Source organism: Nocardia sp. NPDC059236 (assembly GCF_042754085.1).
In the GTDB taxonomy this organism is placed as follows: Bacteria; Actinomycetota; Actinomycetes; order Mycobacteriales; family Mycobacteriaceae; genus Nocardia.
Window position 1 is genome coordinate 227977 of the sequence record NZ_JBHZAF010000012.1, and the last position, 56696, is coordinate 284672.

The following is a 56696-nucleotide window of genomic DNA, read 5'->3' on the forward strand; positions in this document are numbered from 1 at the left end:
CGCAGCATGGTCACCGCCGTCAGCCAGGGCGAGCGGTCCGGATCGGGATCCTTGCCCGCGCCGAGCCGGTGCAGCTGATCGGTGTGCCACTGCAGGTCGAGCGCGCCGTCGAAGGACTTCAGGCCGCCATTGGCGGCCAGGCGCGGGGGCAGGCCCAGCGAGATGTGCGGCGGGCGCAGCGCATCGGTGCGCTCGGTGAGCAGATCGGCTGCGGCGCTGGGGATCACGGCCGCGGGGCGGCCCAGGCCGACCAGGTCGCAAGTGCCGCCGGCCAGCGCGTCGGACATGGCGGCGCGGGAGCGGAAACCGCCGGTCACCGCGATCGGGACCGAGCCCGCGGCCTGCCGGGCGGTCTCGGCGTAGTCCAGGAAGTACGCCTCGCGGGCGCGGGTGCCGGCCGAGGCCGTGCGCGGCCGGCCCATCATGGCGGGAGATTCGTAACTGCCGCCGCTGATTTCGAACAGGTCCACCTGCTCGCCGGACAGCTCCTCGATGACCGTGCGCGACTCGTCCTCGGTGAATCCGCCGCGCTGGAAGTCGGCCGAATTGAGTTTGATGCCCAGCCCGAAGCCCGGGCTCACCGCCGCGCGGATGCTGCGCGCCACCTCGACCACGAATTGCCGCCGCCGCTCGGCGTCGCCGCCCCAGGCGTCGGTGCGCTGATTCGACAGCGGGGACAGGAACTGCGAGACCAGATAGCCGTGCGCGCCGTGGATCTGGACGCCGTCGAATCCGGCGGCCTCGGCGACCCGGGCGGCGCGGCCGAAGCGGGCGATGATGTCGAGGATCTCGTCCTCGGTCAGCTCGCGCGGGGCGGGCACGCCGGGGATGCCCATGGCAATGGCCGAGGGTGCGACCGCGCGGGTGCGGGTGACGATCGGATTGGCCTGCCGTCCGGGATGATTCAGCTGCACCCAGACCTTGGCGCCGCCGTCCTTGGCGACCTTGGCCCAGCGGGTGAGGGCCTCCAGGTGCCGCTCGTCCTCGATGGCCACATTGCCGGGTTCGCCGCAGTGCCGGCGGTCGACCATGACATTGCCGGTGACGATGAGGCCGTAGCCGCCGCGGCTCCAGTGGCCGTACAGTCGTTCCAGCCGCGCGTCGGGGGCATTGTCGCCGTTGGCCAGCCCTTCGCTGAGGGCGGATTTCATGATCCGATTGGGTAGCACCTGACCGCTGGCCAGCGGCAGGGGATCGTGCAGGGTCGACTGTCGCGCGGTGGATGCTGACGGCATGGTGTGGCCCCGATTCCTCGTCGAAGAGTTGAGCGGCGGACTACACTGAGTAGACCAATCGGTATATCCGAAAACGGTAGTACACCGATCGGTATAGAGCAAGGAGGAACCGTCCATGGGTGCCCGCGACCGCCTCATCGACAGCGCCATCGCCCTGATGCGGTGCAATGGCATCGCCGGGACCGGCATCGCGCAGCTGCTCGAGCACAGCGGCATCTCCCGCCGGTCCATCTACCTGAACTTCCCGGGCGGCAAATCCGAACTGGTCGCCGAGGCCACCCGGACCGCCGGACAGGCCACCAGCGCACTCATGCGAACTGCCACCGCCGGCACCGATCTGGCCGGCGCCATCGCCGCCTTCCCGGCCCTGTGGCGGGACGTGCTGGTCTCGAGCGACTTCACCGCGGGCTGCCCGATCGTGGCCGCGGCGCTCGGCCGCTCGGAATCGCCCGAGGCGGCCGACGTGGCGGGGGAGACCTTCGGAGAGTGGGAGGGCATCCTGGCCGACCGGCTCGAGGCCGAGGCCGTGGAACCCGCCACCGCCCGCTCCCTGGCGACCACCATCATCGCGGCGGTCGAGGGCGCGGTCGTCATGTCGCTGGCGACCCGCTCGACCGCACCCCTGGAACGGGCCGGCCAGCAGATGGCCGACCTGGTTGCCCTGCACACGGGCAGGACGACCTCGGTCGCCTGAGCTTCAGATCAGGCTCAGGCCGCCGTCGATGGTGACGATGGTGCCGGTGGTGTAGCCGGACCGGTCCGAGGCCAGAAACGCTGCCATATCGGCGATTTCACGCGGATGGGCCGGGCGGCCGAAGGGGAAGTCCGCCGCCATCTCGGCGAAACGGGCATTGGTCTCGATGAGTGTGGTGATGCGCGAGGTGGCCACCGGGCCCGGATTGATGCCGACCACCCGGATGCCGTCGCGCCAGCTGCGGCTGCCCAGCGCGCGGGTGAACGCCATGAGCGCCGCATTGCCGGTGCTGCCCGCGATGTACTCGGCATCGGGCCGCTCGCCCGCCGAACCGATGACGTTCACGATGACGCCGCCGCCCCGCTGCGTCATGTCCGCGTAGACGCGGCGGCTCAGGTCGATGTAGCCGAAGACCTTGAGCTCCCATGCGTGCCGCCAGGTTTCGGCGTCGACGGCCGTCAGGGTTCCGGCCGGAATGTCGCCGGCATTGTTGACCAGAATGTCCGGCGCGCCGACCGCGTCCGCCAGCCCGGTGAGATCCTCGGCCGACCGCAGGTCCACCGAGTGGGAGCGCACCTGCACCCCGTACTCGGCGCGCAGCCGCTCGGCGATCTCGTCCAGCCGCTCCTTGTTGCGGGCGGCCAGATGCAGATGGCAGCCCTCAGCGGCGAGTACCCGCGCGATCTCCGCGCCGATGCCCGCCGACGCGCCGGTCACGAGCGCGGTTCTGCCGCCCAGTCTCAAATCCATTGGCCCATCTCCTGAATCTCGTGTCCGATGCCGATGTCAAACGGTGCGGACATTCGTCGGGTTCAACTTTTTGGTCGAATGTCCACATTGAGGGAAAAGGCGGATCGCCGCCATCTGTTCCCGGTGCCCGCTACGCCGTCGCGGTGGGCACGATGCCCGACAAGCCGACCACGCGCTGAAATACCCTGTCGCGCAGCCTTGCCGGTATATGTGACAAACACGACCGCGAGTCGTGCATCGGATCCCGCTTCCGGTGGCTTCCGTGACGCTCGCGGAATCGGTGACATCGAGCGTGAGCTGGGTGATGCCGGTGGCGTCCAGGTCCGGTGTCGGGGTGCGGACCCCGGCGTAGACGTGGAATCCCTTGGCGGCCAAGGCCAGTGCGCAGGCACCCTTTCGTTGACCCTCACCACATCATCACACCCGGCTATCGCGCCCCGGACCCGCGAGCACGCGCTCGACCTCCGCCGACTCCGGAATCGAGGCACTGGCACCCAGTTTCGTCGTGGCCAGCGCCCCCGCGGTACAGGCCCACGCCAGCGCGGAAGGGGGCCCCTCGTGCCAATGCGCGGCGAGCGCGCCGGTGAAGGTGTCGCCCGCACCGGTGGTGTCCACGACCTGCACGCGAATCCCCGGATGGGCGAGCTCGACACCGTCGGGACCGCGATAGCTCGCCCCCGCGCCGCCCAGCGTTGTGATGACGTGCGGCACGTCGGTGAGCGCGGAGGCCAGTCGAGCCGCTTCACCTTCATTGACGACCGCGACGTCGACCTCGGCCCACAACTCGTCCGAAAGCTCTTGCACCGGTGATGGATTCAGCACCACCGTGGTGCCATTGGCCCGCGCGTGCCGGGCGGCCGCGAGCACGGTGGGAATCGGAATCTCCAACTGGCACATGAGCACATCCGCGGCGGCGATCGTATCCAGGTCCGCCGTAGTCAGTTCCGTCATCCGCCCATTGGCGCCCGCCACCACGATGATGGTGTTCTCGCCATTCCGGTCCACCACGATCGTCGCGATCCCACTGGGCCCCTCGACCTCGCGCAGCCGTGAGACCCCAACCCCGGCCTCGTGCAACACCTTCCGCAGCGCGTCGGCGAACACATCCCCGCCGACCGCCCCCACGAACTCGACGTCGGCCCCCGCCCGCCGCGCCGCGATCGCCTGATTCGACCCCTTCCCACCCGGAACCAGCGCGAACCCGTCCCCGGCCACCGTCTCTCCGGACTCCGGCCGCCGCCCGACGGTCGTCACCAGATCCATATTGATGCTGCCCACCACCGCGATTCGCGCCATGGTCCGGACCGTAGTGCCGGCGGCTCAGCCGAGGGCGGATTCGACGATGGACGTGGCCTCGGGGGTGACGGGGTCGAGGATGTCGTCGAAGTCGTGGTGTTTTTCGACGTAGGCCTTGACGAAGGGGCAGCTGGGGACGATGCGTTTGCCGGCGGCTCGGGTGGCGGTGAGGGCGGCGCTGATGAGTTTGGAGGCCAGGCCCTGACCGGCGAAGGCCTCGTCGATCTCGGTGTGGAAGAAGATGCGCTGGCGGCCGTGATCGACGTAGGCGGTCAGGCCGGCGCGGGTATCGCCGACCTTGATGGCGAAGTACTGGGGGACGGTGTCGGTGACCTGGGAGATGGTCGGCTCGGGCGCGGTCATGAGGGCTCGCTTCCAGTCGGGGCGGTGTGGTGGTCGGGTTCGAGGGGCGGGCTGGCGACGGCGGAGAAGGTGCGGCACTCCGGTTCACACGAGGGCGGGGCGGTGCGGAGGGCGTCGTCGCGGACGGTGAAGAAGGCCAGGGCGGCGGCCGCGATCATGAGGATGGCGCAGGTGAGGATGGCCAGGTGGAAGCCGTGGGCGAAGTCGGGCGGATTGGTGTACGCCGCGCCGGTGAGTCCGGCCAGGGGCGGAATGGCCGCCACGCCCAGCAGACCCGCGGCGCGGGCGACCGCATTGTTGACGCCGCTGGCCACGCCCGCATGGCGTTCGTCGGCGGTGGCGAGGACGGTCGCGGTCAGCGGCGCCACCGCCAGCGTCAGGCCGAAGCCGAAAACCAGTGCGGCGGGCAGCACATCGGCCAGGTAGGAGGTGTGGATGCCGATGCGGGTCATCAGCAGCATGCCCGTCGCGGCGAGCAGTACACCGACGGTGATCGGCCAGCGGGGTCCGATGCGCTGGGCCAGCGCGCCGGAGCGGGCCGAGAACAGCAGCATCAGAACGGTGACCGGCAGCATGGCCGTGCCCGCGGCGATCGGCGTGAATCCGGCCACCACCTGCAGGGTCAGCACCAGCAGGAAGAAGACCACGCTCATGGCCCCGTACATGACGAAGGTGACCATATTGATCGCGGTGAACTGCTTGGAGGCGAACACCACGACGGGCAGCATGGCGGCGGGATCCTGGCCGTCGCGCGACCGCCGCCGCTCCACTGCCACGAATCCCGTACCCGCGGCGACGCCCGCGATCGCGCTGCCCCACACCAGGATTCGACTCGTACCGTGCTCGGGCGCCATGGTCAGGGCGTAGGTGATCCCGGCCAGGCACAAGGCCGCCAGCACCGCGCCGAGCACGTCGAACCTCCCGTGCGCCTCGGCATCGCGGGTCTCGGGCACATGCCGGATCGTCACCGCCACCACCACCGCGGCCAGCGGAATATTGAGCAGGAACACCCACCGCCAGCCGGCCGCCTCCACCAGCCAGCCGCCCAGGAAGGGCCCGATGGCGCCGGCCACGCCACCCAGCCCGGACCAGGCCCCGACCGCGCGCGCCCGCTCCTCGGGCCGGAACGAGGCCTGAATGATGGCCAGTGAGCCGGGCGTCAGCAGCGCACCGCCCACACCCTGCAGGGCCCGTGCCGCGATGAGCATCGAAACGTCTTGCGCCGCACCGCACAATGCGGAGGCGATGGCGAACCACGCCACCCCGATCAGGAACACCCGCCGCCGCCCGTACCGGTCACCCAGCGACCCGCCCAGCAGGATCAATCCGGCCAGCGTCAGCGTGTACGCGTTGACCGTCCACTGCAGTCCCGCCATCGATGCGCCGAACTCGTCACCGATCCGCGGCAGTGCCACATTCACGACGGTCGCGTCCAGCATGGCCATCCCCGAACCGAGGACGGTGGCCAGTAGAACCCATCGGCCGGTGCCCGAGGACAACCGGATGCTCGCGGTCATGCGCTCACGGTAACAACCTGCCCCCGACCGGCGGCAGATCGTCATCAGTAATCTGTCCTTATGACTGCTCCCACGACCACAGATCGGGACGCCGTCCGCGAGGTGGTGCACGACTCGGCGCGCCGGGCTCGGGTGGCGTCGCGGACGCTCGCTCAGCTCACCACCGCGCAGAAGGACGCCGCGCTGCACGCCGCGGCCGACGCGCTGCTCGCGGCCAAGGACGCGGTACTCGCCGCCAACGCCGAAGACATCGAGATCGCCCGGGCGGGCGGCACCGCCGAGTCGCTGCTGGATCGGCTGCGGCTGACCGAGGCCCGCGTCGACGGCATCGCCTCGGGGCTGCGGCAGGTGGCCGGGCTGCCGGATCCGGTCGGCGACGTGGTGCGCGGGTCGACGTTGCCCAACGGTCTCGAAATCCGCCAGGTGCGGGTGCCGCTGGGCGTGGTGGGCATGGTGTACGAGGCGCGGCCGAATGTCACCGTCGACGCCTTCGGGCTGGCGCTGAAGTCGGGCAATGCGGCGCTGCTGCGCGGCTCGTCCTCGGCGGCGAAGTCCAATGCGGCATTGGTCCAGGTGCTGCGGGAAGCGCTTGCAGCGCAGGGGATTCCGGCCGACGCGGTGCAGCTGCTCCCGGCGGAGGACCGCTCCAGCGTCACCCACCTGATCCAGGCGCGCGGCCTGGTGGACGTGGTGATCCCGCGCGGCGGCGCGGGCCTGATCAATGCGGTGGTGCGCGATGCGCTGGTGCCGACCATCGAGACCGGCACCGGCAACTGCCACGTATTCGTCCACCGGGACGCCGATCTGGATATGGCCGAGTCCATCCTGATCAACGCCAAGACCCGCCGGCCCTCGGTGTGCAATACCGCCGAGACGGTGCTCATCGACCGGGCCATCGCCGAGACCGCGGTGCCGCGCATGATCAAGGCCCTCGAGGACAAGGGCGTCACCATCCACGGCGACCTGCCGGGCCTGGTGCCCGCCACCGACACCGACTGGGCCGACGAATACCTGTCCCTGGACATCGCTTTGAAGGTCGTCGACGATCTCGACGCGGCCGTCGAGCACATCAACGAATGGGGCACCGGCCACACCGAGGCCATCGTGACCGCCGATCTGAAGGCCGCCCGCGAGTTCACCGCTCGCGTCGACGCCGCCGCCGTCATGGTCAACGCCTCGACCGCCTTCACCGACGGCGAGCAGTTCGGATTCGGTGCGGAGATCGGCATTTCGACCCAGAAGCTGCACGCCCGCGGACCCATGGGCCTGCCCGAACTAACCTCCACCAAGTGGATTGTGTGGGGCGACGGGCAGATTCGCCCCGTCTAGCACCCGCTGGATACGAAAGGACCGCCGTGGCTCCCACCACCGCACCCAACCAGGAGCCGATCTTCTCGTCGGTCGACGATGTGATCGAGCGGCTGGCCCGCACCGGCTACCTGGCCGACAAGGCCACCGCCACTTCGGTTTTCCTCGCCGACCGGCTCGGCAAGCCGCTGCTCATCGAGGGACCGGCCGGTGTCGGCAAGACCGAGCTGTCCAAGGCCGTCGCGCAGGTCGCGGGTGCGGAACTGGTGCGGCTGCAGTGCTACGAGGGCGTGGACGAGGCGCGGGCGCTCTACGAGTGGAACCACGCCAAGCAGATCCTGCGCATCCAGGCGTCCTCGGAGAACGACTGGGCCGAAACCAAGGCCGACGTCTTCACCGAGGAGTTCCTGCTGGAACGCCCGCTGCTCACCGCCATCCGGCGCGACGAGCCGACCGTGCTGCTCATCGACGAGACCGACAAGGCCGACGTCGAGATCGAGGGCCTGCTGCTGGAGGTACTCAGCGACTTCTCGGTCACCGTGCCGGAACTGGGCACCATCAGTGCGACCCGCAAGCCGTTCGTGGTGCTCACCTCCAATGCCACCCGCGAGCTGTCCGAGGCGCTCAAGCGGCGCTGCCTCTACCTGCACATCGACTTCCCGGACGAGGAGCTCGAGCGCCGCATCCTGGCCAGCCGGGTGCCGGAGCTGAAGCCCGCGGTGGCGGCGCAGCTGGTGCGGATCGTGCACGTGCTGCGCGGCATGCAGCTCAAGAAGCTGCCGTCGGTCGCGGAGTCCATCGACTGGGCGCGCACGCTCCTGGCCTTGGGCGCAAAGGATCTCGACGACAAGACCGTGCGGGCCACGCTCGGAGTGGTGCTGAAACACCAGGCCGATCACGTGCGTGCGCAGTCCGAGCTGAAGCTGGCCTGATCGTGGCCGGGGCGTCGGAGCCCTCGAAGGGCAAAGAGAACTCGCCGCGCGGGCTGGTTTCCGCCGCCATGCGGGCGATCTCGGGCGGTACGCCGGCCAAGCCGGTGCAGGTGCCGGGACCGACGGCCGAACACGGCCTGCCCGGGCATCTGGTCGGTTTCGTGGAGGCGTTGCGCGGCCGGGGAATTCCGGTCGGGCCGTCCGAAACCGTGGACGCCGGACAGGTTCTCACCGTCCTGGACCTCATGGACCGGGAGGCGCTGCGCGAGGGCCTGGCCTGCGCGCTGCTGCGCCGCACCACCCAGCGCGCCACCTTCGACGGCATGTTCGACCTGTGGTTCCCGGCCGCGCTGGGGGAGCGGATCGGGGCCGAAGAGGTGGAGCTGCCGATCAAACCGGACGGCTCGGTCGACATCCTCGAACTGCGGAAGATGCTGGCGGAGTTGCTGATCCAGGACCCGTCGGGCGAGCAGGCGCAGCAATTGCAGGCGCTGGCCGCGCAGATGGTCGACCAGATGGGCCAGTACCAGGCGGCGGGCGGGCCGTCCTTCTCCGCCTACCAGACGCTGAAGGATCTCCAGCCGGAACTGCTGGTGAGCAGGATTCTCGCCGGTCTCGCCCAGGGCATGGACAATTCCGACTTCGATAGCGAGATCGCCCGCCGCACGGCCCGCGGCCGGATCAAGGACTTCCGCAGCACCGTCGAAGCCGAGACTCGCCGCCGGGTCGCCGAGCGCATCGGCCGCGAGCGCGTCGCCACCTACGGCGTCGCCCGGCAGGCCGAGGACGCCGACTTCCTGCGCATCTCCCAGGCCGAACTCGACGAACTGCGCCGGAGCAGCCAGCGCCTGGCCCGGGTCCTGGCCTCCCGCCTGGCCGCGCGCCGCCGACGCGCCCGCCGCGGCGAGATCGATCTGCGCAAGACCATGCGCAAATCCATGTCCACCGGCGGCGTCCCGGTGAATCTCGTCACTCGCAAGCCGCGTCCCGGCCGCCCCGATCTCGTCCTGCTGTGCGACATCTCGGGCTCGGTCGCGGGCTTCTCCAGCTTCACCATGCTGCTGGTGAACGCCCTGCGCGAGCAGTTCTCCCGGGTCCGCATCTTCGCCTTCGTGGACCGCGTCGACGAGGTCACCCAGCTGTTCGACGCGGCCACCCCGCTGGATCAGCTGACCCGCCGCATCTTCACCGAAGCCGAGGTCGTCGGCATCGAGGGCCACTCCGACTACGGCTCGGCCCTTGAGGGTTTCGCCGAGCGGTTCCCCGACGCCGTCACCAGCCGCACCTCCCTGCTCATTCTCGGCGACGCCCGCACCAACTACCGGGACCCGGCGCTGGACACCCTCCGGCAGCTGGTCGACACCGCCAAGCACGCCTACTGGCTCAACCCCGAGGCCGAGAAGATGTGGGGCACCGGCGATTCCGCCGCCGACCGCTACGCCGACATCATCGAGATGCACGAATGCCGTTCGGCCCGCCAGCTGACCGCCCTCGTGGGCCGCCTGCTGCCGGTCTGAATCCGGATGGCCGGCCGGCTGAGCCCCGCCGGTGCGGGGGCGGCGCAATCGCCCCCGGTAAGCTCGCTTTTCGTGCATACGAACGGCCGCCGCAAGCTGGGCGTGATGGGTGGCACCTTCGACCCCATCCACCACGGGCACCTGGTCGCGGCCAGTGAGGTCGCGAATCGGTTCGACCTGGACGAGGTGATTTTCGTACCGACCGGTCAGCCGTGGCAGAAGGGTGATCGCGCGGTCAGCCCGGCCGAGGACCGGTATCTGATGACGGTCATCGCGACCGCGTCCAATCCCCGGTTCCAGGTGAGCCGCGTCGACGTGGACCGCGGCAAGGAGACCTACACCGTCGACACCCTGCGCGACCTGGCCGAACTCCACCCGGACGCGGATCTGTACTTCATCACCGGAGCGGACGCGCTGGCCAGCATCCTGACGTGGCAGGATTGGTCGGAACTGTTCGAGCTGGCGAAATTCGTCGGCGTGACCCGTCCGGGGTACGAATTGAATATCGACCATCTCGCCGACCACCTCCGCGACTACCCGGAGGGCACGGTCACGATGATCGAGATTCCGGCCCTGGCCATCTCGTCGAGCGAATGCCGGCGGCGGGCGGCGGAGGGCCGGCCAGTCTGGTACCTCGTCCCGGACGGGGTCGTCCAATACATATCGAAACGGCACCTGTACGTGCCGCAAGACAGTGCATGGTGAAAGTGCGCAGGGAAGAGGTAGCAGGGTGACAGCATCGGCAGAAGCGGTCTCGATGGCGACGGTGGCCGCACGGGCCGCCGACGAGAAACTGGCCGCCGACGTGGTCGTGCTGGATGTCTCCGAGCAGCTGGTCATCACCGACTGCTTCGTCATCGCGTCCGCGCCCAACGAGCGCCAGGTCAACGCGATCGTCGACAATATCGAGGACAAGCTGCGCGAGGCCGGATACAAGCCGGTGCGCCGCGAGGGCACCCGTGAGGGCCGCTGGGCGCTGCTGGACTACGTCGAGATCGTGGTCCACGTCCAGCACGAGGACGAACGTGACTTCTACGGCCTCGAGCGCCTGTGGAAGGACTGCCCGGCGGTGCCGGTCGCCGGCATCGGCGATCCGCGCGCGACGACCGAGGAAGACAAGGGCGGGGACGACGAGTGAGCAAGATGGCCGGCGTCCGCCGGTTGATTCTGCTGCGGCACGGACAGACCGAATGGAACGCCGGCGACCGCATGCAGGGCCAGATCGACACCGAACTCGATGACATCGGCAGACGGCAGGCCAAGGACTGCGCGCCCGACATGGCGACCAGCGACCTGATCGCCATCGTCTCCTCCGATCTCAAGCGCGCCCACGACACCGCGCTCGCCGTCGCCGAATGCGCGGCCATGCCGGTCGTCACCGACGAGCGCCTGCGCGAGACCAACCTCGGGGACTGGGAGGGCCTGGACCACCACCAGGTCGACGCCGAGTACCCGGGCGCCCGCAAGGCGTGGCGGCTCGATGCCCGCTTCACCCCGCCCGGCGGCGAATCCAAGCTCGAGGTGGGCGCGCGAGCGCTGCCCGTGGTGACGGAACTCTTCGCCGCGCGGGAGGACTGGCCCGGCCGTACCATCATGCTGGTTGCGCACGGCGGGCTGATCGCGGCGCTGACCGCGGCCCTGCTCGACCTGCCCGAGGCGAACTGGCCGGCCCTGGGCGGCCTGGCCAATACCAGCTGGGTGCAGCTGACCAGCCACGGTCCCGGCGTCGACAAGCCCGGCTGGCGCCTGGATGTGTGGAACGCGGTCGCGAAGGTAGCCCCTGATGTCCTCTGAGAGTTCGAACGCCCAACCGGCGCAGGACGGTTCGCCGCAGCGCAAGGTGCTGGTGGTGGTGGCGGACTCGCTGTCCTACTTCGGTCCCAAGGGCGGGCTGCCCGCCGACCATCCCGGCATCTGGCCCAATCTCGTTGCCGCCGAGCTGGACTGGGACGTCGAACTGGTGGCCCGCATCGGCTGGACCTGCCGTGACGCCTACTGGGCGCTGATCGGCGACCCGCGCATCTGGGCCGCGGTGCCGCGGGCCGGGGCCGTGGTGTTCGCGACCGGCGGCATGGACTCGCTGCCCTCGCCACTGCCGACCGCGCTGCGCGAGCTGATCCGCTATGTGCGGCCGTCCTCGGTGCGCCGGCGGGTGCGCGAGGCCTACAACTGGGTGCAGCCCAGGCTGTCCCCGCTGGGCCGGCCGGTGGCGCTGCCGCCCGCGGTGAGCGTCGACTACCTGGAGCAGTCGCGGCACTCGCTGGCCCAGCTGCGGCCCGAGCTGCCGTTCGTGGCGGTGCTGCCCTCGGTGCACAGGTGCGAGGCCTACGCCGGGGTGCACACCGGGCGCGAGCCCATGGTGCGGGCCGTGTCGGCCTGGGCCGCCGAGCACGCGGTGCCGCTGGTGGATCTCGGGGACGCGGTGCGCGACAACGTGTTCAACGGCCCCGCCAACCCGGACGGCATCCACTGGGGCTGGGAGGGCCACAGCGCGGTCGCGCGGGCCATGGTGAAGGTGCTGACCGAGGCCACGGCCGACGAGGTACACACTGCATGACCGTGGTGGTGGTGACCGACTCGTCGGCCAGCCTGCCGGCCGGCCTCACGGCTGATCTTGGTGTGCTGGCCGTGCCGCTGCACGTGCTGGTCGACGATCGTGAGATTCGGGAGGGGATCGACGACTGCGACATCGACTACGGCTCCTCCCAGGTCACCACCTCGGCCGCCTCGCCGGGTGATCTGCGCAGCGTCTACGAGCGGGCCCTGGAGCTGTCCGACGGCGACGGCGTAGTGGCCGTGCACATCTCGCGGCAGCTGTCGGGCACCTGGGAGGCCGGGCGGCAGGCCGTGCGGGACATGGATGCAGCCGATCGGATCCGGCTGGTGGACTCGCTGAGCGCCGGGCTGGGGACCGGGCTGCCGGTGCTGGCGGCGGCGCGCCGGGCACGGGCGGGCGAGCCGCTCGATGTCGTGTACGACTCGGCGGTGGCGGCGGCCAGCCGCGGGCGCGCGTTCATCGTCGTCAACCGGACCGAGCAACTGCGGCGCGGCGGGCGGCTGAGCACGGCCGCGGCGTTCTTCGGCACCGAGCTGGTCACCAAACCGATCATCCAGATCGTGAACGGGCGGCTGGAACTGCGTGAGAAGGCCCGCACGCGCTCCAAGGCGTTCACCAAACTCGTTGCGGCCGTAGTGGATGCGGCCGGCGAGGACGGGGCGGCGGTCGCGGTCCAGCATCTCGGGGCCGAGGAGGCCGCCAACACCATCGCCGGTCAGCTGCGGGATCTGATTCCCGGTATCCGGGAGGTCATCATCGCCGAATTCGGCCCCACCCTGGGGGTGCACCTGGGCGTGGGCGCGGTCGGCGCGCTGGTGGTTCCGGGCGGCTGCGGCTAGTGGAAACGGCGTTGTCCACAACGTAATTCGCTATCCACAGGTCGGATGAAAGCCCAGGTCGCGTGGGCGGCCGGGGTCGTCGTCGCTCCTACCGTGAGCTGCATGCCACGACTCGACGAACTCACCCCGCTGCAGCGCCTCAACGCCCGCACCGCCGCCGACCCACGCCCCGGCCCGGCCGAGGTCACCGCCGATCCGGCGGAATTCGCCTCCGGCCGTCCACATCCCGGCCGTTGGGACGAGGACTCGCTCGACCAGCTCATCGACCCTGATCGCCGGGGCGCTGATCGGCATCCCGGCGGATCCTCGCCCGACTGGCTGTCCGAGCCCTGCGGCAGCGTGTCCCTGTGGCACGAACGACTGGTCCCCGAACGTTTCCGCGGCACCCGCTGGGATCCGGGCCCGCGCGGTGTCCTCGTCATCGCCGCCCTCGGCATTCTGGCCATCCTTTTCGCCGGCTACGTCACCCTGCGCGAAAAGCCTGTCTCCCAACCGGTCCCGCCCATCGCCGCGCTCAGCGAAACCGCGCCCGCCGACCAGGATGGTGCCGCACCCGAAGCCGCCGCTTCCGCCGCGACGGTCACAGCCACGCCCGTGCCGGGCGTGGCCCAGCCGCCCGCGTCGCGGCCCGCCGCCTCGCAGCCGGATCGAATCCCGCTCGCTACCACGGCAACCGGCGCTCCGGGGGCTGCCGCCGCCCCCGGCGAGCTTGTCGTCAGCGTCGTCGGTCTCGTCGAGCACGGCGGGCTCCGCCGCTTCCCCGCCGGAGCCCGGATAGCCGACGCCCTCCGCGTCGCCGCTCCCCGTCCCGAAGCCGACCTCTCCACCCTCAACCTCGCCCAGCCCCTCACCGACGGCGATCAGATCATCGTCGGCCGCACCACACCCCGCCCCACCACCCAGCAGGTCGGCACCACCATCGTGAATTCCGCCCACCCCCCGGCGAACTCACCCCCATCCTCCGGCCCGCCCCGCTCCACCGCCCTCCCCGCGAAGGTGAACCTCAACACCGCCACCGAATCCGACCTCGACACCCTCCCCGGCGTAGGCCCCGTCACCGCCCGCGCCATCCTCACCTGGCGCACCCGCCACGGCCGCTTCACCTCCATCGACCAACTCTCCGAAATCGAGGGCATAGGCCACTCCCGCCTCAACCGCCTCCGCGACCGGGTGACGATATGACCACCGTGAATTGCCTTGCCGCGCACCAGTACGGTTGCACCGGTTGCCGGAAAGCCGAGTCGGAGGGCGCGAGCACGACTCGGACAGCGAGGCGTGCGGGCGCTCATCGGGGCCGGCAGGCGACGGCCTGCGCCGAGCAGGGCAGTCGCGCAGAGTTGCTGGGGCGCAACGATCGCGCCGCCGGTGGACGATCGGCGCCCGGAAGTGGAATGGCTCCGGTAGCGAAGCTGCGGTCAGAGCCGGGGCGGTGGCGATGACAGCGGGGGCGACCGACCGCGTCGATGCCGGGGATCGCGGGCCCGTCGAAATACCCGAGGTGCTGGATGCGCGACTGGTTCCGGCGGCGGTATGTGGTTGGGGCGCGACGGTGGCGCCGCTGGTGGCGGGGTGGCGGGCCGGGGTCGGGGTGGCGGCCGGGTGTGGGCTGGTGGGGATGTGTGTGGCGGCGTGGGCGATTCGGCGGGTGCGGGCGGGGCGGGGGAGTGGGGTGGCGTGGGTGGTGCTGGGGGCCTTGGTGATCGGGGCGGGGTTCGGGGTGGCGGGGGCGTGGCATGCGCATCGGGTGCAGACGCATCCGTTGCGGGCGGTGCGGGCCGGGCAGCGGCTGGTGGCGGTGGTGGAGCTGACCGATGATCCGAAGCGGGTGTCCGCCAGGCCGTTCGGCGGGCCGAAGGTGATGGTGCGGGCCGGGCTGGTGGATTACCGGTTGGGTGGACGGATTGTGCATTCCGGCGGATCGGTGCTGGTGATGGCGCCTGCGGCCGGGTGGCGGACCCTGCTGCCCGGCCAGCGGGTGGAATTCCGTGCCCGCGTGGCCCGTCCGTGGCGTCCGGACATGACGGTCGCCATCCTGCGGGCGGAGGCCGCTCCCACCTCGGTGAGCACCCCGCCCTGGTGGCAGCGCCTCGCCGGACAGGTGCGCGGCGACTTTGCGACCTCCGCCCACCGCGCGCTCTCCGACGATGCCGCCGGCCTGCTCCCGGGCCTGGTCATCGGCGACACCTCGACCCTCACCGACCACGTCCAGGAGAACTTCCGTGAGTCCGATTTGACGCATTTGACAGCTGTCAGCGGGGCCAATGTGACGATTTTGCTTGGGGCCGTGCTGGTTTCGATGCGCACCCTCACGGTGGATCCACGGGTCGGCGCGGTGGCCGCGGGTGCGGCTCTGGTCATGTTCGTGATCCTGGCCCGCCCATCGCCCAGTGTCCTGCGTGCGGCCGTCATGGGAGCCATTGCGCTGCTGGCTCTCTGCACGGGCCGCCGTAAGCAGGCCCTACCCGCTCTGTGCGCCGCCATCATCGGATTGCTGGCCTGGTCACCGGGTCTCGCGGTGGACGCGGGATTCGCCCTGTCGGTGCTGGCCACCGCGGGACTGATCGTGATCGCCCCGGGCTGGTCGGATTGGCTTCGCGCCCATGGCTGGTGGCGGATCCCCGCCGACTCCTTCGCGGTGGCGGCCGCGGCCTTCGTGGTCACCACGCCGCTGGTCATCGCCATGACCGGCCACCTCAGCCTGGTCGCGATCGTGGTGAACATGCTGGTCGAACCGGTGATCGCGCCCATCACCATCCTCGGCGCGCTGGGTGCGCTGCTCGCCTGCGTGTGGTCGCCTCTCGCCGCGGCGGTCATGCACTGCACCGCACCGCCACTGTGGTGGCTGCTCACGGTCTCCGACCGAGCCGCCGCCCTGGGAGCCTCGGTCTCACTACCGACCGGTCTGCGTTCAGGTCTGGTCGCAACGGTGGTGTGCGCCTTGGTGATCGCGGCTCTGCGCCCTGGCCGCTCGCGGGCGGATCCGGACGCCGTGACGGGATCGGTGCCGCCTCGGCCGGGGCGAGACGAGGACTCGCCGTCCGGCTAGAGGGAACTCAGGAACTCGTTGACGGCGTCGGCGAAACCGGCGGGGTCGTTGGCGTAGACGAAGTGGTCGGTATCGAGTTCGACCACGCGGGTGCCCGGGCGCCGGTCACGCATGGCCTCGGCCATGTCGGCGGGGATGACGCCGTGCGCGGCGCGGATGAGCAGGGCCGGGCAGGTGCCGGCGACCCAGTCCGACCAGTGGTCGCCGTGCACCAGGTCTTCGGAGGCGACGATGTCGAGGGGGTGGAAGGGCAGGCTCCAGGAGCCGTCGGCACGCTCGCGAACCAGCGCCCCGAAGTGCGCGGCCATCGGGCCCATGGCCTCGATCAGCTGCTCACGGGTCGCCGCCTCGTAGGGGAGGCCGGCCACGAAGCCCAGCGGGTTGTGGCCGTCGAGGCCGAGCGCGGCGGGTGCGTCGATATCGATGATCGCCGCCACCCGCTCCGGGTGGCGGGCCGCGAACTGGTAGGCGTTGATGCCGCCGAGCGAATGGCCCAGCAGCACAGCGCGTTCCAGGCCGAGGTGGTCGAGCAGGGCCAGGATGTCGGCGAGGTAGCCGTCGCGGCTGTAGTCGGCGGCGCGATCGGAGTGGCCGTGGCCGCGCTGGTCGAGCGCGACGAGCCGCCACCCCGCGGACAGCCGCGTGGCCAGGTCGGCGAAGCTCTCGCCGTCGGACATGTGCCCGTGCAGCGCGATGACGGTCCGGCCGGTACCCCCGAAATCCACGTAGGACAGTCCGCGGCCGTCGATGTCGAAGCTGGTGCGGGTGGCGGTGCGTGCGGTCATTGTCTGCTCCGATCCTTGTTCCGGTGTGCTGAGCTCGACCCTAACCGATGATTAGACATTTGTGCAAGACGTATGAGTAATACATATGTGTCACACGTTTGTGTGCCAGTGCTGACCGGGTGCGGGATGCATGGGTTGTCGGAGCGGGCTCGTAGGATCGGGGCGTGAACCAGCGACCCGCGCCCCTGCATCTCGTGCTCGGTGAAGAGGAATTGCTGATCGAGCGGGCGGTGGCGGGAATTACCGCGCAGGCCCGGGCCGGCTCGGCGGACGCTGATGCGCTGCCGGTGGATCGGCTCCGGGCGGGGGATGCCAGCACGGCGGAATTGGCTGAGCTGCTGAGTCCTTCGCTGTTCGCCGAGGATCGGGTGATCGTGCTGGAGTCGGCGGCCGAGGCAGGCAAGGACGCGGTCGCGGTCATCCAGGATGCGGCGTCCGCGCCGCCCGAGGGCGTGGTGCTGGTGGTGCTGCACAGCGGTGGCGGGCGCGCCAAGGCGCTCGCGCCGGCCCTGCAGAAGCTGGGCGCGGTGGTGCACGACTGCGCGAAGCTGACCAAGGCGGGGGAGCGGGTCGAGTTCGTGCGCAACGAGTTCCGGGCCGCCAATGTGCGGGTGCCGGCGGACGTGGTGCAGGCCATCATCGAGGCCGTGGGCTCGGACCTGCGCGAACTCGCAGCCGCCAGTTCGCAATTGGCGGCGGACACCGGCGGCAAGGTGGATCTCGCGGCGGTGCGGCAGTACTACTCGGGCAAGGCCGAGGTGACCGGGTTCGATGTCGCCGATCTGGCTGTGTCGGGAGATCGGCCCGCCGCCATGGAGGCGCTGCGCTGGGCCATCGATCGCGGCGTCCCGGCGGTCCTACTCGCGGACGCCCTCGCGGATTCGGTGCACACCATCGCCCGCGTCGGCTCGGCCGGGCGCGGCGACCCGTTCAAGATGGCGGGTGATCTGGGGATGCCGCCGTGGAAGGTGAAGAAGGCGCAGGGCCAGGCGCGCGGCTGGACCGGCGCGTCCATCGGGGCGGCGCTGCAGGTGGTGGCCGCGCTCAATGCCGACGTCAAGGGTCAGGCGGCCGACGCGGATTACGCACTGGAGCACGCGCTCTCGCGCATTCTGGACCTGCGCGAGAGTGCCTCGTAGCGGGAAGGCCCGGGACTACTCCGGCTTCCAGGTGATCTTGCCGCCCTGGAACTCCTGGGCCTTGCCACCCTGGTAGTCGTACTCGTCGCTGGTCGGGTAGCCGTAGCGGCCGTTCTCGGCGCCATTGCGCACCCACTCGTCGCGGATCGAGCCCCACACGACATGGGTCCCGGTCTTCTGGGTGGAGTAGACGGCCCCGCCCTCGAACAGCTGCTCGTGGGTGGCGGCGCTGTTGGTCTTGTTCTCATCGGCGATGGGGAAGCCCAGCGGGCTGCTCTCCCAGCCGACCGCGGAGTACTTGTCGCGGATCACACCGCTCACCACATGGGTGCCCGCACCCACTGACCAGTAGATCGAGCCGCCCTGGAAGTGCTGGAAGCGGCCGGGTTTCGAGGTCTGCCCCTCGTCCACCACCGGGTACTTCAGTGCGCCCGACTCCGCGCCCGCGCCCTTCCACTTGTCGCGGATGGCGCCGCCGATGGCGTGCGCGTCGGTAGCCGGGGTCCAGTAGATGGAGACGTTGTTGACGAAGTCCTGCTTCTTGCCGCCGCCCGCGGCGTCGGTCTCCGGAGTGGTGGGATCACCGAAGAAGTCCGGTCCGCCCGCCCCGTCGTATTCGACCTCGATGGCCCCGCCCACCTCGAACGGGCCGATGGGACGCGCGGCTGCCACCCCCATTCCGGTGGTCAGCGCGACCGCGGCCACGCTGACGGCCAGCGTGCCCCGGGTCCAGGACGAACGGTTGTCACGACGCAGCGTTGCCAAGAGATCTCTCCCAGTGCAGGTTTACAGGTAGCCCCCGACGGTTCGCGGCCATCCTGCTGCCAACCGCGCGTTCGCGCAAGTCTCCAGCTCCGGACACGACAAAAGCCGCCGCGGTCTTCGTGGCCACGGCGGCTGTGAGCAGCATGATGCCGGTAGGTGTACCGGGCAGAATCAGCCGAGCTTGTTGAAAGCCAGCGACAGGGCCGACTTCTTGTTGGCGGCCTGGTTGGCGTGGATGACGCCCTTGGAGGCGGCCTTGTCCAGGCCCTTGCTCGCGGACTGCATCAGCTCGAGCGCCTTGTCCTTCTCGCCCGCCGCAGCGGCCTCGCGGAACTTGCGGATCGAGGTGCGCAGCGCGGACTTCACCGACTGGTTACGCTGGCGCGCAAGCTCGTTGGTGCGGATCCGCTTCATCTGGGACTTGATGTTGGCCACGCCGGTTTCCTCGTGTTCCTTCACTTGGTGGTGTATGCGGGATGCAAAGTCTTCGGGCGCGCACTACGAGAGGGGCAGTTGCAGCGCCGACAGTCGAGGTTACCAGGCGAGGCGGCAAGGTATGAAATCGAGCCTGTCCGCTATCTGGTCGAAACCAGAAATTTATCGCCGTCCAACTGCGTGTTGCCCATGCGTGATGGACTATTTTTGCATGACCCCCGCCGCACCCGCACCGGGTCTCTCCAGAGTAGACAGATCCACCGCGTCAGCCTCCGCCGCGCTCGCTCCTTCCGGACTGGAACGCGAAAAATCGGATAAATCAGGCGTCTTCGCGGGGTATCAACCGGGCCGCTACGACCGTGCCTATGACGAGATGTTCGATTCCGCGGGCCGCCCGCGGGCGCCCTACCGGGGGATATTCAACGCCCTGGCCACTATCGACGCCGAGGATCTGGCCGCCCGCGCAGAGGCGCTGGACCGCGCATTCGTCGATCAGGGCATCACCTTCTCGCTCTCCGGTCAGGAGCGGCCGTTCCCGCTCGACCTGGTGCCGCGGGTGATCGCCGCCGGCGAATGGACCAAACTCGAACGCGGCATCAGGCAGCGGGTGCGCGCGCTCGAGGCCTTCCTCGCCGACGTCTACGGCGAGCAGACCATCCTGCGCGACCGCGTGATTCCGAAACGGCTGGTGACCTCCTGCGCGCACTTCCACCGCGAGGCCGCCGGCCTGGTGCCGCCCAATGGCGTGCGCATCCACGTGGCCGGGATCGACCTGGTGCGCGACGAGCATGGGGATTTCCGTGTGCTGGAAGACAATCTGCGCTCGCCCTCGGGCGTGTCCTACGTCATGGAGAACCGGCGCACCATGGCGCGCGTGTTCCCCGACCTGTTCGCCTCGCACCGGGTGCGCGCCGTCGGCGACTATCCGACCCACCTGCTGCGCGCCCTGCGCGCCGCCGCCGCGCCCAACGAGGCCGACCCGACCGTGGTGGTGCTCACCCCCGGCGTCCACAACTCCGCCTACTTCGAGCATTCGCTGCTGGCCCGGCAGATGGGCGTGGAACTGGTCGAGGGCCGGGACCTGTTCTGCCGCGACAATGTCGTCTATATGCGCACCACCGCGGGGGAGCGGCAGGTGGATGTCATCTATCGGCGCATCGACGACGACTTCCTCGATCCCATGCAGTTCCGCCCGGACTCCATGCTCGGGGTGGCCGGGATCCTGAACGCGGCCCGCGCGGGCACCGTGGTGCTGGCCAATGCCGTCGGCAACGGGGTCGGCGACGACAAGCTCGTCTATACCTATGTGCCCGCGTTCATCGAGTACTACCTGGGTGAGAAACCGATCCTGCCCAATGTGGACTCCTACCGCTGCTGGGAACCGGCCGAACGCGAGGAGGTGCTGGACCGGGTGGCGGAACTGGTGGTCAAGCCGGTGGAGGGATCCGGCGGCTACGGCATCGTGATCGGCCCGGCGGCCGGCACCCGGGAGCTGGAGGCGACCCGGCGCAAGGTGCGGGCCAATCCGCGCGGCTGGATCGCGCAGCCGGTGGTGCAGCTGTCCACGGTGCCGAGCAAGATCGACGGGCGGCTCGCGCCCCGGCACGTGGACCTGCGTCCGTTCGCGGTCAACGACGGCGACGACATCTGGGTGCTGCCCGGCGGGCTGACCCGGGTGGCGCTGCCCGCGAACTCGCTGGTGGTGAATTCCAGTCAAGGGGGCGGGAGCAAGGACACCTGGGTGCTCGCACCCAGAACCTCTGTGGCGCAACGGGAATTGGCGGGTTCGCAGCTGGTCGGCGAACTGCAGATCGCCCCGGAACGCGACCAGTCGCGGGATGTCTCTTCCGCGCGGACCCATCAGCAACAACAGTAGTAAATCGAGAACATCGGCAGCAATGGCGCTCGGCAGGTGGTTACAGCGTTAGGTGGTCGGATCATGTTGGCGCGCAATGCCGAATCCCTCTTCTGGATCGGGCGCTACGTCGAGCGAGCCGAATATACGGCGCGCATTCTCGATGTCGCGGTCCATCAGCTGCTGGAGGACGCCACGGTCGATCCGGACCGAACCTCCCGCGTGCTGCTGCGGGTACTGGGCATCGAGCCGCCCGAAGAGGACCGGGAACTGGATGTGTGGTCGGTGACCGAGCTGGTGGCCTTCGGCCGCGACGGCGGCTCCATCGTCGATTCCATCAGCCGGGCGCGTGAGAATGCCCGGGGCGCACGGGAAGTCACCTCCACCGAGATGTGGGAGTGCCTCAATGCCACTTTCAACGGGCTGGCGGCGGCCGAGCGGGCGGCGCGGGCGCTGGGGCCGCACGAGTTCTGCCACTACATCACCGATCGCGCCGCCATGTTCGCCGGACTCTCCGATTCCACCCTGAGCCGCGACGACGGTTATCGATTCCTGCTGCTGGGCAGATCCATCGAACGCGTGGATATGACTGTGCGCCTGTTGCATTCGCGCGCCGGTGACCGCACCTCCTCGCCGGCCTGGGTGACGGTGCTGCGTTCGGCGGGGGCCCACGACCCGTATCTGCGCACCCATCGCGGCGTGCTCGACGCCAATCAGATCGCGAAATTCATCCTGCTCGACCGCCTGTTCCCGCGGTCGGTATTCCATTCGCTGCGGGTGGCCGAAACCTGTCTGCAGGAATTGGATCAGCGCCCCAACAGCCGGTTCGCGGCGCGTCACGAAGCGCATCGCCTGCTCGGCCGGGCGCGCAGCGAACTGGAATTCCTGCCCTCGTCGGTGCTGCTGGAGGATCTGCCCAGCCGGCTGCTGTGGCTGCAGCAGACCTGCCGCGAGGTGGGGGAGGCCGTGGCGCTGCAGTACTTCCACGCCGAATCGTGGGTGGCGTGGACGGGGCTGCACGGTCGCGGCGCGGACCGGGTCGAGGAGATGGCGTGAACAGTCAGGCCTGGAGGCGGAAGCGCAGTGTAACCACGGAAGGCCCTGTTCACGCCAAGGAGGGCACGGCGTGAGCTGGCGGATGCGGGTGGTGCACACCACCGGATATGTGTACGACACACCGGTCACCCGGTCGTTCAACGAGGCTCGGCTCACCCCGCGCGCCGACAGCCGGCAGACCGTGATCCTCAATCGGGTCGACACCGTGCCGTCCACCCGGTCCTACCGCTACATCGACTACTGGGGAACGGCGGTGACCGCCTTCGACCTGCACGCCCCGCACACCGAGCTGGAGGTCACCAGCGCCTCGGTCGTCGAGACCGAGCCGTTCGCCGGGCCGCCCGAGGAGCTGGCCTGGGAGGAGCTGCGCGACGACGCCATTGCCGACCGCTTCGACGAACTGCTCGAACCCACCGTCTACGTCCCGCGCGAGAAGCGGCGGCTGGCCCCGGTGGCCCGGCAGCTGGCACGCGGCGTGTCGCCGGCGAAAGCGGTTGTCCGGGCCGCGGAATGGGTGCACCGGGAGATGAACTACCTGGCCGGGACCACCTCCGTGCACACCTCGGCGGTGCAGGCCTTCGCCGAACGGCAAGGCGTGTGCCAGGATTACGCGCACCTCACGCTGCTGCTGTTGCGCGGCATGGGGATTCCCAGCCGCTATGTGTCCGGCTACCTGCATCCGGACCCGTCCGCCGAGGTCGGCCACACCGTCGCGGGCCAGATGCACGCCTGGGTGGAGGCCTGGACCGGGCAGTGGTGGGGCTACGACCCGACCAACAACATCCCGGTCACCGAGCAACACGTATCAGTCGGGGTGGGGCGTGATTACGCGGATGTGCCCCCTCTCAAAGGTATCTTCAGCGGGAGCGGCTCGACCGATCTCGAGGTCGTAGTGGAGATAACTCGCCTGGCCTGAGGCGTTTTCGGCCCGCGCCGCCGGTTCTTGTCGGTGCGTTGTCCATGCCAGCGGAAGGTAGCCGATGTCCCCCACAGCTCAGGAAGTCGCCGAGGATCTCACCGATCTGACACCGCCCACCCTGGGGCGCAAGGTATTCGCCGAGGCATTGGGCACATTCGTGCTGGTCCTCGGTGGTGTCGGCACCGCGGTGCTGGCGGGGAGCCGGGTCGGCGCGCTCGGCATCGCACTGGCTTTCGGCCTGACCCTGCTGCTCCTGGTCTACTCCATCGGCCCCATCTCGGGTTGCCATGTGAACCCGGCGGTCACGGTCGGCCAGCTGCTGCTGGGCCGGGTGACCATCGTGGTGGCGGCGGCCTACTGGGTCGCGCAGATCATCGGCGGCCTGCTCGCGGGCACGGTCGTCTACGCCATCGCCAAGAACCTGCCCTCCTACGATCGCGCCAAGGACGGCCTGGCAGCGAACGGTTGGGGCGCGCACAGCCCGTCGAAGCTGGTGCTCGGTGACGTCACCACCAATGGCTACGGTCTTGCGGCGGCCATCACGGTCGAGGTGATCCTGACCGCGCTGCTGGTGTTCGTGGTGCTGGCCTCCACCGATCAGCTCTCCGACATTCCGCTGGCCGGGCTCTCGATCGGCTTCACGCTCGCCGTGATCCACCTGATCTCGATCCCGGTCGACAACACCTCGGTGAACCCGGCCCGCAGCCTGGCCGTCGCGTTCTATCAGGACGGCGCACCCGCACAGCTGTGGGTGTTCATCGTCTTCCCGCTGATCGGCGGCGTTCTCGGGTCGCTGGTCTACGGCATGATCTACGGTCGCTCCCGCAATATGGTGAGCTGACCGTTCTCGGTCCCGAACCCCGCTCCGCCGGAGCGGGGTTCGCTCGTCTCCGGGATGGCGCTAGTGCCAGTGGTATTCGGCGCAGAGCCGGTGCGCCACCCGGTCGAATGTCTTGCGGGGGAGGATCGCACCCTCGCGGCGAATGCCCATCTCCGGGACATCCAGGACACGATCCAGCCGCACCCAACTGTCGCGCTCGGCGCTGTCCCACGGGCCGGAGCCGATGCCCACCCAGTTGGGATGGTGCGCGTGTTCGGAATTCGAGGACAGCATGAGCCCGAGCAGCGTGTCGCCCTCGCGGCCGACCACCAGCACCGGGCGGTCCTTGCCGTTGTCCGGGTCCTCCTCGTAGGGGACCCAGGTCCACACGATCTCGCCGGGATCGGCCCGACCGTCGAGCTGCGGGCTGTAGACGATGCGGCGCGCCCGTTCGTGCGACGGCACCCCCGCCGAGGATGTCGGCCGGACATTGACGCCCGGACCCTTGCGCGGCGTCCCCACCGCCTTCAGCGCACGGTCCCACATCGTCGACTGCCGCACCCGCCCGATCAACTTCGGGGCCTGCTGCGTGACGAGCTGCGTGCCCTGCTCCTTAGCCACGATCCCCAACTGCTTCCCCAGAGCATTCCACCTGCCGGCCATGTCCGGCAGCCTAACGGCGGACAACGGGATTCTCACCTGTACCGGATTCGTCTGCGCCTGAAGGTAGCTCACCTGCAGGTTCGCGACCGTCTCGATTCTGGACCGCGGCTTGATAGACCTCCGCCTTGGAGCGGGGGAGCGAAGCGGAGGAGGGAAGAATCGAGACCTCGGGGCCGCGAACCCGCCGGAGCGGAGCGAAGGCCAAGAACAGAGCACCGTAGACTTCGGGGTTGACATGCCGCTGTTTCGCCATGCCGAGGAGTGACTCCGATTAGCAGCTTCGCCGACAAGACGTTCACCGATCCCAGCCGGATCAGGAACTTCTGCATCATCGCGCACATCGACCACGGGAAATCGACCCTGGCCGACCGCATGCTGCAACTCACCGGAGTGGTCGAGGAGCGGGCCATGCGCGCCCAGTACCTGGACCGCATGGATATCGAGCGTGAGCGCGGCATCACCATCAAGGCCCAGAACGTGCGGCTGCCGTGGCAGGTCGACGGTGAGGACTACGTCCTGCACCTGATCGACACCCCGGGACACGTCGACTTCACCTACGAGGTGTCGCGCGCGCTGGAGGCATGTGAGGGCGCGATCCTGCTCGTCGACGCGGCGCAGGGCATCGAGGCGCAGACCCTGGCCAATCTCTATCTGGCCATGGACAAGGACCTGACCATCATTCCGGTCCTGAACAAGATCGACCTCCCGGCGGCCGATCCGGACCGCTACGCCGCCGAGCTCGCCCACATCGTGGGCTGCGAGCCCGAGGACGTGCTGCGCGTTTCCGGCAAGACCGGTGTCGGCGTGGCCGAACTGCTCAATGAGGCGGTCCGTGTGGTGCCGCCGCCGGTCGGACAGGCCGACGCCCCGGCCCGCGCCATGATCTTCGACTCGGTCTACGACACCTACCGCGGCGTCGTCACCTATGTGCGTGTGGTGGACGGCAAGCTCGTCCCGCGCCAGAAGATCAAGATGATGTCCACCGGCGCGACGCACGAACTGCTCGAAATCGGCATCGTCTCACCCGAACCCAAGCCCACCCAGGGCCTCGGCGTCGGCGAGGTCGGCTACCTCATCACCGGTGTGAAGGACGTGCGTCAGTCCAAGGTCGGTGACACCATCACCACCGCCCGCGATGGCGCGACCGAGGCGCTGACCGGCTACCGCGAACCGCGGCCGATGGTCTACTCCGGTCTGTACCCGGTCGACGGGTCGGACTACCCGAACCTGCGCGATGCCCTGGACAAGCTGCAGCTCAACGACGCCGCGCTGACCTATGTGCCGGAAACCTCGGTCGCCCTGGGCTTCGGCTTCCGGTGCGGCTTCCTCGGCCTGCTGCACATGGAGATCACCCGCGAGCGGCTCGAGCGCGAGTTCGGCCTCGACCTGATCTCCACCGCCCCGAACGTGATCTACCGCGTGGTCATGGAGGACGGCACCGAGCACGTCGTCACCAACCCGTCGTACTGGCCCGAGGGCAAGGTACGCGAGATCTACGAGCCCATCACCCGGTGCACCGTGATCGCGCCGAGCGAGTTCATCGGCACCATCATGGAGCTGTGCCAGTCCCGCCGCGGCGAACTGCTGGGCATGGACTACCTGTCGGAGACCCGCGTCGAGATGCGGTACACCCTGCCCATGGCCGAGATCATCTTCGACTTCTTCGACTCGCTGAAGTCGCGCACCCGCGGCTACGCCTCGCTCGACTACGAGGAGGCCGGCGAACAGCAGTCCGCATTGGTCAAGGTGGACATCCTGCTGCAGGGCGAGGCGGTCGACGCGTTCTCGGCCATCGTGCACAAGGACGCCGCCCAGGCCTACGGCCACAAGATGACCACCAAGCTGCGCGAGCTCATCCCGCGCCAGCAGTTCGAGGTGCCGATCCAGGCCGCCATCGGCTCGAAGGTCATTGCGCGCGAGAACATTCGGGCCATCCGCAAGGACGTGCTGGCCAAGTGCTACGGCGGTGACATCAGCCGTAAGCGCAAGCTGCTCGAGAAGCAGAAGGAAGGCAAGAAGCGTATGAAGACGATCGGCCGCGTCGAGGTGCCGCAGGAAGCCTTCGTGGCCGCGCTGTCCACGGATTCCGCCACGGACAAGAAGAAGTAGGAGAACCCCGGTCGGCCGGTCAGGCGCAAGGTTCGGTGTGCAGCCGAAAAATGGGTCTTCCGTACTGATATGCCGGGTGACAAGCTATGTGACGCACCGCTGAGCACACCGCCTCCGACCTGGTGGATGTGACAGACCGGTTATCCGGAAATAGGGTGTGAAACGAGTTTGGTTCAGCGGCCCGCACGGCGGGTCGCCGAAGCCCTGAGAGCGGAGCCCAGATGACGCGTGATCTGCCCTTCGACGATGCTGCCGGTGCCGGTGACGACGACGGAGACGCCGCCTACCGCATTGCCAACGGAGTCGCGCGCGTGGCCAGGGCAGGCGCGTACGTCACCGGTGGCGCGCTCATCGCCGCCGGCGGCAATCGTGGCGGCACCCCGGCCATCAACCACGACAGCAAGAACGTGGGCTGGTCGCAGGTCGAGGACCCGCAGCCGAATGTGCCGAGCCCGACCATCACCTTCCCCGACCTGACCGCGGATTCGGTGCTCCCGCACCACGGTCCGGCCGCCGCCGCGCCGGTGAACGGGCACTTCGGCCCGCTCGGCGACTACCAGCACGGCACCGACGCGGGCCTGTTCCCGTCGCTCGACGCGATCCCGGCCAACGACCCGGCGATCTCCGGCTTCCACGGCCTCGGCCTGCCCGACACCGACACCGGCGCGTCCGGCCTGCCGACCTACGGCCCGCGTCCCGGCTGGGGTCTGCCGCTCGATACCGAGCAGCAGTCGGAATCGGTTCCGGGACAGGCGCAACCGCAACTGCCGACGCTCGACCAGCAACAGCCGGGGATGCTGCCCGGCCTGCCGACCCTGCCGGGCACCGCGCTGCCCGGGATGGGTCTGCCCGGGCTCGGCCTGCCCGGCACCGATGCCATGCACCTGCCCGGCGCGGGCGGGGCGATGCACCTGCCCGGAATGAACGGCGCGTCGTTCGCGCCCAACGGGCAGACCGGCCTGCCCGACCACTCGGGGGCCTTCGACGGCGTCGGCGCCACCGGCGGCGACGGCGCCGGCATGTTCGTCGGCACCAACTGGGCCTTCGACGCGCACGTCGGGCTGGACGGCATGTGGTTCCACTCGAACCTGTCGGCCGATGTCGGCGTCGGCGCGGTCGGGCATCAGCTCGATGCCTTCGGTCAGCAACTGGGACAGGGGATTTCGCACATCCCGGCGAACACCACACTGCCCAACAACGGCGGCGCGCCCAGCCTGCCGGGTGCGGACAAGCCCAACAATATGGGCCAGCCATTCGGCTCCTCGAACTCGTCGGCCACCACCGGCACCCCAGCCCTTCCGGGGCCGGGACACGGCCCGGCCGATTCCCCGGCGGGCAGTGCCGGAGCCCCCACTTCCGCTGTGCCCGGTGCGAATTCGCAGCTTCCGGGGGCCGGTTCGCCGGGCGGCGCGTTCACGCTGCCCGGTGCCGCCGCGGCGCCGTCGAATCCGATCTCGCTGACCACCATTCCGGCCGCGCAGACTGCTCCAGTCGCGCCCGCCGCCGTCACCCCGGTCTCGACGCCGGTCGCCGCACCCGTGGTGCCTGTGGCCGCCGCGCCCGTCGCGGTCGCGCCGGTGTCCATGGCGCAGCCGGTCGCGGTGACGCCGTTGCAGACCACCATTCAGCCCGATGCCGCCAACCAGCCGATCGCGAATCTGCTGTCGACGCACGGCGGTCCGTCGCCGCTGACCGCGCCTGCGGCCGTGGCCCCCGCACTGTTCGATCATGGTCGCCAGCCGGTGCTGGCCAGTGGTGAGCCCACCGCGCCCGTCCACCCGTCGCCGCTGATGGACAAGCCGGTCCAGCCGGCGGCCACGCCGGCGCCCGCTCCGCACGTCAGCGTGCCGGCCAAGACCGATCCGGCGCCGGTGTTCACCACCGTGCCGCCGATTCCGACCACCAAGATCCCGGGCCTGGACCCCGATCTCACCAAGGGCGGCAGCACCCCGGTGGTGACTCCGCCGGTGACCCCCGGCGGCGACACCGACGTCACCGTCAAGCCGCAGAAGCCGGTCGACGATTCCGGCACCCACGGCAGTACGCCGACCGTCACGGTGCCGACCGACGAGCCCGTGCCGACCCATCAGCCGACCGTCACCAACCCGGCGCACCCGACCGTCCCGACGGCGCAGCCGACGGTGCCGACCGTGCCCGATCACAGTGGGCAGCCCAGTGTTTCGGTCGCGCCCGCGCCGACCGTCGCCCCGGTGCCGACCGTGCAGCAGCCGATCACCACGCCGCCGCACATCGACCCGCCGCAGCCGGTGAAACCCATAGCGGACCAGTTCGATTCGGGTAACCACGTGCTGCCGATCGCCGACGACTCCGCGCTGCACCCGCTTTCGGTGCACGACGGCGGTCTGCTGGTGCACGATGCCGGGCTGTTCTCCGGCCTCGGTCCCGATGCCTCGTTCGTCGACGCCCACTCCCCGGTGCAGGGTCCGGGCGATCACATGCTGCTGCTGTGAGCGCCGCCGGTCATCAGGTAGCGGTGAAGAATCCCGATGCGCTGGGTCCGCTGGTCGACCTGCTCGACCGGCTGCTCGAACTGACCCACGCCTCCGGCCGGCTCGATCTGTCCGGGCGGCTGGGCATCGCGCGTGCGCGCCTGGCCGACCCGCGGGTGCGGCTGGTCGTAGTGGGCGAATCCAAGAGCGGGATGAGCACGCTGGTCAACAGCCTGGTCGGGGCCGCGGTGAGCGCCACCGAGGGCCAGGCCAGCGTCCCGGTGATCGCCGAGTACGGTCCGCAGCCGAGCGCCACCCTGGTGAAGGCGAGCCCGGGCGGCACCGCCCAGCGCACCGCCGTGGATCCGCAGGCCGCACTGGCCGAGCTGGATTCCGGGGATGTCATCCGGGCCGAGTTCACCCAGCCCAGCCCGCTGCTGGCGGAGGGCTTCGTGGTGCTGGACGCGCCCGGCGCGCCCGCCGAGGCGCCGGCCACCTGGTCGCTGATCGCCGCTGCGGACGCGGTGCTGTACGTGGCCGATGCCCGGGCGCCGTTCACCCCGGCGCAGATCGAGCAGCTGCAGCGGATTCAGCAGGTCTGCCCGACGGTCGTCTGCGTGCTCAACAAGATCGACCAGTATCCGCAGTGGCCGCAGGTGCAGCAGCACGACCGGCAGCTGCTCGACGACGCCGGGCTGGCCTTCGCGGTGGCCCCGGCCTCGGCGCGGCTGCACGAGCACGCCGCCGCCGCGGGGGACGCGCAGCTGGATCTGGAATCCGGTGTGCCGCAACTGCTCGACCATCTGCGCTCCTATGTGCTGGGCCGCGCGGACGCCGTCGCGGTGGAGGCCGCGGTGCGCGACATCCGGCTCATCACCGACCATCTGTCGCTGGCCCTGCGCAGTGAGGCCGAGACGCTGCGGGATCCGCGCCGGCTGACCGTCATCACCGAGCAGCTGCGCCGCACCCGAGAGGAAGCCGAGCAGCTCCGCCAGCGCTCGGCCAACTGGCAGGTCACCCTGGCCGACGGCGCGGGCGAGCTGATGGCCGACACCGAACACGATCTACGGCACCGGCTGCGCAGCCTGATCCGCGACGCCGAGGCCGACATCATGAAGGGCGATCCGGTTCGGCGCTGGGCGGATTTCGGCGCGGATCTGGACGCCAAGATCTGTGAGGCGGTGGAGGAGAACTTCGTCATCGCCCACTACCGGTCGGTGGAGCTGGCCGAGCAGGTGGCGGCGAAGTTCCCCGACAGCGGCATCCCCACCCCCGATCTCAAGCTCGACAATCCGGGCGATGTCGGCGCGGTGCTGGAACCCGTTGCCGCGCTGGACAATCTGGACAGCGCCAAGCACGGCATCACCCAGCAGGTGCTGACCGCCCTGCGCGGCTCCTACGGCGGCCTGCTCATGGTCGGCCTGATCACCAGCCTGCTGCACATGTCGCTGGTGAACTGGTACTCCGGCGGCGCGGCCGTGCTGCTGGGCGTGAACGCGCTGTGGGACGACCGCAAGGCCCGCCGCCAGCGCCGCCAGGCCGAGGCCAAGATGGCGGTGGCCCGGCTCATGGACGATGTGATCTTCCAGGTGAGCAAGGAGTCCCGCTACCGGCTGCGCGCGGTGCAGCGCAGCCTGCGCGATCACTTCACCGAGATCGCCACGGCCACACTGCGTTCGGTGGACGCCTCGCTGCGCGCCGCCGAGGAGGCGGCCACCGTGCACTCGGGTGCGGGGCGGGAGGCGCGGCTGACCGAGATCGAGCGCTCGCTGGTCCGGTTGCGCGATATCCGCGAGCACGCGGATGCGATCGGCGAGAACCCCTCGTACTGACGAGAACACCTCGTGTAAAAAGGAATCGGCCGCGAGAGCGGCCGATTCCTTTTCCCGCATGCCTTTCTCAGCGCCCCGGGTGTGCCGGATGGAACTGGCCGGTGTGCCGGGATTCTTCCCCCCGGATCACGTGCATGACGGCATTGATGAGCGCCAGGTGGGTGAACGCCTGCGGGAAGTTGCCCAGGTGGCGTCCGGTCCGCGAGTCGATCTCCTCGGCGTACAGCTTGAGCGGGCTGGCGTAGCCGAGCAGCCGCTCGCACAGTTGCCGGGCGCGGTGCAGCTCACCGATTTCCACCAGCGCCGACACCAGCCAGAACGAGCAGATGGTGAACGAACCCTCCTCGCCCGACAGGCCGTCGTCGGTGGTCTCGGTGCGGTAGCGCAGCACCAGGCCGTTCTCGGTCAGGTCGTCGGCGATGGCCAGCACCGTGGCGCGGACCCGATGATCGGTGGGCGGCAGGAAGCGGACCAGCACCACCAGCAACAGCGAGGCATCCAGGGTGTCGCTGCCGTAGCTCTGGGTGAAGACGCCTTGAGAGTTCACGCCGTTGTCGAGGATGTCGGCGCGGATCTCGTCGGCGATATCGTGCCACTTCTTGGCGTAGTCGAATTCCCCGTGCAGCTCGGCCAGTTTCGCGCCACGGTCCAGCGCCACCCAGCACATGACCTTGGAGGACGTGAAGTGCTGTGGCTCGCCGCGCACCTCCCAGATGCCGCGATCCGGGTTGCGCCAGTTCTCGATGGCGGCCTGCACCTGCCGTTCGAGCATGGGCCACAACGTTTCCGGTACCTGCTGACGCGATTTCACGTGCAGGAAAACGGAATCCAGAATCGTGCCCCAGATGTCGTGCTGGTCCTGGTTGTAGGCGCCGTTGCCGATCCGCACCGGCCGCGCGCCGTCGTAGCCGGACAGGTTCGGGAGCTCGGATTCGGTTATCTCACGTTCCCCGCCGATGCCGTACAGCACCTGCAGCGGAGTGGGCTTCCCCTCGTCGTCCGTGGTGACGTCGTGCAGGAAGGCGAAGAAGTCGTCGGCCTCGCGATCCAGCCCGAGCGTGTACAGGCCCCACAGTGCGAACGACGAGTCGCGCACCCAGGTGTAGCGGTAGTCCCAGTTCCGTTCGCCGCCAGGGGTTTCCGGTAGCGAGGTGGTTGCGGCGGCCAGTAGCGCCCCGGTCGGCGCGTAGGTGAGGCCCTTCAGCGTCAGCGCGCTGCGTTGCAGGTACCCGCGCCACGGATGGTCAGGGAAGCGCCCCAGCGTGATCCACTGCCGCCAGCACTCGGTGGTCTGCCACATCTTCTCAGCCGCCTCGGCGAAGGTGCGCGGCGGCGGCAGGTCCGACCAGGACAGGGCCACGAACACCTCGTCGCCCTCCTTCATCCGGGTGCGGGCGCGGGCCTCGCGGCCCTCCAGCCCCAGCCGCAGATCGGTGGTCAGCGTCAGGCTCGGGGCGCCCTCGATATCGCAGGTGGCACTGGCCCTTTCGTACACGTCGCCGCTGTAGTGCCAGGTGGCCGGGCCGCGGTGGTAGTCGAAGGCGGGCTCGCAGCTCATCTCCAGTTCCACCACGCCGTTCACGCATTTCACCGTGCGCAGCAGCATGTGCTCGGCATCCCAGTCCATGGGCGTGCGCTTGTGGCTGCGGCTGCGGGAGCGGTTGTTGTGCCACGGACCCAGCACCAGCGCGTCGCGCACGATGAGCCAGCCGGTCTCGGTCTGCCAGGTGGTCTCCACGATCAGCCCGCCCGGCAGATACCGGCGCGCGGCGGGCACATTGCGGCCGTAAGGGCCGAGGCGGAAATGTCCGGCGCTGCGGTCCAGCATGGCTCCGAAGACACTGGGGGAGTCCGGGCGCGGCACACACATCCACTCGACCGAGCCATTGCGGGCGATCAAGCAACTGGTCTCGCAGTCGGACAGAAAGGCGTAGTCGTCGATCGGGGGATACACCGAATGATGCATGCCGCCGACGGCGGAAGGCAGGAAGCTGTCGGACAGGGTCGGGTCGGTCCGGTCCAGTCCGTCGCGCGGTGCGTCCACCTCGGACGGTTCATCGCAGGTTTCGGCAGGATCGACGTCGATCTCGCTGCCGAGCGGCCGTTCGCTGTTCTCGGGCTCGTCGTACGACTCCATACCCAACATCATCGGCCCGGGCAGCCCGAATCGTCCACCGCCGCGATGTCGGCCTAGGCTGGGGTCGTGCATGCGATTGCAGGATGGTGGGACGGCGTCGAACTCTGGGTGGCCGGCCTGCCGTTCGTTCCCCAGTTCGCGGTGGTGCTGGCCGCCATGGTGCCGGTCTGCCTGGCCATCGCCTACCTGCTCGACCGGACGCTGCGGGTGGTGCTGCACGTGCTCGGCCGTGATCGGATCGCCGCCCGGGAGACCGCGATCCCCGCCACGCCTTCGCGCCGCATCCGGAAGGAAGCCGCCTGAGATGCCTCGCTCTCGTGTCCAGCTCGCCCTGATCGCACTTCTTGTTCTCGTAGTCGTCGCCTGGTTGTTCACTCGCTGAGCGAGTTTCGGTACCACTCGGGCGAATTCTCGGCGTACTGTGCAGACCCATGTCAACCGATGAAGGCCTGGAACTGGTGCTGTCCGAAGAAGACTTCGAGGACGAGCCCCGTCTGATCGCCACCCACTTCTGCGGCCCCGACGAGGCCATCGACATGGTGAAGGCCGCCCAACTGCTGGGCCTGGGCGTGCGCCTCACCAACCGTATCCGTCCCGACGAGGAGGATGCCGAGAGCGCCACCGAGGAGTGGATCCTCGACATCCTCGAGACCCCGCCCGTGGTCGAGGGCGACGAGTAACCCTGCGGGTTACCGAGCTTCGACTCGAATGGGGGTGCGGGCGCTCGGCCCGGCACCCTCATTTCCCTGTCAGTCGTCGGATCCGCGGATTCGCTTGCCCAGCTTCGAGAGTGTGTCGCTGACTTCCTGACCCACCGTGCCGACCGCGGCCCCGACATCGCGGCCGAGGTTGCGCACGGTGCGGATCAGGGGGTCCTCGGACTGGTCGAAGTTCTCCCGGTAGGACCGGGCGGCGTGTTTGATCTCCTCGCTGATGCGGGCGTTCTTGTCCTGGTCCCGGCGCGGGTACTGGCCGTCGAGAATCCGGTCGTAGTCGCCGCTCGCGATCCAGCGTCGCAGTTCGGCGGCCCGCAGCACCGAGAACGGATGGGTCTGCAGCTCCAGATTGAGGAGTTTGAGCACGCCGTCGCGCAGGTCGCCGGCCCGGTCGTAGTCATCGGCCTGGGCCAGGAAGGCGGCATGGCTCATCTGGTCCACCCGCGATCCGCCCGCCAGCTTCATGTGCACCCGGACCGACGCGTCCACGTCCTGTCCGACCAGCAGCCCGGCCCGGTCGCCGGACAGTTCGGATTTACGGCTCCACTCCAGCAGCGCCGCCACGATGGCGCGTAAAGCCCAGCCGCCCACCGGCATCCAGCCGACATTGGCTGCCAGCCGCATCAGGTGCATGAGCATGGTCCGGTAGACCGCGTGCCCCGACAGGGCGTGCCCGAGCTCGTGGCCGACCACGAACCGCAGTTCCTCGTGATCGAGCAGATCCAGCAGCCCGGTGGTCAGCACGATGAACGGCCGGTCCATGCCGATGGTGAAGGCATTGGCCTCCGGCTGCTGCAAGACGAACATCTCCGGCGTGCGCTGCGCGTCGAGGATCTTCACCGCGTCCTCGCGCAGCTGATGGATGTTCTTGAACTGCCGTTCGTCGACCCGTACCGCGGTCGCCAGGTACATGAGCCGGTGCTGCCGCTCCTGCAACAACCCGGACAGTGTGCGCAGCAGGGTGTCGAATCCACTCAGCTGCCGCAGCCCGACCAGTGCGGTGCGGTCGGCGGGATGCTCCCAGGCGCGAGTGGAGATGCCGGGGAACTCCCGGCGGAGACGAGCGGGTGTGGTCATCGATTCCCCCGTGTGTGTGCAGCAGGCGACGCGGTATCGGGCCGCTCGATACAGTCTGCCGCGTTCGTCCAGGGTTGTGCTCGAGTCGATTCCAACCGCCGTCCGAAATTCGCCACCTGACGTGCTGCTCTGCTAAAGTCGCCGGGTGTCTTCGAGTGTTGTGCCCCAGGTCCGCCATGAATTGGCGTTGATCGCTGTGGGTTGCCTCGCGGTCGCGGACATTCACTGTCGCTGATGGCCGATCGGGCACTGCTGCACGTCTGAGTAGACTTGGCGCGCGCATTTTTCGCAGTTCGTGTTCGTCCCCCGGCGGCCCTCGGGCCGGAGCGCCACCGTTGCGACATCCCACGCGACGGGTCTACGGCAGTACGTTCATTCCCGCCGGTCGACGTCCCACCGGCGGGTGCCCTGAAAGGTCCACGCCGATGTCGCGCAATATTCGTCTGTCCCGCCGATCTACCTTCGCCGTCGCCCTCACCGCGGTCGCGGCCACCGTGCTCACCGCCTGCAGCGGCGGCGCGAGCGACACCAAGGACAGCGGTCCGGCCAGCGGAGGCGGCGGCAATATCAACCTCTACGCCTACTCGGTGGCGAAGGCCGCCTACGACAAGGTGATTCCGGTCTTCAACAAGACCGACCCCGGCAAGGGCACCCAGTTCCAGGCCTCCTACGGTCCCTCCGGCGATCAGTCCCGCAAGGTGAAGGACGGCGCCGAGGCGGATGTGGTGAGCTTCTCCGTCGAGCCCGACATCACCCGCCTGGTGGACTCCGGTCAGATCGACGCGGGCTGGAACTCCGACGCCAACAAGGGTGTTCCGTTCGGTTCGGTGGTGGCCATCGCGGTCCGCAAGGGCAATCCGAAGGGCATCAAGAACTGGGACGACCTGCTCAAGCCGGGCATCGAGGTGGTCACCCCCAACCCGTTCAGCTCGGGCTCGGCCAAGTGGAACCTGCTGGCCCCGTACGCCGCCAAGAGCGAGGGCGGCAAGAACCCGCAGGCCGGTCTGGACTACCTGAGCCAGCTGCTCACCCACGTGCACGTGCAGCCGAAGTCGGGCCGCGAGGCCACCGACGCCTTCCTGCAGGGCACCGGTGACGTACTGATCAGCTACGAGAACGAGGCCATCTTCTCCGAGACCAAGGGCGATCCGATCGAGCACATCGTGCCCGACACCACCTTCCGGATCGACAACCCGGTCGCGGTGCTGAAGAACGCCAAGAACCTCAAGCAGGCCATCGCCTTCCGCGACTTCCTCTACACCAAGGACGCGCAGCAGGCGTTCGCCGAGGCGGGCTTCCGCCCGGTCGATCCGCAGGTGCGCGCGGACCACGCCAAGGACTTCCCGACCCCGCAGAAGCTGTACACCATCGACGATCTGGGTGGCTGGAAGGTCGTGGACAAGGATCTGTTCACGCCGAACACCGGTTCGGTGGCCCAGATCTACGACAAGGCCACCAAGTAGCCGGGTGACCTGCGACACAAGCGATACTCGAAACCGTGAGTGACAGCAGCTCGAACGCCGGAGCCGATCCTGGTTCCGGCGTTTCGGTAGACGACAACCCGCGTCGGTCGGCGGGTCCGGGCCGGATCCGTTCCTGGTTCCGGGTGAGCGGGTCGGTGGGCCCGCTCGGCATCGGCACCTCCGTGCTGTGGCTCAGCATCATCGTGCTGCTGCCGCTGGCCGCGCTGACCGTCAAGTCCTTCGAGGACGGCTGGTCCGGGTTCTGGGACGCGGTCACCGCGCCCGGCGCGCTGGACGCGCTGAAGGTGACCGTCTTCGTGTCGATCATCGTGACGCTGATCAATGTGGTGATGGGCACGCTCATCGCCTGGGTGCTGGTGCGCGACGAGTTCCCGGGCAAGGGCTTCGTGAACGGGCTCATCGATCTGCCGTTCGCCCTGCCCACCATCGTGGCCAGCATCGTGCTGCTGGCGCTGTACGGGCCGCAGTCGCCGTTCGACATCCATCTCAACGCCACCCAGCCGGGTCTGGTGGTGGCGCTGGCGTTCGTGACGCTGCCGTTCGTGGTGCGGTCGGTGCAGCCGGTGCTCATCGAGGCCGACCAGGATGTGGAGCAGGCGGCCGCGTCGCTGGGCGCGGACAACTGGACCACCTTCCGGACCATCATCCTGCCGACGCTGGCGCCCGCCATCGTGAGCGGCTCGGGCCTGGCGTTCGCGCGCGCCATCGGCGAGTACGGGTCGGTGGTGCTGATCGGCGGCGGCATTCCGAAGAAGACGCAGATGGCCTCGCAGTACATCCAGCAGCAGATCGAGGTGGATCGCCCGGTGAACGCCGCCGCGGTCTCGGTGGCGCTGCTGGCGATCTCGCTGCTCACCCTGTTCGTCCTGCGGGTCACGTCGGACCGCTTGGCGCGCAAGGAAAGGGAGGCGTAGATGAGACTCGGCTTCTGGACCAAGATCTCGCTGCGCACGGTGGCGCTGGCGTATCTGTTCGTGCTGTTGCTGGTGCCACTGGGCATCATCCTGTGGCGCACCTTCGAACGCGGTTTGGGCGCGTTCTACGAGTCGATCTCCACACCCGCGGCGATCTCGGCGTTCAATCTGACCTTGACGATCGTGGCGATCGTGGTGCCGGTGAATGTGATCTTCGGTGTGATCATCGCGCTCGCCCTGGTGCGCGGAAAGTTCCCGGGCCGCAATCTGCTGCAGGCCGTGGTGGATCTGCCGATGGCGACTTCGCCGGTGGTGGTGGGTGTTTCGCTGATCCTGCTGTGGGGCGCCAACGGCTGGTTCGGCGGGCTGGACCACCACGGGTTGAAGATCATCTTCAATCTGCCGGGCATGGTGATCGCCACCATCTTCGTGACGCTGCCGTTCGTGGTGCGCGAGGTGGAGCCGGTGCTGCACGAGATCGGCGACGATCAGGAGCAGGCCGCGGCCACCCTGGGCGCGTCGGGCTGGCAGACGTTCTGGCGCATCACGCTGCCGGCCATCCGCTGGGGTCTGACCTACGGCATCGTGCTGACCGTGGCGCGGGCGCTGGGTGAATTCGGCGCGGTGATCATGGTGTCCACGGGCCTGCCCGGAAAGTCACAGACGCTCACCCTGCTGGTGAACGGGCGATACGTGAACGATCACAACACCTTCGGCGCGTACTGTGCGGCGACGCTGCTCATGGGCATCGCCCTCGTCGTCCTTCTGCTCATGACCCTCCTCGAACGCAAGCGGGGCACTGCCAAATGATCACCGTGACCAACGCGAACAAGCGGTACGGCACCTTCGCCGCTCTCGACGATGTCAGCATCGACATCCCGTCGGGGGAGCTGACCGCGCTGCTGGGCCCGTCCGGTTCGGGCAAGTCGACGCTGCTGCGCTCGATCGCGGGACTGGAGACGCTCGACAACGGCCTGGTCACCATCGCGGGCCGCGATGTCACGAATGTGTCGCCGCAGAAGCGCGATATCGGTTTCGTCTTCCAGCATTACGCCGCGTTCAAGCACATGACCGTGCGCGACAATGTGGCCTTCGGGCTCAAGATCCGCAAGCGGCCCAAGGCGGAGATCAAGAAGAAGGTCGACGACCTGCTCGAGATCGTCGGCCTGGACGGCTTCCAGCACCGGTATCCGGCGCAGCTGTCCGGTGGTCAGCGTCAGCGCATGGCCCTGGCCCGGGCGCTCGCGGTGGACCCGCAGGTGCTGCTGCTGGACGAACCGTTCGGTGCGCTGGACGCGAAAGTCCGTGCGGACCTGCGCACCTGGCTGCGGCGGCTGCACGAGGAGGTGCACGTCACCACCGTGCTGGTCACCCACGACCAGGAGGAGGCACTGGATGTGGCCGACCGCATCGCGGTCATGAACAAGGGCCGCATCGAGCAGGTCGGCACTCCGGAGGACGTGTACGACCGGCCCGCCAATGAATTCGTCATGTCGTTCCTGGGCGCGGTGGCCAAGCTGAACGGGCATCTGGTGCGGCCGCACGATATTCGCGTCGGCCGGGATCCGAGCATGGCGCTGGCCGCGCACGAGGGCACCGCGCAATCCGCCGGTGTCACCCGCGCGACGGTGGAGCGGGTCGTGCAGCTCGGGTTCGAGGTGCGGGTGGAGCTGCGCAACGCGGCCACCGGTGATCTGTTCACCGCGCAGGTGACGCGCGGTGACGCCGCTGCATTGCACCTGGCAGAGGGCGAGACCGTGTACGCCCGTGCCACCCAGATCCCGGAGCTTCCGGTCTCGTAAATGAGTCCCGTTTAAGCGATTTCGGTGAGAAGTCGCGACACGCCCAATTGATCCATCGTTTGGCGAGTTGCCCCGACGCAGGTACGCCGGATCTCGTGCTGAAGTAGCGTGAGCCTCGAAACGTGCAGGTCCAAAGGGGAAATAGTGGACGTGACGAGTGCGGGTGGAAAACGGGCCGGGATCATCGGCGCCGGTATCGCGGGGCTGGTCACCGCGAAAGTGCTGCGGGACGACGGATTCGAGGTCGTCATCTTCGAAAAGGAGGGCGCAGCGGGTGGGGTGTGGATCGAGGCACGGACCTATCCGGGCCTGCGCACCAACAACTCCCGCGATACCTACGCCTACTCCGATCACCCGTATCCGGAGTCGGCCGAGGTGTTTCCGACGGCCGCGCAGGTGCGGGAGTACCTGGCGTCCTATGTGGAGCGCTTCGGGTTGACGCCGCTGCTGCGGCTGTCGACCGAGGTGATCCGGGTGTCCGAGGTCGACGAGGGTTTCGAGCTGAAGATCTGCGGCCCGGACGGGGTCGAGGAGCTGCGGTTCGACTTCGTGGTGGTGTGCGCGGGCGTGTTCTCCACCCCGCGGCTCCCGGTCATCGAGGGCGAGGACGAGTTCGAGGGCGTGCGACTGCATTCCAGCCGGGCCACCGATCCGAGGCTGTTCGTCGGCCGGCGGGTGGTGGTGGTCGGGGCCGGGAAGTCGGCGCTGGACTGCGCGGCCTGGGCGGGGGAGCACGCGCGGGAGTGCACGCTGGTGTTCCGCCGGGCCCATCCGATGCTGCCGCGGTTTCTGCCGGGCCGGGTGCCCTCGGACCGGATCATCCTGAATCGCAGCACCGAAGCGTTCTTCCGCTATCACCGGCAGACCCTGATCGAGCGGTTCCTGCACGGGCCGGGCAAGAGGTTCGCCGAACGGTATTGGCGGGCGGTCTCGGCCTCGATGCGGTTGCTGCTGCGGTCGCCGAAGGTCATGGTGCCGGACGCACCGCTGCCGGCGGGGATCGAGAATCTGGGAGTCAGCGACGAGTTCTTCCGGATGGCCCGGCGCGGTCGAATCGCCTTGCGGCGCGACACCATCGCGGCCTTCCCCGGCGGCACCGCGGTCCAACTGGCGGGGGGTGATCGGCTCGACGCCGATGTCGTCGTCTTCGCCACCGGCTGGCGGCAGGAGCTGGAATTCCTTTCGCCCGAGCTGGCCAAGACCGTCCGGGTCGAGGGCCGGTTCCAGCTCTACCGGCACATTCTGCCGCCCACGCTGCCGCGGCTCGGTTTCATCGGATACGGCTCCTCCGACGCCTGCCAGCTCACCGCCGAGGTGTCCGCACACTGGCTGTCCCAGCATTTCCTGGGTGAGCTCGCCCTGCCGGGCGTCGACGGCATGCACAGGGAGATAGCGCGTGTCGGGACGTGGCTGGGCGAGGTCATGCCGGAGCGGCCCGAGGGCTACTACCTCGGCCCGTACCTGACGCACCACATCGACGAGCTGATGCGCGACATGGGTCTGCCCACCCGGCGCACCGACAACTTCGTCACCGAGTACTTCGACACCCTGCTACCCGGCCGGTACGCCGATCTCACCGAGGAACGCCTGCAGGCCCGGATGTCCGGGTCGCGGCATCGCCGGTATGTGAGCGCCGGCGGTTCGCTCGGCGGAGTCGCGGCGCTCACGATGGCCTATGCCTGCTACCGGAGGATCCGGGGCCGGTGGGTGTAGCGGTGCCGGTTCGCAGCGCGGAGTTCGCTCAGCGCAGGGTCCGCACCCAGCGGCGGGTGTCGGCCGGGTCGATGACGTCGTCGAGTTCGAGAACCGTTGCGGCGGTGAGGGCCTTGCCGCTGTCGTAGGCCGCCTGGACCAGTGCGTCGAAGGCGGCCTGCCGCTGCGCCGGATCCTCGATGGCGGCCAGCTCCTTGGCGAAGCCCAGGCGGACCGCGCCCTCCAGGCCCATGCCGCCGATCTCGCCGGTGGGCCAGGCGATCACGAAGCGGGGTGCGCGGAAGGAGCCCGCCGCCATGGCCTGTGCGCCCAGGCCGTAGCCCTTGCGCAGGATGACGGTGCCGAAGGGCACGTCGAGGGCGGCGGCGTCGATGAACAGGCGGCTGAACTTGGTGACGGTGGCGTGCTCCTCGGCCTCGGGGCCGACCATGAAACCCGGTGTGTCGCAGAGGGACACGATGGGCAGGCCGTGGGCGCCGCAGAGCTGCAGGAAGACGGACAGTTTGTCGGCGGCCGGTGCGTCGATGGCGCCGCCCAGGTGGTGGCAGTCGTTGGCGATGAGGCCGAAGGGGCGGCCCTCGACCCGGACCAGGGCGGTGACGATGCCGACGCCCCAGTCCCGGCGCAGTTCCAGCACCGACCCGACATCCACGATGGCGTCGATGGCGGCGCGAATGTCGAAGGCGCGCAGCCGGTTCTCGGGCACCACGTGCCGGGCCAGGCGGGGGTCGGGTGCTTCCCACTCCGCGTCCGCCCCTTGGAAGTACGAGAGGTAGCGGCGGGCGAGATCGACCGCCTCGGCCTCGTCGGCGGCGACGATGTGAACCACGCCATTGCGGCGCTGCACCTCGATCGGGCCGATGTCCTCGGGCGCGTACACGCCCAGTCCGCCGCCCTCGATCATGGCGGGGCCGCCCATGCCGATATTGGCGTCGGGGGTGGCGATCACGACATCGCACATGCCCAGCAGGGCGGCATTGCCGGCGAAGCAGCGGCCGGAGGCGATGCCGATGAGCGGTACGGTGCCCGACAGCGCGCCCATGGCGCGGAAGGTGGTGACGTCCAGGCCGGAGATGCCGCCGTGGTCGGTGTCGCCGGGCCGGCCGCCGCCGCCCTCGGTGAAGAAGACCACCGGAAGCCGTTGCTCGCGAGCCAGTTCCAGCATGCGGTCGGTTTTGGCGTGATTGCGCATGCCCTGGGTGCCGGCGAGCACGGTGTAGTCGTAGGACATGACCAGTGCGCGGGTGCGGTCCGGGCCGAAGCGGCCGGCATTGATGGTCGCCACGCCCGCGATCAGGCCGTCGGCGGGGGTGTTGGCGATCAGGTCCTCGAGGCTGCGGCGGCTGCGCTGGGCGGCGACCGCCAGCGCGCCGTATTCGACGAAGCTGCCGGGGTCGACCAGGTCGGTGATGTTCTCCCGGGCGGTGCGGCGGCCGAGCCGATGCCGCTTGGCGACCGCGGTCTCGCGCCGGGCGTCGAGGGTGATGTCGTGGCGGTCCAGCACCTCGGCGAGGTCGGCGCGCACCGAATCCAGGTCCACCACGGTCGATTCCGCGGCCGGGCCGTCATGATCGGCGGCCACCCAGGTGACCAGGATGGCGTGCGGGTCGACCACGTCACCCGGTGTGACCGCGTGCCGCAGCACCCGCAGCGGTTCGGTCGCGCACAGCACGTGCTGCATCTTCATGGCCTCCAGGACCGCGACCTCGGCTCCGGCGGCGAGCACCGTTCCGGGCTCGGAGAGTGAGACGACGGTGGCGCCCATCGGGGAGCGCAGGGCCTGTTCGCCTGAGTCCAGATCGAGCTCGGCGGCAGCGGCCTGCCGTACCGGCTGCGGTCCGGTCGGATCCTCGAAACCCTCTGCCCGGGAGCGCAGGTCGTCGAGGCGCTGCTCGAACCAGGCTGTGCTCACCGGGCCCGCGTCGCCGAGTTCGGCCAGCACGGCGCGCAGCAGGTGCAGGTTGGTGTCGACGCCGCTGATCACGGTCTCGGCCAGCGCGTCCGAACACCGTTGCAGCGCGGCGCGGTACGACGGCGCGGACGCGATGATCTTCGCGAGCAGCGAATCGAACTGCACCCCTTGCCGCATCCCCACCTGGGCGGCGGTGTCGACCCGCACGCCCGTGCCGGTCGGGGCGTCGAAGCGGCTGATCACGCCGGTGCTGGGCAGCACCGCGCCGTCGGCCGCGAGCAGTTCGGCATTGACCCGCGCCTGCACGGCGTAGCCGCGGGTCTCGTTCTTGGGCAGGTCGAGTTCGGCCAGCGTGCGGCCCTGTGCCAGATCCAGTTGCAGCGCGACCAGATCCACGCCGGTCACCGCCTCGGTCACGGTGTGCTCGACCTGCAGGCGCGGATTCACCTCCAGGAACCAGACATTCGTGCCGTCCACCAGGAACTCCACGGTGATGACGCCCCGGCAGCCCACCGCCTCGGCGATCAGCACCGCCTCCCGCTGCACCCGATCCCGCACGGCCGCGGGCAGTTCCGGCGCGGGCGCGATCTCGATGAGCTTCTGCCGCCGCCGCTGCACGCTGCAATCGCGGTCGCCCAGCGCCACCGCGCCGAGCCCGTCGGCCACCACCTGCACCTCGATGTGCCGCGCCCGGTCGACCAGGGCTTCGGCGTAGACGCTGTCGTCGCCGAATCCGGCGCGGGCCTCGGCCCGGCAGCGTTCGACGGCCTCCGCCAGCAGCGCCGCCTCGGTCACGGGCCGCATGCCGCGGCCGCCGCCGCCCGCGGCGGCCTTCACCATGACGCCGCCGGGATGTTCGGCGAGCAGCGCGGCGATCTCGTCCGTTCCGGCTCCGGCCCGGGTCGCGGGCAGCACGGCCGCCCCGGCCCGCGCGGCCGCCTCGCGCGCCGCGACCTTGTCCCCGAAGATCCGCAGCACATCCGGTGCGGGCCCGGCGAAGGTCAGCCCCGCCGCCGCGCAGGCCGCCGCGAACTCCGCACTCTCGCTGAGGAATCCGTACCCCGGGTGCACGAGCGCGCCCGGTCCGCAGGCGGCCGCGGCCCGCACCACGGATTCGACATCGAGGTATCCCGCCGCGCCGCTGCCCGGCAGCACGAGCGCCCGGTCGGCCAGCCGGACCGCCAGACTTCCGCTGTCCTCGGCGGTGTGCAGTACCTCCGTCACATATCCGAGCTCCCGGGCCGTCCGCACCACCCGGACCGCGACCTCACCACGATTCGCCACCACAACTCGCACGCCGCCAGGCTCCACAACTCGCACGCCGCCAGGCTATGGCACGAATCACCCGGAACGGTCAGAACTTCGTGACATGGCAGTCGTAGTTGCGTTGGTGGCGCCGGCCGCGACGGCTCGGTGATAACGGGCGGCCGGCTCGATATTCGGATGGTCGGGCATATCACCCACCGGGCCAGTCGAACACGGCGGCGGGTGCGGCGGGGGCTATGTTCGGGGCATGCATTGGGATCAGATGACGGCCACGCCAGGTGCGCTGCGGACGGCCGCGGCGCGGCTGCGGCGCGGGGTGGGGCAGCTGGAAATCCTGGCGGCCATCATCGAGGCGGCGGACGGGCCGTGGCTGGGGGCCATGGATTCCGATGGTCGGGGGACCGCCGAGCTGCGCATGCACCTGGCGGGGAAGTACCGGTTCACGGCGGTGGTGACCAGCGCCGGGAAACTGTCCCTGGCGGAACTGAACTCGCCCGGGCGCGGGAAGCGGGCGGAGCTGGTGCTGTCCACCAAGGCGGCCCAGCGCAAGGGCTGGGACGAGCCCAAGGACATGCCCAAGCCGCAGGAGTGGGTGGACTACGTGGTCGGGTGGGTCCAGGCCGCCAGCGCCGCCGTCGGCCGGCGGGACGTGGTGGAGTGGCTGCTCAGGGGCGCCGACCAGCGGCTGGCCGCGATGAACGACAGCGTCGAGACCATGCGGGCCGCCCTCGCCGAACGCGAGCAGATGCGGGACGAACTGGCGGCCGAGGTCGCGGAGCTGCGGGCAGAGCTCGAGGCGGAATCAGCCCTCGCCGACAAGCGCGTCGTCGTCGGCGACGTAGCGCCAGACGGGGAGGAGGGCGTGGTCGTCGAGGGGGTCGCCGGCGAGATGGGCGGTGGCGCGGAGGCGGGCGGTGACGGCGTCCGCGTCGAGGCCGGAGCCGATGAGGACCAGGTTGCTGACCCGGGGTTCGTGGCGGGTCCAGGCGGTGGGCTCGATGGTGATGTGGCGGCCGACCATGTGCAGCACGAACTTTCGCGGGTCGTCGGGGACGGCGAAGGCCAGCACGCCCTTGGCGCGGAACAGGCCGGCGGGCGGATCCTCCAGTAGCGCAATGAGTTCGCGCGGATTCAGGTCCGTGTCGGAGGTGAAGGAGACGCTGTCGTAGGCGTCGTGCAGGTGCCGATGGTCGCGGCAGTCCCCGCCGTGCTCGTGGCAGTGGTCTCCATGCTCATGACGGTGGTCTCCGTGCCCGTCATCCGTGTGCTCGTCGAGCAGTAGCTCGTCGAAGCTGAGCTGTTCACCGACGCGCGGCCGGTGCGGTTCGCGGGTGGGGACGTCGAACAGCAGGCCCGGGTCGACGCGCCCATGGCTGGTCGGATACACCGGGACCTGGCCGACCAGGCCGGTGATCTCCGACCGCAGCCGCTCCAGCGCGGCCGGCTCGACGCGGTCGGCCTTGTTGAGCACCACCAGATCCGCCATCCGCAGATGCGTCGCGAGTTCCGGGTGCAGTTCGCGGCTCGCGGGGAAGTGCTCGGCGTCGACCACCTCGACCAGCCCGCCGTAGCGAATGCGCGGATTGTCGCTGTTCACCACCATGCGTATGAGATTGCGCGGCTCCGCCAGTCCGCTGGCCTCCACCACGATGACGTCGATCTTCTGCCTGGGATGCGCCAGCCGGTCGAACAGGTCGTCCAGTTCGCTGACATCCACCGCGCAGCACACGCACCCGTTGCCCAGCGAGACCATGGCGTCGACCTGCCCGGCCACCAGCATGGCGTCGATATTGACCGCGCCGAAGTCGTTGACCACCACTCCGATTCGCGTGCTCCGGGTCCGCAGCAGCCGGTTGAGCAGCGTCGTCTTCCCGGCGCCGAGGAATCCGGCCACGATCAGGACTGGAATGCGGCGGCTCACGGCGACCACCCTACCGACCGGCTGTGAGCCCGCCGCAGCACGCCGGAAACCGCGTGGAAATAACAGCCTCCTACCGTGACGGACTATCCGGACCGACCACGGGAGGTGCGCTGTGCGGGTGCGCGACATTCTCGATGCGCCGCAGTTGCGGATGCGGCTGCTGCATGGGGACGCGGGGGAACTGGATCGGCCGGTCGCCAGGGTCTGTGCGACGGACATGCCCGACCCCCGGCCCTTCGTGACACCGGGCGCGCTGGTGTGTACCGGATTGGTGTGGCGGCAGCAGGCGACGGACGCGGACCGCTATGTGGGCCTGCTGGCGGGTGCCGGGGTCGCCGGTGTGGTGGCCGGGCAGGCGCTGCACGGGCACGTGCCCGAGGACGTGGTCGAGGCCTGTCGCCGGCACGGATTGCCGCTGTTGTCCGCACCGCAGAGCGTGCCGTTCAGCCGGATCATCGAGTACCTGGCCGAGCAGGCGGCGGAGGTGCGCTGGCGGCGAGTGCAATCGCGCGCCGACCGGCAGCGCAGGCTGCTGACCGCGGTCGCCGCCGGGACGGGTATCGAGACCCTGGTCGCGGATTGCGCGGCGGAACAGCGGGTTTCGGCCTGGATCCTGACCTCGACCGGGACGGTCATCGCCGGCACCGAGGACCTGGCCGAGCCGGACATCGATCGCATCGTCGCCACCGCGCTCACCGCGCCGCGCCTGCCCGCGGTCACCACCGGAGCGATGCGAGTCCTCCAGGTCGGTGCGGGCGACCGCATTACCGCCTGGTACCTGGTGATCCGCCCGTCGGCCCCGGAACTCGACCCGTTCGGCGCGGATCTGGCGGCCGTGGCGGAGCTGTATCGGCAGCGTCGTGCCGACCGGCAGCACCTGGATTGGGAACTGGCCGACCGCTTTCCGGTGCCGTTCACCGAACGGGCGGACCGGTGCGAGGTGGCTCTCGTCTGCGAGGTCCACGCCGCCGACGGGCTGACCGGCTCGGGACGGAAGCCGGATGCGCCGCAGCGCCGACCGCTGTCCGGGGGTGTCGCGGGCGCCATCGAACGGGCGGGAGCACCGGCTCACGGTGCGGGACCTGTGGCACCGCAGCAGGTTTCGACCTGGGCCGATTCGTCCGCCGGACTGCAGGCCGTACGTGCGGCCCTGCACGACGCCCTACCGGATATCGCCACGTCGATCGACCGCGAAGGCAGGCTGGTCGGCGTGACGGCCGGAACCCAGGACGGCATCGCGGCCGCGGTGGTCCGCCGTCTCGGGCGAATCGCACCGGCGCTCACCGAGATTCGGATCGCGGTCGGTGTGGGCGCCCGGCAGCCGGAGGAGACCCTGGCCGGTGCGATCGGCGCGGCGGCCGCCGCCGCCACCGCGGCCCGCGACGACGCGGCCCCGGTCAGCCTGCGGGTGGCCGATATCGATTCGGCCGTCGGCCTGCTCACCGCGGTGCCCGGCGGCCTCCAGCGGCGATTCGCCGAACGCGTACTGGGTCCGGTGCTGGAGTATGACCGGCGGCACGGGGCCGGACTGCTGGAGACGCTGGAGGTGTTTCTCGGGTGCGAAGGCTCGTGGCGGCAGGCGGCCGATCGAATGCACCTGCACCTCAATACCGTTCGTTATCGGATCGGCCGGATCGAGGAGCTCACCGGGCGCGATCTCGGGCGGCTCGACGATCGGCTGGATCTGTATCTGGCGGTGCGCACGCTGGCCGGTCAGACCGCGCCGGTGTAGGGATCCCAGGCGGTTCCGGCGTCCGGGGCGCCCTCGCGCAGCACACTCGCCTGGATCAGGCCGTAGGGGCGGTCGTCGGCGTGGAAGACCTCGCCCTGGTTCGGGACGCCGAAACGGTCTGTGTCATAGGCGAAGTGGTGTTTGTTGGGGGCCGACATGCGGATCTCCGCCAGGCACGGATACGCCGCCAGCGCGGCCCGGCCCATCTCGAAGAGGGTCTGCTGCAGGGCCTTCGAGTGCAGGGTCGCGAAGGTCTCGACTATGACGGCGCGGATCCCGTGGTAGGCGGCATCCCAGTCCTCGGGCGGGGTGGCGAAGCGCCAGCGGGCGATCAGGCTGGTGGCCAGGATCCGGTCGGAGGCGGGTTCGAGGACGGTGAACGGGTCTTCGAGGAAACCCGCGAACTCCGAACCCGTGGACTTCAGGATCACCAGCTCCTTGACGCCCCCGATCACCCACTCGCGGCGGTCGGTACCGGTCCCGCTCACGGTGATCGCCGCGATCCGCACCTCCGGCCCCACCCGCGTCCAGGTGTGGTCGTGCCCGCTGCCGCCGACCGGAACCCGTTGCCACGCATACTCTTCGATCTCGAGACGCGCCGAATCCACGGGCTCGATGTCGTTGACGAAATGCCGGGCCAGTGCCAGCCCGTACTCCTCGATGCTGCCGTCGCCGTGCAGCTTGGCGTAGGTGTAGATGGTCTGCTTCTGCGAATCCGTCGGCAGCACCGCGCCCTGATCGCCGACGGTGTGCGCGTCGTCGAACGCGCCGCGCAGGCACGAGGACACGTTCAGGTCCCGGATCTCGTGCCGGGCGGTATCGCGGTAGATGCGCACCACCCGGTTCTCGGCCTTGCCGTACTGGTGCGGGCCGAGCACGATCCGGCCGCCGGTTTCGCTCATGGTCGCCTCCCGTCGTCGCTGATCACTGTGCCCCACTGTGACGTACGGGAGCCGCCGCACACGCTGGTTCCGAGGACAAAACGCTGTACTCCGCCACCACGACGTTTGGGCGAATCGGACAAAGCCTCGCGGCGCCGGCGCTGCCCAGCCTGACGATCGATCGACGCTTTGCCGGCCGGATCACCCGCAGGCGTTGACCCATTCCGAGAGGCCGTCGGTGAACATCTGGCGCTTCCAGATGGGGACCTCGTGCTTGATGCGGTCGACCAGTTCGGCGCAGGTGGTGAAGGCTTCGGCGCGGTGGGGCGCGGCGACGGCGACGACGATCGCGAGATCGCCGATGGTCAGGGGGCCGATGCGGTGCACGGCCGCCACCGGCAGTCCGGAGGACTCGGAGACTTCCGTGCACACCTTGCGCAGGAACTCCTCGGCCTGCGGGTGCGCCGAGTACTCCAGCGCCGAAACCGATTGCCCGCCATCGTGATCGCGCACCTTGCCGGTGAACACCACGATGCCGCCGTGCTCCGGCCCGCTAACCGCCCGCTCCACCTCGGCCGGATCCAGCGGTTGATCGCTGATCCGGGCCAGCAGTTCACTCATGGCTGCCTCCTCCGGCCACCTGGGCCAGCAGATGTTCGAGAAGCGGTGTCAGTACGGCCATGCCGTCCTTCACCCCGCCCGGCGAACCGGGCAGATTGACGATCACGGTGCGTCCGGCCAGGCCCGCCACGCCCCGGCTGAGCGCGGCGAGCGGGAACTTGGCGGTGCCCGCCTGGCGGATGGCGTCGGCCACGCCCGGCAGCTCCCGATCGAGCAGGGCCAGCGTCGCCTCCGGGGTGGCGTCGGTGGGGGAGGCCCCCGTGCCGCCGGTGCTGATGACCAGATCCGGCTCGGTGGACAGTGCATTCGCGAGGCCGAAGGCGATATCCGCGTCCGCGAACACCAGCGGCCCACGCACCGAGAAGCCCTGCGCGCCCAGCCATTCGGTCAGAACGGGGCCGGTGGTGTCCTCGCGGCTACCGGCGGCGACCCCGGTCGAAGCGACCACGACGGTGGCCGTCCGGCCCGCGCCTGCGAGCGGAGTCGTTGCGGCAGCAGTCTTTTCGTGCTTCTCGTGCCGGTGGTGGTGCTCGCCGTGGTGGGCCTCGGCCTCCGGCCGCACCCAATGTCCGTGCTTCCCGCCCTCTTTGGTGATCAGCCGCACCCCGTTCAGGGTGGCGGCCGGATCCACCGCCTTCACCATGTCGTGCAGCGTGAGGCCCGCGACCGCTACCGCGGTCAGCGCCTCCATCTCGACGCCGGTCGGGCCCTTGGTCTTGGCGCTCGCCTCGATGGTGATGGTGGTGTCGGTGAAACCGAAGTTCACGGTCACCGACGACAGTGCCAGCTGATGGCACAGCGGAATCAGCTCGGAGGTCTTCTTCGCGCCGTTGATGCCGGCGATGCGCGCGGTGCTGAGCACATCGGCCTTGGGCATGTCGTCGGCGCGGACCAGCCGGATGACCTCCGCGGTGGTCTGCAGTTCGCCTGCGGCGACCGCGATGCGCGCGGTGTCGGCCTTCGCGCTCACATCGACCATGCGGGCGCGACCTTCACGGTCGACATGCGACAACTCACTCATGGCAACCACCTTGGCACAGGGGGAACGTGTCGTTCACAGCGGCCGGACCTCGACAATCGTGCCCGCCGGCAGCTCGGTCGCGGTGGCCGGAACATCGATGAGGACATCGGCGTGGGCCATGGCGGCGATCAGATGTGAGCCCTGGCCCGACACCAGCGCCACCCCGCCCTCGGCGAGCTTGCCGCGCAGGAACTGCCGCTTCCCGGCGGGGGACCGGACCGGTTCCAGCAGTGGCAGTTCGGAAATCGGCAGCGCGGGCAGGCCCGCCAGCTCGCGCAGGATGGGCCGGGCGAAGACCTCGAAGGACACCATGGTGCTCACCGGATTGCCCGGGAAGCTCAGCACCGGCACCTCGTCCACCATGCTCAGCCCCTGCGGGCCGCCGGGTTGCATTGCCACCGCGCCGAATTCGCCGCCCCGCGCCGACAGCACCTCCTTGACGACCTCGAAGTCGCCCATGGAGACGCCGCCGGAGGTGAACACCACATCGGCCTGCGCCACCGCCTCGGCCAGCCGGGCCCGGAACTCCTCGTGGTCGTCGGTCGAATGCGCCACCGACACCACCTCGACACCGTTGTCGGTGAGGGCCGCGGCCAGTGCGATGCCGTTCGAGTTGAAGATCTGGCCGGGCAGCAGGGTCGCCCCGGCGGGCCGCAGTTCGTCACCGGTGGTGAGGACTGCCGCGTACACGGGACGCCGCACCGACAGTTCGCCCAGCCCGACCGCCGCCAGCGCCGCGATGTGCCGGGGCCGCAGCAGGGTGCCCGCGGCCGCCAGCAACTGCCCGGCGCGCACATCGGTGCCCGGCTCGCGCACGAAATCGCCACTGGCACGGCTGGTTCGGATCGTCACGGTGACGCCGTCGGACTCGGTGTGCTCCACCGGCACCACGCAGTCCGCCCCGGGCGGCACGGGTGCACCGGTCATCACCTTGACGGCGCTGCCAGCGGGCAGCGTCAGCTGCTCGGTGTTCCCGGCCGCGACTACGCCGACCAGCGGCAGGGTCGCGGGGACGATGGCCACCGACTCCGCGAGCACCGCGTACCCGTCCATGGCCGAGTTCCGGAACACCGGCAGATCCAGGGGCGCGTACACATCCACGGCCAGCCGCCGCCCCAGCGCCCGGTCCATCGGCACCGTCTCGGCGGAGCGTCCGGCCAGCGGCCGGAGCACATCCTCGATGCGTCGGCGGTGGTCGTCGACGGGTCGGGCCGGGGCTAGCGCGTGCCGGGAACTCATGCCGGTGAGCCTATACGCGGGTGGATCCTCCAGGCCGTGACCGGCTGTTCGCCGGGCTCGCCTCGTAGGAATCTACGAACACTTGCGGTCCCGGCAATAATGGTGCCATGACCGTGGTCGCGATGGGTATGCCCGCTGTGCGAACCGGGCGGCCCGCGATGGACGGACGCCCGGACACGCCCCTGCTGCTGGACCGTTTCGGCCGGGTCGCGCGGGACCTGCGGGTATCCATCACCGAGAAGTGCTCGCTGCGCTGCACCTACTGCATGCCGGAGGAGGGCCTGCCACCCATCCCCGCCGACGAACTGCTCTCCACCGAGGAGATCGTGCGTCTGGTGACGCTCGCGGTCCGCGAGCTGGGTGTGCACGAGGTGCGATTCACCGGCGGCGAACCGCTCATGCGGCGCGATCTGGAAAGCATCATCGCCGGTTGCCATGCGGCACTGCCGGATACGCCGCTCGCCATGACCACCAATGGCGTCGGGCTCGAGCATCGGGCGCGCGGACTGGCCGCGGCCGGGCTGCGGCGCATCAATGTCTCGCTCGACACCGTGGACCGCGACGGCTTCCGCCGGCTCACCCGCCGGGATCGCCTCGATTCGGTGCTGGCCGGGATCCGCGCCGCCATCGCGGCCGGGCTCGCCCCGCTCAAGGTGAACGCGGTGCTCATGCGCGAAACCCTGGACGGCGCGGCCGATCTGCTGCAGTGGTGCCTGGACGAGGGCGCGGAGCTGCGGTTCATCGAGGAGATGCCGCTGGACGCCGACCACGAGTGGGCGCGCGCCAATATGATCACCGCCGCCGAACTCCTCGACGTGCTCGGCACCCGCTTCGACCTGACCGAGACCGGCCGCGAGGATCCCTCCGCGCCCGCCGAACGCTGGCTGGTCGACGGCGGCCCGGCCACCGTCGGCATCATCGCCTCGGTGACCCGCAAGTTCTGCGCCGACTGCGACCGCACCCGCCTGACCGCCGACGGCCGGATCCGCTCCTGCCTGTTCAGCGACCAGGAGTACGACATTCGCGCCGCGCTGCGGTCCGGCGCGACCGACGCCGATATCGCCGGACTGTGGCGCGGCGCCATGTGGAACAAATCGGCCGGGCATGGCATCGACGCCGCCGGCTTCGTTCCGCCCGAACGAACGATGGGAGCCATCGGTGGTTGAGGTCCGCTATTTCGCCGCGATCGCCGATGCGGTCGGCAAGGAGAAGGAAACCCTGGACCTGCCGTCCGGGGCCACCGTCGCCGACCTGCGCACCACCCTCTCGGCGGTCTACGGCCCGAAGCTGGACCCCATGCTGAAGGTCTGCGCCTACCTCATCGGCGACGAACTCACCCGCGACGCGGCCACCCCGCTCTCCCCGCGCGTGGACGTGCTGCCCCCGTTCGCGGGCGGCTGACCCGCGGCGCAGCGCCGCGCCGCCGCGAATTTCACTGCCGGGCGCTAACATTCGCCGGTCCCCGCACGCCCTCGCCAGGAGACCGATCCGAATGACGCACGCCCCCCGGCCCCAGCACCCCGCCGTCGCGAAAGTGCGGCAGGATCGTGCCGCCAGTCTCCAGCTGCGCGTGGCCGACTGGATCACGAAGTTCGCGGGCTCGATGCCCTTCGTCTACATCCACGCGATCGGCTTCGCGGTGTGGATGATCTTCCTCGAGAAGAGCCCCTGGCCCACCCTGACCCTGGTGGTCTCCCTGGAAGCGATCTTCCTGTCCACCTTCGTCATGATCGGCCAGAACCGCCAGGCCGATTTCCAGCAGGCCAAGGCCGATCACGATTTCCAGGAGCAGGAACTCGAGCTCAAGACCAATACCGAACTGACCCGGGCCATTCACGCCATGACGGCGGAGCTGCACCGCCGCCTCATCGAGGACGCGGATCAGAAATGAGCAGCGCCCGCTGCTCGATTCACAGATGTGCCCGCTGCGCGTGAGCGCAGCGGGCACGAGGTCCGGAGCGGGCTACTTCCACCAGGTGTCGAGCGGGGTCACCGGGACGGTGCGCTTGTGGCGGGTGTTCCGGAAGATGGTCTCGACCCGCTCGGAGACCTCGGGGGCGACGGGCTTGCCCTCGAGGTAGTCGTCGATCTGGGAGTACTCGAGGCCCAAGGCTTCCTCGTCGGGAAGCGAGGGGCGATCGTCCTCGAGGTCGGCGGTCGGGACCTTCTGCCAGACGCTCGGCGGCGCGCCGAGTTCCTGTAGCAGCGACGCGCCCTGACGCTTGGTGAGACCGGTCAGCGGGGTGATGTCGACGCCGCCGTCACCGTACTTGGTGAAGAAGCCGGTGACCGCCTCGGCGGCGTGGTCGGTGCCGACGACCAGCATATTGAGCTGACCGGCGATGGCGTACTGCAGCAGCATGCGCTCGCGAGCTTTGATGTTGCCGCGCACGAAGTCTCGCAGGCGGGGCTCCTCGTGCAGTTCTACGATGCCGAGAGCGGCTTCTCCGGCGGCGGCGTCCGCGCTGGGCTTGACGTTCACCACGACCGACCGGTCGGGCTGAATGAACCGCAGGGCGATCTGGGCGTCTTCCTCGTCGAACTGGACGCCATAGGGCAGGCGCGCGGCCACGAAGGTGGCGACGTGGCCCTCGGCGCGCAGCTCCTCGGCGGCGAGCTGGCACAGGCGACCCGTGAGGGTGGAGTCCTGGCCGCCGCTGATGCCGAGCACGAAACCGGTCGCGGGCGTGGAGCGCAGATAATCCTTGAGGAAGTCGATGCGCCGCCGCACTTCGGTTTTCGGTTCGATGTCCGGCAGGACGCCCAATTCGGCGATGATCTGTGCGCGCAGGTTCCCCATGGCCACACTCTACTGAACGGCCGGCGGCTCTATTGACCGACGGGAGCGGTCACCTGCCGGACCAGGTGTTCCCAGTGATCGCCCACCTGGTCCAGGGTGTAGCGCAGTTCGCGGATCTGGTGCAGCACCAGCCCGGCGTCCAGGCTGGCCAGCAGCGTGTCGGCGGTCAGCGAGATGTCGCCGGGCGCGCCAGCCTGCCGGAGCAGCAGGGCGACATGGGTTTTCGCGATGTTGTAGGGCGGGCCGGAGTACTGCCCGCCGATGTCGGCGTTCTTGCGCACGTCGCCCTCCACCTCGACCAGGGCCAGGCGCGCCCGCCCGAAGGCGATCAGCCGCTCCACGGGCGGCGCGCCCGGGCCCAGCGGCGGCGGCCCGAACATGTAGGCCCACTGGAGTTTCTGATCGGATTGGTCGAGCAGTGCCAGCATGAGCCCGGCCCGATTGCCGAAGCGCCGGAACACCGTGCCCTTGCCGACGCCGGCCAGCTTGGCGACCGCGTCCATGGTGACGCCGTCCGCGCCGCACTGGCGGACCAGCTGTTCGGCGGCGTCGAGCAGCAGCTGCCGGTTGCGGGCGGCGTCGCTGCGCTCATGGCTGCTGCCGGGCATGAGCAGCGGCACCGAGTGCGCGGGCGGCCGCTGCGTGCCGACGGGTTCGATCGGCAGCGCGATGCTCGGCAGGGCCGGAACGACCTCATCCGGTGAGGTGTCGCGTGTCACAGGCTCTCTGCTCCTACCCGGGAATGTAAGCGGACTGCAGTCCGGTTACAGTCTATCGAAAGTTCCGCTGCTGAGTCAGTAACCCTTGGAGTGATCATCATGTCGCAGACCCGCATTCTCGTTCTGGTCGGCAGCCTCCGCGCCGCGTCGATCAACCGCCGCCTCGCCGAGGCCGCCGCGAAGGCCGCCCCGGAGGGCGTCGAGCTCGCGATCTACGAGGGACTCGGTGAGATTCCTTTCTACAACGAGGACGTCGACGCCGAGGGCAAGGTCCCGGCCACCGCGCAGGCGCTGCGTGACGCCGTCGGCGCCGCCGACGCGCTGCTGCTGGTGACCCCCGAATACAACGGCACCCTGCCGGCCGTACTGAAGAACGCCATCGACTGGGCCTCCCGTCCGTACGGCGCGGGCGCGCTCAAGGATTTCCCGGCCGCGGTCATCTCCGCGTCGATCAGCCCGAACGCCGCCAAGTGGTCGCACGACGACGCCGTCAAGGCGCTCGGCGTGGCCGGTGCGAAGGTGGTCGAGGAGGCGTCGCTGAACTTCGGCGTCATCGGCCAGCGCTTCGGTGAGACCCACCCGGCCGACGATGCGGAGGCCCTGACCCAGCTGGCCGCCACCGTGCACCTGCTGGCGGAGACCGCCAACGCGCGAGCGAACGTCTGACAGCTCGGGCGAACATCCAGAATACGCAGTGATCACTCGCTGAATTCAGCACAAGGCCACGGCTTTTGAGTCGTGGCCTGTAGCTTTTCTCGGACAAATCGGGCTACCGTCACACCATGAAGCTATCAACGGGCAACACTGTGTTAGGCCGTTGTTTCATGGCGGTTACCCTGGCCGTCTCCGCCGCCTCGGTGGTGGTCAATGCGGCCGACGCGGCGGCCGAGTCGTATGTCCGTCTCTACCTGGGCAACTGGGCCGGGTATGTGGTGCGGGGGGAGTTCCGGGAGGTCAGCGCCACCTGGGTGCAGCCGCGGGTGGACTGTCTCGATCCGGGCATCCTGCAGCGCGTGGTGCCCTGGGTGGGATTGAACGGCGCCGCCGGGCTCGACAATCAGGTCGCACTCCCGCTCGTGCAGACCGGCGTCGAATCCCTGTGCGCCAGTGACGTGGCCGTGTACGCGGCCCTGCCGGGTCTGCAGGTCGAATCCGCCGCCGCGGGCCTGGCGTACGCCGATCCGGACCTGGCCGGGACGGTCATGAACGCCGGAGGCAAGCTGTCCGACCTGCTGGGCGCGGCCGCGGACGGCCTGTGCTCGCTCGGTCTCTTCGGTGGTGCCTGCACCCCCGATACGCAGGTCGACGGCTGGTGGGAGCGCTATCCCGACGCGCCGGTGAGTTACGACGACGTGGTGGTCCGGCCTGGCGACACCATGCATTCGGTGGTCAGCTGGGACCGCGGGCGCTACGTCATGACGCTGGAGAACCGCACCGCGAAATGGTCCCGCACCACGGTCTCCGCCTCTCCGGTGCCCGCCCATACCGCGGAGATCATCGTCGAGGGCCATCTCAGCGGCGCGCTGCCCGGTTTCGATCCGATCACCTTCACCGACATCACCATCGACGGTCTGCCACTGGCGGCCTATGACGCCGACGCCTATGGGATCGCGGCCACCAATCGGTTGCTGACGCCCGGTCCGATCGACGGCGCGTCCTTCACCATCCGGTAGAGCGGGCGCAAACGCCGCGACACGCCGAGCGGAGCGGGGGACCCTGGAATTTGGGGCAGGGCTCGGCCGGGTGGCAAACCGGGTGGTCGCTCGAGTCTGCTGTGACTCGTGGGATGGGTGTTGATCAGCGGTGATGGTGTGTTTGCTGGAAATGAACTGAATGCCGAAATTGTGATGTGCGTCGCA

Annotated in this window: 52 protein-coding genes (1 of these 52 running past the window's edge); 33 read left to right on the top strand and 19 right to left on the bottom strand. The window is 69.5% G+C overall.

Annotation, left to right across the window (positions count from 1 at the left end):
• Positions 1–1235, bottom strand: the 5' portion of a protein-coding gene (locus ACFXIV_RS29515; RefSeq protein ID WP_379398837.1) for a nitroreductase family deazaflavin-dependent oxidoreductase. Its footprint begins 490 nt before the window's first position; only the first 1235 of its 1725 coding nucleotides appear in the window; it begins with the start codon at positions 1233–1235; its stop codon lies beyond the left edge, outside the window.
• A 115-nt stretch (positions 1236–1350) separates the two neighbouring features.
• On the opposite strand from ACFXIV_RS29515, the gene ACFXIV_RS29520 reads away from it, so the two are divergent.
• A complete protein-coding gene (locus ACFXIV_RS29520) occupies positions 1351–1929 on the top strand; it encodes a TetR/AcrR family transcriptional regulator (RefSeq protein ID WP_379398836.1) in 579 nt (192 codons plus the stop codon).
• A 3-nt stretch (positions 1930–1932) separates the two neighbouring features.
• Here ACFXIV_RS29520 and ACFXIV_RS29525 read toward each other — a convergent pair whose 3' ends face one another.
• The 4 genes from ACFXIV_RS29525 to ACFXIV_RS29540 all read right to left on the bottom strand — a co-directional run bounded on the left by ACFXIV_RS29525 (position 1933) and on the right by ACFXIV_RS29540 (position 5855).
• On the bottom strand, positions 1933–2679 hold the full coding sequence (locus ACFXIV_RS29525) for a short-chain dehydrogenase/reductase (protein WP_379398835.1): 747 nt from the start codon (positions 2677–2679) through the stop codon (positions 1933–1935).
• Positions 2680–3096: 417 nt separating this feature from the next.
• Positions 3097–3975, bottom strand: a complete 879-nt coding sequence (locus ACFXIV_RS29530; protein WP_379398834.1) for a ribokinase — start codon at positions 3973–3975, stop codon at positions 3097–3099.
• Positions 3976–3999: 24 nt separating this feature from the next.
• A complete protein-coding gene (locus ACFXIV_RS29535) occupies positions 4000–4338 on the bottom strand; it encodes a GNAT family N-acetyltransferase (protein WP_379398833.1) in 339 nt (112 codons plus the stop codon).
• Positions 4335–5855, bottom strand: a complete 1521-nt coding sequence (locus ACFXIV_RS29540; protein ID WP_379398832.1) for an MFS transporter — start codon at positions 5853–5855, stop codon at positions 4335–4337. Before ACFXIV_RS29540 ends, ACFXIV_RS29535 begins: the two co-directional genes overlap by 4 nt.
• 60 nt (positions 5856–5915) lie before the next feature.
• Here ACFXIV_RS29540 and ACFXIV_RS29545 point away from each other — a divergent pair, with 60 nt between their 5' ends.
• The 10 genes from ACFXIV_RS29545 (at position 5916) to ACFXIV_RS29590 (ending at position 16054) form a co-directional block, all read left to right on the top strand.
• A complete protein-coding gene (locus ACFXIV_RS29545) occupies positions 5916–7184 on the top strand; it encodes a glutamate-5-semialdehyde dehydrogenase (protein ID WP_379398831.1) in 1269 nt (422 codons plus the stop codon).
• A 26-nt stretch (positions 7185–7210) separates the two neighbouring features.
• Positions 7211–8095, top strand: coding sequence for an AAA family ATPase (locus tag ACFXIV_RS29550; RefSeq protein ID WP_379382360.1), 885 nt, complete (start codon positions 7211–7213; stop codon positions 8093–8095).
• 68 nt (positions 8096–8163) lie between these two features.
• Positions 8164–9612 carry a VWA domain-containing protein gene (locus ACFXIV_RS29555; RefSeq protein ID WP_379399023.1) on the top strand — a complete coding sequence of 483 codons (1449 nt, stop codon included), beginning with the start codon at positions 8164–8166 and terminating at the stop codon, positions 9610–9612.
• Between the two features lie 72 nt (positions 9613–9684).
• Positions 9685–10317: a nicotinate-nucleotide adenylyltransferase gene (nadD, locus tag ACFXIV_RS29560; RefSeq protein ID WP_379398830.1), complete on the top strand. Its 633-nt coding sequence runs from the start codon at positions 9685–9687 to the stop codon at positions 10315–10317.
• Between the two features lie 25 nt (positions 10318–10342).
• Positions 10343–10750, top strand: a complete 408-nt coding sequence (gene rsfS / locus ACFXIV_RS29565; protein ID WP_379398829.1) for a ribosome silencing factor — start codon at positions 10343–10345, stop codon at positions 10748–10750.
• Positions 10751–10755: 5 nt separating this feature from the next.
• Complete coding sequence (locus tag ACFXIV_RS29570) at positions 10756–11406, top strand: histidine phosphatase family protein (RefSeq protein ID WP_379399022.1); 651 nt, start codon at positions 10756–10758, stop codon at positions 11404–11406.
• Entirely contained in the window at positions 11396–12169 is a 774-nt protein-coding gene (octT, locus tag ACFXIV_RS29575) for a diglucosylglycerate octanoyltransferase (RefSeq protein ID WP_379398828.1), read from the top strand. The genes ACFXIV_RS29570 and octT overlap by 11 nt, the downstream gene beginning before the upstream one ends.
• Positions 12166–13008, top strand: coding sequence for a DegV family protein (locus ACFXIV_RS29580; protein WP_354835024.1), 843 nt, complete (start codon positions 12166–12168; stop codon positions 13006–13008). The genes octT and ACFXIV_RS29580 overlap by 4 nt, the downstream gene beginning before the upstream one ends.
• 102 nt (positions 13009–13110) lie before the next feature.
• On the top strand, positions 13111–14190 hold the full coding sequence (locus ACFXIV_RS29585; RefSeq protein WP_379398827.1) for a ComEA family DNA-binding protein: 1080 nt from the start codon (positions 13111–13113) through the stop codon (positions 14188–14190).
• 253 nt (positions 14191–14443) lie between these two features.
• Complete coding sequence (locus ACFXIV_RS29590; protein ID WP_379398826.1) at positions 14444–16054, top strand: ComEC/Rec2 family competence protein; 1611 nt, start codon at positions 14444–14446, stop codon at positions 16052–16054.
• Here the strand turns inward: ACFXIV_RS29590 and ACFXIV_RS29595 are convergent.
• The gene (locus ACFXIV_RS29595) at positions 16051–16839 is read right to left on the bottom strand and encodes an alpha/beta fold hydrolase (protein ID WP_379398825.1); all 789 of its coding nucleotides are present in this window, start codon (positions 16837–16839) and stop codon (positions 16051–16053) included. The genes ACFXIV_RS29590 and ACFXIV_RS29595 overlap by 4 nt on opposite strands.
• A 164-nt stretch (positions 16840–17003) precedes the next feature.
• On the opposite strand from ACFXIV_RS29595, the gene holA reads away from it, so the two are divergent.
• Entirely contained in the window at positions 17004–17978 is a 975-nt protein-coding gene (gene holA / locus ACFXIV_RS29600; protein WP_364617373.1) for a DNA polymerase III subunit delta, read from the top strand.
• A 15-nt stretch (positions 17979–17993) separates the two neighbouring features.
• On the opposite strand, the gene ACFXIV_RS29605 is transcribed toward holA, so the two are convergent.
• A complete protein-coding gene (locus tag ACFXIV_RS29605; RefSeq protein WP_379398824.1) occupies positions 17994–18743 on the bottom strand; it encodes an LGFP repeat-containing protein in 750 nt (249 codons plus the stop codon).
• 171 nt (positions 18744–18914) lie between these two features.
• Positions 18915–19178 (bottom strand): 30S ribosomal protein S20, encoded by a 264-nt coding sequence (gene rpsT, locus ACFXIV_RS29610; protein ID WP_040860545.1) that lies wholly within the window; start codon positions 19176–19178, stop codon positions 18915–18917.
• A 211-nt stretch (positions 19179–19389) separates the two neighbouring features.
• On the opposite strand from rpsT, the gene ACFXIV_RS29615 reads away from it, so the two are divergent.
• From ACFXIV_RS29615 to ACFXIV_RS29630, 4 genes are all read left to right on the top strand, one after another.
• On the top strand, positions 19390–21054 hold the full coding sequence (locus ACFXIV_RS29615) for a circularly permuted type 2 ATP-grasp protein (RefSeq protein WP_379398823.1): 1665 nt from the start codon (positions 19390–19392) through the stop codon (positions 21052–21054).
• A gap of 63 nt (positions 21055–21117) precedes the next feature.
• A complete protein-coding gene (locus ACFXIV_RS29620) occupies positions 21118–22089 on the top strand; it encodes an alpha-E domain-containing protein (RefSeq protein ID WP_379398822.1) in 972 nt (323 codons plus the stop codon).
• Between the two features lie 82 nt (positions 22090–22171).
• On the top strand, positions 22172–23005 hold the full coding sequence (locus ACFXIV_RS29625) for a transglutaminase domain-containing protein (RefSeq protein WP_379399021.1): 834 nt from the start codon (positions 22172–22174) through the stop codon (positions 23003–23005).
• 64 nt (positions 23006–23069) lie between these two features.
• Positions 23070–23849 (top strand): aquaporin, encoded by a 780-nt coding sequence (locus tag ACFXIV_RS29630; RefSeq protein ID WP_379398821.1) that lies wholly within the window; start codon positions 23070–23072, stop codon positions 23847–23849.
• Positions 23850–23909: 60 nt separating this feature from the next.
• Here the strand turns inward: ACFXIV_RS29630 and ACFXIV_RS29635 are convergent, their stop codons facing one another.
• Entirely contained in the window at positions 23910–24491 is a 582-nt protein-coding gene (locus tag ACFXIV_RS29635; protein WP_364617386.1) for a type II toxin-antitoxin system PemK/MazF family toxin, read from the bottom strand.
• A gap of 261 nt (positions 24492–24752) precedes the next feature.
• Between ACFXIV_RS29635 and lepA the strand changes: the two genes are divergently transcribed.
• The 3 genes from lepA to ACFXIV_RS29650 all read left to right on the top strand — a co-directional run bounded on the left by lepA (position 24753) and on the right by ACFXIV_RS29650 (position 30882).
• The gene (gene lepA, locus ACFXIV_RS29640; protein ID WP_379382335.1) at positions 24753–26600 is read left to right on the top strand and encodes a translation elongation factor 4; all 1848 of its coding nucleotides are present in this window, start codon (positions 24753–24755) and stop codon (positions 26598–26600) included.
• 221 nt (positions 26601–26821) lie between these two features.
• Complete coding sequence (locus tag ACFXIV_RS29645; RefSeq protein WP_379398820.1) at positions 26822–29071, top strand: hypothetical protein; 2250 nt, start codon at positions 26822–26824, stop codon at positions 29069–29071.
• Entirely contained in the window at positions 29068–30882 is a 1815-nt protein-coding gene (locus tag ACFXIV_RS29650) for a hypothetical protein (RefSeq protein ID WP_379398819.1), read from the top strand. Before ACFXIV_RS29645 ends, ACFXIV_RS29650 begins: the two co-directional genes overlap by 4 nt.
• A gap of 67 nt (positions 30883–30949) precedes the next feature.
• On the opposite strand, the gene ACFXIV_RS29655 is transcribed toward ACFXIV_RS29650, so the two are convergent.
• Positions 30950–32848, bottom strand: a complete 1899-nt coding sequence (locus ACFXIV_RS29655) for a glycoside hydrolase family 15 protein (RefSeq protein WP_379399020.1) — start codon at positions 32846–32848, stop codon at positions 30950–30952.
• A 237-nt stretch (positions 32849–33085) separates the two neighbouring features.
• On the opposite strand from ACFXIV_RS29655, the gene ACFXIV_RS29660 reads away from it, so the two are divergent.
• Positions 33086–33322 (top strand): hypothetical protein, encoded by a 237-nt coding sequence (locus ACFXIV_RS29660; RefSeq protein ID WP_379398818.1) that lies wholly within the window; start codon positions 33086–33088, stop codon positions 33320–33322.
• Positions 33323–33450: 128 nt separating this feature from the next.
• Positions 33451–33699, top strand: coding sequence for a hypothetical protein (locus ACFXIV_RS29665; RefSeq protein WP_379382328.1), 249 nt, complete (start codon positions 33451–33453; stop codon positions 33697–33699).
• A gap of 69 nt (positions 33700–33768) precedes the next feature.
• Here ACFXIV_RS29665 and ACFXIV_RS29670 read toward each other — a convergent pair whose 3' ends face one another.
• Entirely contained in the window at positions 33769–34812 is a 1044-nt protein-coding gene (locus ACFXIV_RS29670; protein ID WP_379398817.1) for a M48 family metallopeptidase, read from the bottom strand.
• 145 nt (positions 34813–34957) lie between these two features.
• On the opposite strand from ACFXIV_RS29670, the gene ACFXIV_RS29675 reads away from it, so the two are divergent.
• From ACFXIV_RS29675 to ACFXIV_RS29700, 6 genes are all read left to right on the top strand, one after another.
• The gene (locus tag ACFXIV_RS29675; protein WP_328601465.1) at positions 34958–35047 is read left to right on the top strand and encodes an Ms4533A family Cys-rich leader peptide; all 90 of its coding nucleotides are present in this window, start codon (positions 34958–34960) and stop codon (positions 35045–35047) included.
• 190 nt (positions 35048–35237) lie between these two features.
• The gene (locus ACFXIV_RS29680; RefSeq protein ID WP_379398816.1) at positions 35238–36275 is read left to right on the top strand and encodes a sulfate ABC transporter substrate-binding protein; all 1038 of its coding nucleotides are present in this window, start codon (positions 35238–35240) and stop codon (positions 36273–36275) included.
• Between the two features lie 125 nt (positions 36276–36400).
• Positions 36401–37210 (top strand): sulfate ABC transporter permease subunit CysT, encoded by an 810-nt coding sequence (gene cysT, locus ACFXIV_RS29685; protein ID WP_379399019.1) that lies wholly within the window; start codon positions 36401–36403, stop codon positions 37208–37210.
• Positions 37211–38020, top strand: coding sequence for a sulfate ABC transporter permease subunit CysW (gene cysW, locus ACFXIV_RS29690; protein WP_379398815.1), 810 nt, complete (start codon positions 37211–37213; stop codon positions 38018–38020).
• A complete protein-coding gene (locus tag ACFXIV_RS29695) occupies positions 38017–39012 on the top strand; it encodes a sulfate/molybdate ABC transporter ATP-binding protein (RefSeq protein WP_379398814.1) in 996 nt (331 codons plus the stop codon). The genes cysW and ACFXIV_RS29695 overlap by 4 nt, the downstream gene beginning before the upstream one ends.
• Before the next feature lie 144 nt (positions 39013–39156).
• Positions 39157–40725, top strand: a complete 1569-nt coding sequence (locus ACFXIV_RS29700; protein ID WP_379398813.1) for a flavin-containing monooxygenase — start codon at positions 39157–39159, stop codon at positions 40723–40725.
• A 28-nt stretch (positions 40726–40753) separates the two neighbouring features.
• Here the strand turns inward: ACFXIV_RS29700 and ACFXIV_RS29705 are convergent, their stop codons facing one another.
• Positions 40754–43957 (bottom strand): carboxyl transferase domain-containing protein, encoded by a 3204-nt coding sequence (locus tag ACFXIV_RS29705; RefSeq protein ID WP_379398812.1) that lies wholly within the window; start codon positions 43955–43957, stop codon positions 40754–40756.
• Positions 43958–44705: 748 nt separating this feature from the next.
• Positions 44706–45824 (bottom strand): CobW family GTP-binding protein, encoded by a 1119-nt coding sequence (locus ACFXIV_RS29710; protein WP_379398810.1) that lies wholly within the window; start codon positions 45822–45824, stop codon positions 44706–44708.
• Between the two features lie 118 nt (positions 45825–45942).
• Between ACFXIV_RS29710 and ACFXIV_RS29715 the strand changes: the two genes are divergently transcribed.
• The gene (locus ACFXIV_RS29715) at positions 45943–47556 is read left to right on the top strand and encodes a helix-turn-helix domain-containing protein (protein WP_379398809.1); all 1614 of its coding nucleotides are present in this window, start codon (positions 45943–45945) and stop codon (positions 47554–47556) included.
• Here the strand turns inward: ACFXIV_RS29715 and pucL are convergent.
• The 4 genes from pucL to glp all read right to left on the bottom strand — a co-directional run bounded on the left by pucL (position 47538) and on the right by glp (position 51318).
• The gene (pucL, locus tag ACFXIV_RS29720; protein ID WP_379398808.1) at positions 47538–48458 is read right to left on the bottom strand and encodes a factor-independent urate hydroxylase; all 921 of its coding nucleotides are present in this window, start codon (positions 48456–48458) and stop codon (positions 47538–47540) included. The two genes, ACFXIV_RS29715 and pucL, sit on opposite strands and share 19 nt — an antisense overlap.
• A 180-nt stretch (positions 48459–48638) precedes the next feature.
• Positions 48639–49058 (bottom strand): molybdenum cofactor biosynthesis protein MoaE, encoded by a 420-nt coding sequence (locus tag ACFXIV_RS29725; RefSeq protein WP_379398807.1) that lies wholly within the window; start codon positions 49056–49058, stop codon positions 48639–48641.
• Positions 49051–50079 carry a bifunctional molybdenum cofactor biosynthesis protein MoaC/MoaB gene (moaCB, locus tag ACFXIV_RS29730; protein ID WP_379398806.1) on the bottom strand — a complete coding sequence of 343 codons (1029 nt, stop codon included), beginning with the start codon at positions 50077–50079 and terminating at the stop codon, positions 49051–49053. The genes ACFXIV_RS29725 and moaCB overlap by 8 nt, the downstream gene beginning before the upstream one ends.
• Positions 50080–50112: 33 nt before the next feature.
• On the bottom strand, positions 50113–51318 hold the full coding sequence (glp, locus tag ACFXIV_RS29735) for a gephyrin-like molybdotransferase Glp (protein WP_379398805.1): 1206 nt from the start codon (positions 51316–51318) through the stop codon (positions 50113–50115).
• A gap of 107 nt (positions 51319–51425) precedes the next feature.
• Between glp and moaA the strand changes: the two genes are divergently transcribed.
• The 3 genes from moaA to ACFXIV_RS29750 all read left to right on the top strand — a co-directional run bounded on the left by moaA (position 51426) and on the right by ACFXIV_RS29750 (position 53209).
• Positions 51426–52484 carry a GTP 3',8-cyclase MoaA gene (moaA, locus tag ACFXIV_RS29740; protein WP_379398804.1) on the top strand — a complete coding sequence of 353 codons (1059 nt, stop codon included), beginning with the start codon at positions 51426–51428 and terminating at the stop codon, positions 52482–52484.
• Positions 52477–52719: a MoaD/ThiS family protein gene (locus ACFXIV_RS29745; protein ID WP_354835084.1), complete on the top strand. Its 243-nt coding sequence runs from the start codon at positions 52477–52479 to the stop codon at positions 52717–52719. The genes moaA and ACFXIV_RS29745 overlap by 8 nt, the downstream gene beginning before the upstream one ends.
• A 91-nt stretch (positions 52720–52810) precedes the next feature.
• On the top strand, positions 52811–53209 hold the full coding sequence (locus tag ACFXIV_RS29750) for a DUF1003 domain-containing protein (protein WP_379398803.1): 399 nt from the start codon (positions 52811–52813) through the stop codon (positions 53207–53209).
• Positions 53210–53281: 72 nt separating this feature from the next.
• Here the strand turns inward: ACFXIV_RS29750 and nadE are convergent, their stop codons facing one another.
• Positions 53282–54118: an ammonia-dependent NAD(+) synthetase gene (gene nadE, locus ACFXIV_RS29755; RefSeq protein WP_379398802.1), complete on the bottom strand. Its 837-nt coding sequence runs from the start codon at positions 54116–54118 to the stop codon at positions 53282–53284.
• Positions 54119–54147: 29 nt separating this feature from the next.
• A complete protein-coding gene (locus ACFXIV_RS29760) occupies positions 54148–54726 on the bottom strand; it encodes a helix-turn-helix domain-containing protein (protein ID WP_354835348.1) in 579 nt (192 codons plus the stop codon).
• Between the two features lie 210 nt (positions 54727–54936).
• Here ACFXIV_RS29760 and ACFXIV_RS29765 point away from each other — a divergent pair, with 210 nt between their 5' ends.
• A complete protein-coding gene (locus tag ACFXIV_RS29765; protein WP_379398801.1) occupies positions 54937–55503 on the top strand; it encodes an NAD(P)H-dependent oxidoreductase in 567 nt (188 codons plus the stop codon).
• A gap of 158 nt (positions 55504–55661) precedes the next feature.
• Entirely contained in the window at positions 55662–56510 is an 849-nt protein-coding gene (locus ACFXIV_RS29770) for a G1 family glutamic endopeptidase (protein WP_379398800.1), read from the top strand.
• The last annotated feature ends 186 nt before the right edge of the window (positions 56511–56696 follow it).

Bases quoted from the DNA above. Each gene is read 5' to 3' on its own strand.
- ACFXIV_RS29540 (WP_379398832.1), bottom strand. From the start codon at position 5,855: ATGACCGCGAGCATCCGGTTGTCCTCGGGCACCGGCCGATGGGTTCTA.
- ACFXIV_RS29725 (WP_379398807.1), bottom strand. From the start codon at position 49,058: ATGAGTGAACTGCTGGCCCGGATCAGCGATCAACCGCTGGATCCGGCC.
- octT (WP_379398828.1), top strand. From the start codon at position 11,396: ATGTCCTCTGAGAGTTCGAACGCCCAACCGGCGCAGGACGGTTCGCCG.
- ACFXIV_RS29595 (WP_379398825.1), bottom strand. From the start codon at position 16,839: ATGACCGCACGCACCGCCACCCGCACCAGCTTCGACATCGACGGCCGC.
- ACFXIV_RS29615 (WP_379398823.1), top strand. From the start codon at position 19,390: ATGACCCCCGCCGCACCCGCACCGGGTCTCTCCAGAGTAGACAGATCC.
- ACFXIV_RS29670 (WP_379398817.1), bottom strand. From the start codon at position 34,812: ATGACCACACCCGCTCGTCTCCGCCGGGAGTTCCCCGGCATCTCCACT.
- ACFXIV_RS29770 (WP_379398800.1), top strand. From the start codon at position 55,662: ATGGCGGTTACCCTGGCCGTCTCCGCCGCCTCGGTGGTGGTCAATGCG.
- ACFXIV_RS29695 (WP_379398814.1), top strand. From the start codon at position 38,017: ATGATCACCGTGACCAACGCGAACAAGCGGTACGGCACCTTCGCCGCT.
- ACFXIV_RS29545 (WP_379398831.1), top strand. From the start codon at position 5,916: ATGACTGCTCCCACGACCACAGATCGGGACGCCGTCCGCGAGGTGGTG.
- ACFXIV_RS29765 (WP_379398801.1), top strand. From the start codon at position 54,937: ATGTCGCAGACCCGCATTCTCGTTCTGGTCGGCAGCCTCCGCGCCGCG.
- ACFXIV_RS29525 (WP_379398835.1), bottom strand. From the start codon at position 2,679: ATGGATTTGAGACTGGGCGGCAGAACCGCGCTCGTGACCGGCGCGTCG.
- moaA (WP_379398804.1), top strand. From the start codon at position 51,426: ATGACCGTGGTCGCGATGGGTATGCCCGCTGTGCGAACCGGGCGGCCC.
- ACFXIV_RS29665 (WP_379382328.1), top strand. From the start codon at position 33,451: ATGTCAACCGATGAAGGCCTGGAACTGGTGCTGTCCGAAGAAGACTTC.
- ACFXIV_RS29585 (WP_379398827.1), top strand. From the start codon at position 13,111: ATGCCACGACTCGACGAACTCACCCCGCTGCAGCGCCTCAACGCCCGC.
- ACFXIV_RS29535 (WP_379398833.1), bottom strand. From the start codon at position 4,338: ATGACCGCGCCCGAGCCGACCATCTCCCAGGTCACCGACACCGTCCCC.
- ACFXIV_RS29580 (WP_354835024.1), top strand. From the start codon at position 12,166: ATGACCGTGGTGGTGGTGACCGACTCGTCGGCCAGCCTGCCGGCCGGC.
- ACFXIV_RS29630 (WP_379398821.1), top strand. From the start codon at position 23,070: ATGTCCCCCACAGCTCAGGAAGTCGCCGAGGATCTCACCGATCTGACA.
- ACFXIV_RS29530 (WP_379398834.1), bottom strand. From the start codon at position 3,975: ATGGCGCGAATCGCGGTGGTGGGCAGCATCAATATGGATCTGGTGACG.
- ACFXIV_RS29655 (WP_379399020.1), bottom strand. From the start codon at position 32,848: ATGCATCATTCGGTGTATCCCCCGATCGACGACTACGCCTTTCTGTCC.
- ACFXIV_RS29645 (WP_379398820.1), top strand. From the start codon at position 26,822: ATGACGCGTGATCTGCCCTTCGACGATGCTGCCGGTGCCGGTGACGAC.
- moaCB (WP_379398806.1), bottom strand. From the start codon at position 50,079: ATGAGTGAGTTGTCGCATGTCGACCGTGAAGGTCGCGCCCGCATGGTC.
- glp (WP_379398805.1), bottom strand. From the start codon at position 51,318: ATGAGTTCCCGGCACGCGCTAGCCCCGGCCCGACCCGTCGACGACCAC.
- ACFXIV_RS29680 (WP_379398816.1), top strand. From the start codon at position 35,238: ATGTCGCGCAATATTCGTCTGTCCCGCCGATCTACCTTCGCCGTCGCC.
- ACFXIV_RS29620 (WP_379398822.1), top strand. From the start codon at position 21,118: ATGTTGGCGCGCAATGCCGAATCCCTCTTCTGGATCGGGCGCTACGTC.
- ACFXIV_RS29760 (WP_354835348.1), bottom strand. From the start codon at position 54,726: ATGCCCGGCAGCAGCCATGAGCGCAGCGACGCCGCCCGCAACCGGCAG.
- cysW (WP_379398815.1), top strand. From the start codon at position 37,211: ATGAGACTCGGCTTCTGGACCAAGATCTCGCTGCGCACGGTGGCGCTG.
- pucL (WP_379398808.1), bottom strand. From the start codon at position 48,458: ATGAGCGAAACCGGCGGCCGGATCGTGCTCGGCCCGCACCAGTACGGC.
- ACFXIV_RS29555 (WP_379399023.1), top strand. From the start codon at position 8,164: ATGCGGGCGATCTCGGGCGGTACGCCGGCCAAGCCGGTGCAGGTGCCG.
- nadE (WP_379398802.1), bottom strand. From the start codon at position 54,118: ATGGGGAACCTGCGCGCACAGATCATCGCCGAATTGGGCGTCCTGCCG.
- ACFXIV_RS29570 (WP_379399022.1), top strand. From the start codon at position 10,756: ATGGCCGGCGTCCGCCGGTTGATTCTGCTGCGGCACGGACAGACCGAA.
- ACFXIV_RS29750 (WP_379398803.1), top strand. From the start codon at position 52,811: ATGACGCACGCCCCCCGGCCCCAGCACCCCGCCGTCGCGAAAGTGCGG.
- ACFXIV_RS29590 (WP_379398826.1), top strand. From the start codon at position 14,444: ATGACAGCGGGGGCGACCGACCGCGTCGATGCCGGGGATCGCGGGCCC.
- ACFXIV_RS29625 (WP_379399021.1), top strand. From the start codon at position 22,172: ATGCGGGTGGTGCACACCACCGGATATGTGTACGACACACCGGTCACC.
- ACFXIV_RS29635 (WP_364617386.1), bottom strand. From the start codon at position 24,491: ATGGCCGGCAGGTGGAATGCTCTGGGGAAGCAGTTGGGGATCGTGGCT.
- ACFXIV_RS29520 (WP_379398836.1), top strand. From the start codon at position 1,351: ATGGGTGCCCGCGACCGCCTCATCGACAGCGCCATCGCCCTGATGCGG.